This window comes from Bacillus cereus group sp. BfR-BA-01360, assembly GCF_022663595.1.
In the GTDB taxonomy this organism is placed as follows: domain Bacteria; phylum Bacillota; class Bacilli; order Bacillales; family Bacillaceae_G; genus Bacillus_A; species Bacillus_A cytotoxicus.
Map to the genome: position 1 here is coordinate 57,672 of NZ_JAKUFV010000008.1, position 57,671 is coordinate 115,342.

The following is a 57,671-nucleotide window of genomic DNA, read 5'->3' on the forward strand; positions in this document are numbered from 1 at the left end:
GAAGAACAACGCGAAAAATTAGGATTAAATGACCCTGTTACAACCCAATATGTACGCTGGATTAAAAATGCCTTACAAGGTGATTTTGGTATTTCTTACGCACATAAATTAAAAGTAACCGACTTAATTGGGGAACGCCTGGGGAATACAGTATTACTAGCTCTTGTCATTCTTATTCTGACTTACTTAATTGCGATTCCACTTGGCATTATTAGCGGACGTTGGAATGATACATTAGGCGACCGACTCATTACACTATACAACTACTTAGGATTTGCAACACCTTTATTTATATTTGCATTAATTATGCTATTTCTTTTCGGATTTAAATTCCCGATATTTCCAACAGGAGGTAGTGTCGATCCGCAAGTTACGACCGGTACATTTGCTTACTATATGAGTAAGTTGAATCACTTACTATTGCCCGCTCTATCTGGAGCATTAATTGCTACAGTTGGTACTGTACAATATTTGAGAAGTGAAATTATTGATACAAAACATAAAGACTTTGTACGCACAGTACGAGCAAAAGGGGTTCCGGAATCAAAAGTGTATTCTAGACATATTTTACGAAACTCATTCTTACCAATTGCAGCATTTCTAGGTTATGAAATTACCGGATTAGTTGGTGGAGCGATATTTTTAGAAAATATCTTTAGCTATCCAGGTATCGGACAATTATTTATGCAATCCATTTCCCAACGTGACTTTAGTGTCATAACAGCCCTCGTTTTATTTACTGGATTCGCAACGTTACTTGGAACTCTCCTTTCAGATATCATTCTAAGCATCGTTGACCCACGTATTCGTATTGATTAAAGGAAAGGAGGAATTTTTTCATGTTAGCAAACCCTGAAAAACAAACTGAGGTCATTCATTACGAAAAAAGCCCATCTGGTTTTTCCATCATGTGGCGCGAACTTCGTAAAGATAAACTTGCATTGTTCTCATTATTCTTTTTAGCTATTATCTTAATAGCCGTTTACACAACATCCTTTATTATGAAGCAAGAAGATATTGTACGAGTAGATTTATTTTCCATTTACTCACCTCCTTCTGCTGAACATTGGCTAGGAACAGATTACGGCGGACGCGATATTTTTGGACAGCTCATTATCGGTACGCGCAACTCCTTTACAATCGGTTTAGCAATTACTGTTATTTCGTGCTTAATCGGTCTTACAATCGGTTTAATTGCTGGCTATTTTGGAGGAGTCGTTGACAATATTATTATGCGCATTATCGACTTTGTCATGGTGCTACCATTTTTAATGCTCGTTATCGTATTTATTACACTTGTTCCTAAGTTCAATATCCTTACATTTATTTTAATTATGAGCATTTTCTTATGGACAGGAAAAGCACGGTTAATTCGCTCCAAAGTATTAACCGAAAAAGAGCTCGATTATGTATCAGCGTCAAAAACATTAGGAACGCCAAACTGGAAAATTATCCTTTTCCAAGTACTACCTAACTTAAGTTCTATTATTATCGTCAGCGTTACTTTAAATCTTGCTGGAAACATCGGAATTGAATCTGGTTTAACATTCCTAGGATTTGGTTTACCAGAAAGTACACCAAGTCTAGGTACACTTGTTAGCTATGCTAGAAACCCGGATGTACTACAAGATAAATGGTGGATTTGGTTACCTGCATCAATCATGATTTTAGTGTTGATGCTGTGTATAAATTTTATTGGTCAAGCGCTCCGTCGTTCGGCTGATGCAAGACAAAGAAAAGGTTAAGAGGGGTGGAAAAAACGATGAAAAAACCAAAATTTTTTAAAGTATTAAGTACACTTGCTGTTTCAACGTTACTACTTTCGGCATGCGGAGGTAGTGGTGGTAATGAAAAATCAAGTAATAGTTCTAAAACAACTGATACAAAGAAGTTCAGTACCGCAGTCAAAAATGATAAAAAAGAAGTTAAAGATGGTTCACTGACAATTGGCTTAGTATCTGATACACCATTTGAGGGGCTGTTAGACTTTTCCGTATATGAAAGTAATCCAGATTGGAGAATATTAACCATTTTTAATGAATCTTTACTAACAAACAATGATGACTGGGAATATACAAATGATGGACCAGCTACATATGAATTGTCAGAAGATAAAAAAACGGTTACATTAAAAATTAAAGATAATGTGAAATGGCATGATGGAAATCCTGTTACAGCTGAAGATTTAGAGTACGCTTATCTCGTAATTGGAAGCAATAAATATACAGGTGCTCGATTTGATTCTCAGATGCAATTAATTGAAGGTATGGATGAATATCATTCAGGAAAAGCGGAAAAGATTTCTGGTGTGAAAGTCATTGATGACAAAACGATTTCGATTACTTTTAAAGAGCCAAATCCTTCTGTTAAAACAGGCCTTTGGACATCTCCCATTAACAAAAAATATTTAGGTGATGTTCCAATTGATAAATTAGCAGAATCTGATAAAGTACGGAAAAATCCAATTGGTTTTGGGCCATTTAAAATTAAGAAAATTACACCTGGAGAATCTGTTGAATTCGAACGTTTTGATGATTATTATGGCGGAAAACCAAAACTTAAAAATATTGTATTAAAAGTTGTAAATCCTTCTATTGTAAATGCATCTTTGAAAAAAGGTGATATTGATATTGCAGAAGTAAGTGCAGATCAATATCCTAACGTAAGCAAGCTTAAAAACATACAATTAATTGGTACAACGGATTTGTATTATAGCTATATCGGCTTTAAACTTGGACACTACGATAAAGAAAAGAAAGAAAGCGTAATGGATAACGACAAATTTAAAGATGTACGATTACGCCAAGCAATGGCTTACGCAATTGACCGTAAAGAAATTGGCGAAAAATTATATCACGGTCTACGTTATCCAGCCAATTCAGTAATTCCTCCGTCTCTACCAAAATACCACAACAATAAAGTCGGTTCTTATGATAAAGATGTAGACAAAGCGAAAAAATTATTAGATGAGGCTGGTTATAAAGATAAAAATGGAGATGGCTTCCGTGAAGATCCAAATGGAAAAGAATTTAAAATCAATTTCCTATCTATAAGTGGTGGTGATACAAGTGAACCACTTGCTAAATTCTTTATTCAATCTTGGAAAGATATCGGTTTAAAAGTAGAACTTCTTGATGGTCGTCTACATGAATTTAACTCATTCTACGACATGCTGAAAACAGATGATCCGAAAGTTGATGTATTCGCAGGTGCTTGGGGCGTTGGTTCCGATCCAGATCCTTCTGGTATCTGGGCAAAAGAGGCACCTTTCAACTACACACGCTGGGTCAATGATAAAAATACTGAATTATTACAAGAAGGAATTTCTCCAAAAGCTGCTGATGAAAAATATCGTAAAGATGTATACGACAAATGGCAAAAACTTGTTCACGATGAAGTACCATTAATTCCTCTTCATTATAAGTTTGAGCTAATCGGGGTAAACAACCGCGTAAAAGACTATAAATATAATCCAGAAGATCGATACAAATGGGGAAATGTTACTGTAACAAGTGAAAAACCAGAAGTAGAAAAATAAACGAAACTAGCCCTTCGCAGTCATCAATGATTGCGAAGGGCTAGTTTTCATTTCTGTATATAACTTGTTTGTCGTTTTTCATCATTTGTTCCTTTCTATACATCAAAATAAATGCTGCAACAATTTCAGTGCAACTGCCAATATAACCGTTACTAGAAATCCGCCTAAACAAATCAAGCTTACTCCCTGACTATATGATAAATGTTGAAATGCTTTCATTCCTCTCATCCTCTCATATATGTATCCAATATCTTTATTCTATCCATAAAAATAATTTTATAACATCGATTTTACTAACAACTGTCTTACATTTTTGTAAGATTAACAAAAAAACAGACAGTCTTCTAGCTGCCTGTTACTTTACAATCATCACGGGGCATTTCACTCGTTTTGCAACTTTATGACTTACACTACCAAGAACCATTTCCTGAAGTGTATTTAATCCTCTACTTCCTACGACTACAAGGTCAACATCTCCAGTATTTACATATTGCACAATTGTTTCTCCTGGGTCGCCATGTAGAATCGTAATTTTATAAGAGACTTCTTCTTGTTGTAACATCGTTTCTATTTCTCTTACTCTCTCTTTTCTACTAGCTTCTATTGTTTCTATATCTGTTTGCCCTTGAATAATATCTGATTTTGCTGTTCTATTATCAACTACATATACAACTTCAACATTTGCTTCTACATTGCATTTCGCAATATGTGCTGCATGCTTTGCCGCGCGAAACGCATGTTCCGAACCATCACATGCTAATATAATCTGTCTATACATATGCTGAATCCCCTTTCCGTATCATAATCGTATTATAATACAAAAAACCACCTTTTTGTTTTCAAAAAGGTGGCTTGACTTTAGCTAATGGCTTGTTTATTATGAGTAGCTAATTTTGTTATGAGTTTTAAACTACGCTCATTTAATCCTACTATATTCACCTGTATACCATTTTGCTCATATTTCATCATAACCTTATCAACTGCTGCTACAGCTGAATCATCCCACACATGTGCATGTGTAAAGTCAATCGTTACCTCTTGCACATCCTCTTTAAATTGAAATGCATTTATAAACTCTGTCGTAGATGCAAAGAATAATTGTCCATGAACTTCATAGATTTTCTTATTTTCAATATATAAATGTTTCACGTGAATCTTTGCCATATTTACGGCAAATAATACAGCGCTGATTACAGTTCCAACAATCACACCAAGCCCTAAATTATGTGTAATGAGAACAATAATAACTGTTACAATCATCACAAATGCGTCACCTTTCGGAACTTTATGAAGAGTAAATACAGATTTCCAATCAAATGTTCCAATTGAAACCATAATCATCACAGCTACTAACGCGGCCATTGGAATATGAACAACATAATCTCCTAAAACAAATAATAAGACAATTAAAAATCCGCCTGCTACAAATGTTGATAATCGTCCTCTTCCGCCTGATTTCATATTAATAAGAGATTGTCCAATCATGGCACATCCAGCCATGCCACCAAAGAATCCAGCAACAATATTCGCAATTCCTTGTCCGCGTGCCTCTTTATGCTTATTACTTGACGTATCTGTTATATCGTCTAAAAGAGAGGCTGTAAGCAATGATTCCAATAAACCAATCACAGCTAGCATAATCGAATATGGCAAAATAATTGCGAATGTCTCTAACGTGAATGGTACATCTGGAATATGAAAGAAAGGTAATTCTTTTGGTAAACTCCCCATATCACCAACTGTCCGTAACTGAAATCCACTTATAAGTGCAATACTTGTTACAGCTAGAATTGCAACAAGCGTAGACGGAACTGCTGTTGTCATACGTGGAAATAGATAAATAATGGCAAGACCTAACGCAACAAGTACATACATTTGCCAATTTGCCCGATGGAAATGCGGAAGCTGTGCTGTAAAAATTAAAATACCAAGTGCATTCACAAATCCGCTCATAACAGGACGTGGAACAAATTTCATAAGCGAACTTAATTTTAATACTCCAAAAATAATTTGGACAACCCCGGTTAATATCGTCGCAGCAAATAAATATTGTAGCCCATGGTCTTTTACAAGCGTCACCATTAATAGCGCCATCGCGCCTGTTGCTGCAGAAATCATTCCCGTTCTTCCACCTACAAATGAAATTGTGACTGCAATACAAAAAGCAGCATACAATCCAACCATCGGATCAACACCTGCAATGACAGAGAAGGCAATTGCTTCAGGGATTAAAGCTAACGCAACTACAATTCCTGATAGCACATCTCCTTTCACATTAGAAAACCATTCATGTTTTATCGTTCGAAACAAAATAACACTCCTCAACTCTTTTATTATTTAATTTTCTCCATAAGAAAATCAGGACCGACTGCACGAAGGCTATTATATAACAATTAGGGAATTTTATGCTATACAAAAATTCTCACCTTTTAATGGAAAGATGCTGTCTTACATTTCAAACAGGTAATAAAAATAGCAATTATAGCCGATGTAAAACCACTTCCACAAAAACCAGAAAACTATATCTATACCTTTATGAGCTTGCCTCAATAACTACATTCCTCTTTATAAATAGAAAAAGTGCTACTTTATAGCAGCACTTTTTCTATTTAGTGTTCCCCATGTCCCTTTCCATTCTCTTGCACAATCTCAAGTTTTTCATCTAATATACCTTGCGTTTCAAATGAAATATCGGTAGTGCTTCCTAATAAGAAAGCGTGGTTGTATGGACCTAATGTTGGATCATCTTTAAACTTGGGCTGGATAGTTGCCAATAAATCATACACTGGCTGGGTAACCTTTCCTTCCTCTAGCAAAAGAACTGGAGCATGCTTTCCCATATGCGAAAACGATGCACCAGCAATTGCTAAATCTGGTGTTTTTGTTGATAGAAATGAAATACCATGGCCCGGTTTTGTGAGCCCCCATCCAAACTTTGTTTTCCGATCTTTAAATGTAGCAAAGGCGATTGCATTTTCTGTAGGGGTGTCTCCGCTAATACGCGTTACTTTCCCATACTTCGCTAACTGTTTTTCTACTTCTTTTGAAATAATGGCTTCTGGTCCTAACACATATATATTCGCCTTATCTTTTCTCATTTTTAATGCTTCTATTGTTGCCTCTGGTACTTTATCTTTCCCTACATACAAAAGTGGTTCCGGCATATGTGCAATCCAATTTATCGCAGGTGTTGTATAAAGACGCCCTTCCTCTTCAAATGAACCAATAATAACATTGTCTGGATACCTACCTGCTATATCGGCATACTCTTTATCAACTTCTCTAGCAAATTTAGCTGGATCTGTTTCTTTTATTTGTTTTACTTTATATTCTTTTAATTGTTCTAAAGCAGAAGTTCCTACATCCCCCATCACCATAATTTGTGTTCCATCTTTTGTCCCAAGCGGTTGCAATCGTTTTATTTCGTTTAATGTCGCTTCTGGAATTCCATTTTTATCCACGAATAAAATCGGGCCATTGTTTGGATGATGAATGAGATCTGCACTCGCTATCCCAAGTTTCCATTCATTTATTGGTACTAAAATAACCGCTCCCGGCTGATTTTCTCTATGAGTCGCTGGCCAAATCATTTGTGATGTTAATACGGCCATTTGCACGGGATCATTTGTATTGAGCCTTGTACTATTTTTTAAACTCAACGTGTGTAAATTACTAGAGGCGTGCGCGTTCATTTCTTTCGGTGCCGCCGACTTATGAGTCATGCTCATTTCTTGTTTCTGCTCATTTTTCTTCTCATTATGTTCTGTATTTGCTTGTCCACACGCTGTAAGATTCACCGCTGTCATAATGGTAATGCCTAAAACGCAGGTTATTTTTTTCACTCGCTTCCCCTCCGTATCTATTATTCTCGAGCTAATATTCTTACCTAAAGTAGAACTTCACCTTATACAATAGCAATCAAATCTAAAAAAATTATGCAGATACATAATAATCTGCACCATTTCTTCACGATTTTGCATTACACTTTAAGAAATGAATAACAAATATGGAGGAAACTCTATGATTGATATATTACTTGTAGATGATGAACCCAAAATGTTAGAATTATTAACTCTTTATCTTACACCTAAGGGGTATAACTGCGTTTGTGCAACTTCAGGACAAGAAGCGATTTCTTATATCGAAAAACAAAATTTCAAATTCGTGCTTCTTGATATTATGATGCCAAACATGGACGGTTGGGAAACATGTAAAAACATCCGTTCATTCAGCCGTATTCCTATCATCATGGTAACAGCTCGTGATCAAAAAATAGATGTTGTGCATGGATTAAAGATAGGTGCGGATGATTATATAACAAAGCCGTTTCACGAAGAAGAACTGTTAGCGCGAATTGAAGCGGTCCTACGACGTACAAATGAGCATGAACAAATCCAATATAAAGGGATTTTATGGGATGAAGTAAAGCACTTCGTTTCTATTTATGAACAAGAAGTGTTACTCACCCCTATTGAATTTTCTCTGCTTGGGTTATTTTTGCGCCACATAAATTATGTACTTAGCCGCGATCAACTTATTGAGCGTATTTGGGGGTTAAATGCAAATACAGAAGATCGTACAATTGATTCTCATATTCGTAATTTACGTGACAAGTTACGAAAAGCTCGCTTCCCTATTGACATACATTTAAAAACGGTATATGGAGTCGGCTATCACTGGATTGATACTGAATAATAAGGAGTAGTCAGATGAAACGAATCTCTGTTCAACTAGGATTTTATTTTTTAATCGTCACACTTTTAATCGAAAGCGTTCTATTTATTCTTTTGTATTACAGCCTTGTTAACACGAGAGTAAATGAAGAAATGAATGCATTATTAAAGCGTGGCAATAGCCATCGTGATGTATTAGAAAAATATTTTGATTCACAAACAATTTCTCATGTTGCATTAATGGAGTCAGAAGCAGAGACAACTGCCGTTATTACAAATACGGATAAAAAAGTGTTAGCAAAGTCCAATTATATAGATTCCACTATAAAGATGTATATTACAAAAATGAAAATAAGACCAAGTCATAACGGAACGATTATTGAAAGCCACTGGAAAACTTCTAATTACATATGTACTGTTAGCCCTATTGTAATAGGAAAGAAAGTACAAGGGTACGTATATATGTTTCTCGGCACAAACTCAATTAAACAAATGGTCAATGGGCTAACAAAACAATTTATGATTGCAGGTCTCATTACTTTTCTATTAACAGTGATTACAATTTTTCTACTATCACGCTTATTAACAAAGCCTCTGATTCGTATGAAACATGCAACTGAAAAAATGAGTCGTGGTGATTTATCTATTTCTTTACGTACATCTCGAAATGATGAAATCGGTGAACTTGCTAGCGCAATTCAAACACTGGCAAATGATTTACATTATATGAAAAAGGAACGCAGTGAATTTCTAGCAAGCGTAGCACATGAATTAAGAACCCCGCTTACGTATGTAAAGGGCTATGCAGAGATTGCACAAAAACGTACTACACAGCCTACAGAACGAGAGAAATATTTGTCCATTATAAAAGAGGAAGCGGATTACATTACGAATTTAGTACAAGATTTATTTATACTTGCCCAGATGGAGAAACATAATTTTTTAATTGAAGCGAAAAGGATCGATTTAGAAAAGTTTCTAAATCGGATTGTCACAAAAGTGAATGGAATATATGTCCAAAAACATCTTACCGTCTCCTTAACATGTCCTCCATCACTTTTTATCACTTTAGACGAAAGACGGTTTGAACAAGTTATTATGAATATTTTAAATAATGCTTATAGGCATTCAGCAGAGTATTCAGTGATTACAATCACCGTCACAGCATATGTGTCACATATTAAGATTTCGATTCAAGATACAGGAGAAGGAATTCCGCCGGAAGATATTCCGCATATCTTTGAACGTTTTTATCGCGTTGATAAAGCACGATCACGTGCAACGGGAGGAACCGGATTGGGTCTGGCGATTGTGAAAGAAATTGTAGAACTACATGACGGTCATATTACTGTTAGCAGTAAATTAAATAAAGGAACATGTTTTACTATTACTTTGCCACGAGAAAAAGAGAGTACAATGATGTAATTGTACTCTCTTACTTTTTTTCTATTAACTCCACTGTTTCAGTAATCTGAATGCTATCTTTAACAGATTGTGCAATTGTACAATTTTTCACTGCAATTGCTAACGCCTTTTCGAGTTGCATGAGCGTAATTCCCTCTGCCCTTACTTTATAGTGCAGATGTACACTCTCAACAGGTCTTGATAAAGCATCACTGTGCTCAACTGTCGTTTCAATTGTAAATGTGTCATACTGAATACGCTTCTTTTCTAAGATCGTTCGAAAAACAATTGCACTACATCCTGCAATGGAAGAAATGAATAGTTCTAACGGGGAATACCCATTTTCTTTTCCAATTGACAACTGTCCATACGAATACTCAGCTTGAATATGATCATGCTTAATTGTTAGTCTCATACGCTTTATCCATCTCCACTTTCATCACTTTTTGCCGCTTCTTATTTATATAATAATACACATAGCAACAAATGATAAATGGAATACCGCAATATAAAGCCATCCGTTGTTCTGGAATAAACGCTAAACTAATGATAACGATACTATTTGTAACGAGAGCTAGAATTGGAACAATTGGATATAGCGGAGTCTTATATTTCAAGTCTTCTAACTTGCCTCCATCCTTTACATACTGACTTCTAAAACGAAGTTGTGATAGCGCAATAATAACCCAGCTAGCAACAGCAGATAATCCTGCTACAGACAATAGATACATGTATACTGTATCTTCTGCAAAGAAGCTTGTCAGTAAAGATAAACCAGCTACAGCAATCGTAACAATTAACGCTGTAATTGGAATACCACGTTTATTTACTTTTTTGAAAGAAGTCGGTGCCATTCCTTCATTTGCAAGAGACCATAGTATACGCGTCGCTGCGTATAATCCAGAATTTGCTACAGATAATAGCGCTGTAATAATGACAAAGTTCATAATATCGGCTGCATAAGGAATCCCAATTTTATCAAATACAACAACGAACGGGCTTTCAATAACCCCTGCTTCTTTCCATGAAATTAATCCTACTAAAATCGTCATTGTTAAAATAAAGAATAACATGATGCGCCATACTGTGTTACGAATGGCACGAGGAATTGTTTTCTCTGGCTGTTCACTTTCTCCAGCTGCTATCCCGATAAGTTCTGTTCCTTGAAAAGAAAAATTAACTGTAATCATTGTAAGAAGTACAGCAGCAACCCCATTTGGAAACAATCCACCGTCATTTACAAAGTTAGAAAAAAGAGGTGCTGCCGCTTTTCCATCATACGGTAAAAAGCCAAGCAATGCACAGCCTCCTAAAACGACAAATACAACAATTGTAATTACTTTTATACTAGAGAACCAAAACTCTAATTCAGCATAGCTTTTCGCTGAAATTGCATTCGAAATGTATAAAATAAGTCCAAAGATCAAACACCATACCCAAACATCTACAGATGGAAACCATCTTTTCATCATCAAGCCTATTGATGTTAGCTCTAATCCAACTGTAACAGCCCATCCTAGCCAATATAACCATCCAATCATAAAGCCTGTTCCCGGCCCAATAAATTTCGTCGCATATTTTTGAAAAGATCCAGAAACTGGCATCGCGACAGTTAGTTCACCGAGACAAAGCATCGTTAAATACATAATAAATCCACCAACTAAATAAGAAAGAATAGCTCCCCCTGGTCCTGCCTGGTTAATCGTATACCCTGATCCAAGAAAAAAACCTGTTCCGATGACACCCCCAAGCGCAATCATAAATAAATGTCTACTCTTCATCGTTCGATGTAATTTCTCGTTCGTTGTTTGCTGCATCGTAATCCTCCCCTATAAAAACCCTCTGTTTTGAAAATTTTCTGATAATAAAAATATACACGAAAGCGTTTACAATTTCTATATAAAATTAAAACTTTTCTGATAAAACTATACATTTTTTATTATGAACACAACTCATTTTGTATTCACAAGAGAAGATGGTTTTATTAGTAAAAAAACTCTTACATGTCCGTAAGAGTTAATGATGTTCTAATTTTCTTGATAAAATTGACAATTGATAATTTACAACAAAATATATACAAGCTACTAATACAAATGTAGGAATCATGTAATTCACATTTTGTCCATTAATAATTTGGGCATTATGCATAAGCTCCGGTAATGAAATGACAACTGCTAATGATGTATCCTTTAATAAAGATATAAATTGGCTCACTAGCGGTGGTACCATACGTCTCAACGCTTGTGGTAAAATAATGTACCAAATTGTTTGTATATATGACAATCCTGAAGCTCGCCCTGCTTCTATTTGCCCTTTCTCAATCGATAATAAGCCGCTGCGAACAATCTCTGAAATCATCGCTGCCTCAAAAATTGTTAAAGCAACAATCGCTGCTGTTTTAATCTCTAATTTCAACCCAGCTTCTGGAAGTGCAAAATAAGTAAAGAAAATAATTAAAAGCAATGGTAAGTTACGAATCATTTCAACAATGACGGCGAATATTTGCGATAGAATCGGTATTTTCGTATATCGTACTGTTCCCACTATACTACCGATAAGAAAACTAAGGAAAATAGAAATAATGGCGATTTCTAATGTGACAAGTAATCCTTTTAATAGGAAAACAATATGATCTCCAGTATAAGCTCCTTGAAAATCCATCTATACCGCTCCTTTCGCCAAGCGTTTTTCCAAGTAACGCACAAGCATGCTAAGTGGTACAGTTAAAAGTAAGTAAAACATCCCAACAAATATATACACATCAAATGTGACAAATGTTCTCGTTGAAATTAAATCTCCTTGATACATTAAATCTGCTCCGGCAATAATTCCAAGAATCGAAGAGTTTTTTACTAAATTAAGAAATTGGTTGCCTAGCGGCGGAATGACGATTTTAATAGCTTGTGGTAACACAACATAATACATCGCTTGTACGTATGTTAAACCAGAAGAACGTGCTGCTTCCATCTGTCCTTTTGCAACAGATAAAATTCCGGCTCGAATCGCTTCTGCAATAAAAGACGCTGTATATATAGTAAGCGCTGCTGTTCCTGCAACAAACCCACTTAATGTAACACCGACGACTGGAAAGGCAAAATAAAAGGCGAATGCAATTAAAACGATGGGGATATTTCGAACAAATTCTACATACGCTGTACCAATCCAATTTAACGCTCGAATTGGCGTAATTCGCATAACGGCTATAATAACACCGAGAAGAAAACTACCAATCAAGGCAATTACACTGGACAATAACGTATATTTAAATCCCTCCAAATACAAATCTATGTTATTTGTCAAAATTGAAAAGTCAGGCAAACTTCCACCCTCTTTCTTTATAAGAAGAGGATGAGCCAACCTCATCCCTCTCCTCGCAATCTACTATTTTTCTGGCTTTTCCCCAATCCATTTCTCGTATAACTTGTCATATTCTCCATTTTCTTTTATTTCTTTTAACAAATCATTGATCTCTTTCGTTAAATCCGTTGCTCCTTTTTGAACGGCAATGCCGTATGGCTCATTCGTAAAGATCTTACCCACTACTTCATAATTCGCATCTTGTTTGGCCATTCCATATAAAATTGCATTATCAGTCGTTAAGACATCTCCCTGTCCCGCCTTTAATGCTGTAAATGCTTCACTATAATTTTCGAATTCTAATACGGTTGCCTCCGGTGCTTTTTGACGAACATTTTGTGTTGATGTGGATCCTTTTACCGCTAATACTTTTACCCCTTTTTTCACATCATCAATACTTTTAATATCGCTTCCTTTTTTCACAAGCAATGATTGACCTGCTTTAAAATATACATCTGAAAAATCCACTTCTTTTTTCCGTTCTTCTGTAATTGTCATTGTCGCAATAATCGCATCAATATCTCCATTTTTCAGCATTGGAATACGCGTTTTCGAAGTTACTTCTTTTAGTTCTAGTTTCTTCTCATCACCAAGAATCCTTTTTGCAAGTGCTTTTGCCATATCAACATCAAACCCTTCTACTTGCCCTGTTGAAGGGTTCTTTAATCCAAATAAATTAGTATCATTCTTTACACCAACTACTAACTTTCCGCGTTTCTTAATTTGTTCGACCACTCCGCCACTTGTACTTGTTTCTTTCGCCTCTTCTTGTTTATTTCCACATCCTGCAACAATCAAAGTAAATAAGCACACAAAAACAATAAGAGTAAACCATTTTTTCATCCTTTTCATCATGCTCCTCCTCTAATGATTGAATACTCTTCTTAAAAACAGTCTCGCTCTCTCCTGCTCTGGGTTCACAAAAAACGCTGCTGGTATTGTATCCTCAATAATCTGTCCCTCATCCATAAATAAAATTCGATCTGCTACCTCACGTGCAAATCCCATCTCGTGTGTGACAACAACCATTGTCATCCCTTCTTTCGCTAGCGCTTTCATAACATCCAGCACTTCCCCAATCATTTCCGGGTCAAGCGCAGACGTTGGCTCATCAAACAGCATAATTTCTGGTTGCATAGCTAGCCCTCTAGCGATTGCAACTCTTTGTTGTTGTCCACCGGATAATTCATGCGGATATACCCCTGCTTTTTCAGGTATCCCCACTTTTTCTAAATAAAACATGGCTGTTTTTTCAGCTTCTTCTTTAGAAATTTTATTTACCTTCATTGGTGCTAATGTAATATTTTGAAGCACCGTTTTATGTGGATATAAATAAAAATGCTGAAAAACCATTCCAATATTTCGGCGCAATTTATTCATATCTGTCTTGGCATTGTGCACTTCTGTATTTTGGACAATTAATTCCCCATCCGTAATTGCCTCTAACTGATTGATACACCTGAGTAGTGTACTTTTTCCTGATCCCGAAGGTCCTACAATAACAACTACTTCTCCTTTTTGAATTTGAATATTAATATTTTTTAAGACTTGAAAGTTACCATAATATTTATTTACATTACGAAACTCAATCAACATACTCCCCCTTCCCCTAACAAAGCATGTACATTCTTTTTATATTCAAAAGGATCCTAAAAAATAACTTTGCCCCATAAAAAAGTGCTACAACTCGGAATAAGAATGCAATTCTAGTAACGAAATGATTGTAGTAATTCAACAAAAATCAAGATTTCCTGCATTTGATCTTCAACAATCAAAAAAAGCAAAGGGATTTCCCTTTGCTGTCTCATTGCTATTCTTTTATGATACTTCTTCTTTCTTATCTTTTCCGTATTCATGCTCCCAGAAATCTGCATTTTTAATTCCAAGTTCTCGCGGATGAAATACGGGGTCTTTCCCTTCTTTCTTCTGCTTCTCATAATCTTTTAATGCTAGAATGGCTGGCTTTTGCAAACATAAAATCGCAATAATGTTAACCCACGCCATAATCCCTACACCAATATCCCCTAAAGCCCAAGCTGTCTCTGCCGTTTTGACACAACCATAAAATACAACTCCTAAGAAAATAAATTTTAGTAACATCAACATCCAAGGGCGATCTTTCTTACGATTTAAGTAGGCAATATTCGTTTCAGCGATATAATAATATGCCATTACTGTTGTAAATGCGAAGAATAGTAAGGAAATAGCAACGAAACCGTTTCCAAATCCAGGGAAGACAGATTCAACCGCAGCCTGCGTATAACCAGGTCCCGGCTGTGCACCATTTAATTTATTGACAATAAAATTTTTGCCACTCGCATCAAATACGTTATACATGCCTGTAATGATCATCATAAATGCAGTTGCAGAACAAACAAATAATGTATCAATATAAACAGCAAATGCTTGCACTAACCCTTGCTTAGCTGGATGTGAAACTTCCGCAGCAGCCGCAGCATGTGGCCCAGTTCCTTGCCCTGCTTCATTAGAATAAATTCCACGTTTTACCCCCCAAGAAATAGCTAAACCGATAATTCCACCAAATGCAGATTCTAAAGCAAATGCACTTTTTATAATTAACATAAATGCTTCTGGTAACTTTTCAATATTCATTACAATAATCGCACAAGCTACGAGAATATAACCAACTGCCATAAAAGGCACTACAACTTGCGCTACATTTACAATACGCTTTACTCCACCAAAGATAATAAGAGCGACTATTCCGACTAATATTACTCCAGATACAGATGTATTCACACCAAACGCTGTTTCTAAACTTAACGCAATACTATTTGCTTGCACACCAGGAAGAAGCAGCCCCGTTGCAAGAATAGTTGCTATAACAAACAATAACGCATACCATTTCAGTCCTAGCCCCTTCTCAATATAATAAGCGGGCCCGCCACGAAATTGTCCCTTATGTTTCGTTTTATATATTTGTGCAAGTGTCGATTCTATATAAGAAGATCCCGCACCTAAAAAGGCCACTGCCCACATCCAAAATATGGCTCCTGGACCCCCAAATGCAATCGCTGTTGCGACCCCAGCAATATTTCCCGTCCCCACGCGCCCTGATAAAGACAGTGCTAATGCTTGAAACGAAGAAACACCTGCTTCTGACTTTTCCCCCTGAAATGTAAGTTTCAACATTTCTCCAAAATGCCTGAGTTGTAAAAATCTCGTTCGAATAGAAAAATATAAACCTGCACCCAAACATAAATAAACAAGCGCAGAACTCCAAACAATATGATTTAACCATCCTACGAATGCTTCCACAATTCCCCCTCCTTTTTATAAAGAATATTCAGAATATATAAAAATTATAAACTCATCCTCAAATCATGACAATATTATTTTAATAAAGCAAGCATATTTTTGTATAAAAAAAACAAAGTATATCGCTTTTTCATATACTTTGTCTCTTCAAATTTGTATTATATATTCACAATTGGCTGTTCTTTCATAATTCTCTTATATAATGAATCAGATAATGTATGAAAATACTCCGGCATTTCTTTTCCTTTAAATTTCTTTTGAATTGTACCATATAAACCGATATCACGAAGTCTTAAAAATAGTGATAAAGATTCATACCATCTTTCCTCTAATTGATGTTCTAGCTCATACCCTGATCGTAATACTTTTAATTGATGGCGAGCAAATGCTGTTTTTTCTTCCATTGCCCCATTTATTACCATCGCTGAATAATAGAGAACCATCGCTATATCATGTATAAAATAATTATACGTAGCATCATCAAAATCAAAAATTGTTAATTTTGTTCCATCATAATGAAAATTCCCTTGATGAATATCGCCGTGTATAAGTCCAAAACTTTTCTTTTCTATCGGCAGTTTTTTTATATGATTAATTAATGTATTCGCAATCTGTTTCAACGGTTCATCCTCTAAATCTTCTATAATCGCTCTTTCATCTACCTCCCATGTCGTACGATGTCTTGTTTCAGGGTAATCCATTGTAAGGCGATGAATTTGTCCAATTGCTTTTCCCCATGCTTGAAACAAATCATCTCCCCAATGTATAGAGGCATCATCTTTTATTCTTTCCCCTTGTGCATATGAAAAAAGGGACGCATAAAAGGTTGTTCCATCTGTTGCTTGTATTCCTTCTACTAGTTTTCTAGTTTTTGAATTATGTGGTCCGGCAATATGCGCTCCATGTTCTTTTAAATATTGCAAAAACTCTAATTCAGCTTGGACTTGCACCTCAGACCGATGAGAAGAATGAGTCAATCTCAACACATAGGATCCTTTCTTTTCATCCTCGGCATGAAAAATATAATTTTCGAAATCTCCAAGTGGTTTTTTTTCTACTTTCACATGAAATAAACTTGCCGCTTCTTCTAAAATAGTATCATTAAAGACCTGTTCTACAGTTATTTCCATATGTACAATCCCTCCTTTATATGTACTATATTGAATTCGGCATAAATGTAAGAAATACTCCCACAAAGTGAAACTTTAATGAACCCTCACCAATCGGGCTACCCTAAAATAGCGAGATAAATTTTTCATATTTTTCTTTTCATTCTAAAAAACATGTAGTATACTAGCTTCAAAATCAGAGGAGAAAGGGAGCAAAGAACTATGTTTACTTATAAATCTGTAGTTACATTTGCACAAAAACATCATCATCATACGTAAACCCTTGAAACCTAGCGGAAAAAATGACGCGTAGGTACAAGGGTTATTCCCGTTGTACCTACACTTTGCTAAAGAGCCATGTAGGTATTTTTTATCTACATGGCTCTTTTTTGTTTATAAAAAGCTAGTAAAAGATGATGAATAAGCAAAACTACTACAAAGGAGATCATAAATATGGAAACGAGAAAATGGGGTTTATGGATTTTAACAGCATTCGTAGTTGGGAATATGGTCGGAGGAGGCGTATTTATGCTACCGGCAAATTTAGCACAAGTATCAGGTCCCTTAGGTTCTACACTCGCTTGGAGTATTACAGGACTTGGTGTATTTACGATTGCACTTGTATTTGGAAATCTTTCCGTACGTAAACCAGAATTAAAGGCGGGCCCACAAAGTTATGCACAAGCCATGTTCCCTTCACTAAAAATCGGGAAAGTGGCTGGTTATAGCATGGCATGGGGATATTGGGCGGCAAATTGGGCAGCGACTGCTTCCGTCATTATTTCGTTTGCAGGATATTTATCTACGTTTTTCCCGATTTTACAAAGCAAGCAAATTCTCTTTTCCATAAGCGGCTCTTCATTGGAGCTTGGAAAAGGATTAACATTCGCGGTATGTAGCATTATGCTGTGGGGTATTCAATATATTCTATCTCAAAATATTGATCGAGCAGGCAATATGAATCTTGTAGCAACCATTGCTAAGATTATTGGATTTACGATGTTTATTGTGATTACATTATTTATTTTTAACGTCTCTAATTTGGGTGATGGACAAACTTTTATGAGTGAATCTGGAACATCAATTCCATTAGGTGGACAAGTCAATTCTGCTGCTATCGCTACACTTTGGGCCTTTATTGGAATCGAGTCAGCTGTTATGCTATCGAACCGAGCCAAATCACAGCGTGACGTAAAAAGAGCTACTATTTTAGGATTAATCATTGCTCTTCTTATTTATATGGCGATTACATTGCTAACAATGGGAGCTCTCCCGCAAGAAGTTTTGAAAGAGTCGCAAAAGCCGTTAGTAGATGCTCTAAACTTAGCCATTGGTAATCAAGGCGCTTACATTATGGCACTGCTTGCACTCATATCTCTATTCGGCTCTACTGTTGGTTGGATTGTTGTTAGTTCTGAGGTACCTTATCAAGCAGCAAAGAATGGACTTTTCCCAAAATTCTTTGGAAGAACAAATCAAAAAGGAAGTCCCTCAAAAGCGCTTCTCATTACAAATATTATGACACAAATTTTCTTATTTTCTACGATTTCTGGTACGGTTTCAGAAGCTTATCATTTCGCCATTGTCGTTGCCACTTTAGCCTATTTAATCCCATATCTTGTTTCTACACTATATCAACTAAAACTCGTTATAACGGGCGAAACATATGAGATACAAACTGGTTCTCGTATAAAAGATGGAATCATCACCTTACTAGCATTCTTTTATTCCACTTGGGTTATTAAAACAGGAACAGCAGACTTAACAACATTTTTCTTAGGAATTGGGTTATTTGTATTAGGCCTTATTCTTTATCCAATTTTAATGAAGAATTCACCGCCCCTTATTTCTGAACAACGAAATAACAAAGCAAGCTAACAAAAAGAAGCGGGAAATAACCATTTTTTTGGTTTACTCACCGCTTCTTTTCTCTTAATGACTTTTATAGTGTTCTACATAAGGCGAGATCGAATCCTCCCATTCCTAACATAACAAGAATGAAATAACACGCTCCCAAAAATAACCATTAAATGCACCGACGAAACTTGAATCACCGTTGTCTTCATTCCCACTGATTAAAAAACGATTAAGAGCCTCTTTTGCTTATCGATTTTATATGTAAGAAAGAATAAATGAAAGGTATAAATAGGAAAAGTCACTTCGTTCAGCTATTATGTATATTTACTACTAAAAAAATAATCTATTCAAATTCGATTGCTTCTTTGTTTTATAATGCCCGCTTCCTCCCTTCTCTTTCCTTTGCATACCATAAAAAAACACGTTATCATAAGATATATTGTTTTATTTTATGAAAATAATGTTAGGTGGGAAACACATGTTAGAACAATTGCATATACATGCTGATTTAAAGCAGCTACTAGCGGCAATTCATGAAAAAAATAAGCAAGCAGCTGGTGAAAATAAACATTTAATTGGAACAAAAGTGTATAAAGCGGCTGATAATAGCATTCTTGAAGATGCTATTACAGCTCTTTTACTTGGAAAAAATATTCTATTAAAAGGACCAACTGGTAGTGGAAAAACTGTACTAGCAGAGACGCTTTCTTCCTTATTTCAAAAGCCAATGCATAGCATTAACTGCTCTGTTGACCTAGATGTAGAAGGGATTTTAGGATACAACACACTACAGACAAAAGATGGTGCTTCTGAAGTTACCTTTATTGATGGTCCCCTTATGAAAGCAATGAAGAATGGTCATTTCCTATACATTGATGAAATTAACATGGCGAAACCTGAAACACTTCCCCTTCTTCATGGTGCATTAGATTATCGTAAAATGATTACAAACCCATTTACACAGCAAGTTGTACATGGAGATGAAGAATATCGTGTAATCGCAGCTATTAATGAAGGGTATGTTGGAACAAGCGAATTAAATGAAGCTTTAAAAAACCGCTTCGTTATCATTGAAGTTCCTTATATTCAAGGTGAAACATTAAAAGAATTATTATTATCTGATTCAAAGTTAAAAGATATGGCAACTATTGAAAAGTTTGTTGCATTTGCAAGTGACCTTATGCCTCTTGCTCGTGACGGTCGTGTAAGTGAAGAAGCAGCAAGTATTCGCGGTATTCTTGATGCATGTGATTTAAGTGTATATATCCCTGTTATGCGTGCAATCGAACGAAGCATCATTGCAAAACTAAGTGATGAAACAGAACAAATGACTGTCCGTGAATTAGCGGAGAGCTACTTCTTTGAGGGATAATTCATGAGACAAATTTTTAGTGACAAAAAAATTGATGCGTCGCTGTTTCTTCAAATGGAAAACTTAATGTATGCCCTTCTAAAAGAAGAGGATGCTTACTTAGAATATGGCTATAAAGCTTACTATGATGAAGTTGAACAAAAAGTTGTCATCAGTCATTTTTGGGATGATCGCAAAGAAGACGATATGATAGTCGGCTTAAAAAGCGAAGTATTTTTAAAGGCACTTGGCAATAAGCATTATTCCGATATGAGATTAATTCGATCTTACGCTATCGAATTACAAGAGTCTTCTCTTACAAAATTTCTAACACAATTGTTTATTCTACTGGAAGACTTACGCATTGAAGAGATTGTAAAAGATTTACGCCCTGGTACGAAGTATATTTTCAAAAGACGTAAAGAAATGTACCGTAATTATTTCAGTTCACAAAATGAAATCAATCGCGTTCGTAACTATCAAGCTGATCGTCTTTTCTGCTTATGCTATCTCTCACTCACAAGCGATAAATACGAAATGTTTCACAATGAGTACTTTGAACAAATTGAAACGTTGTTACACGATGTATTCCAAGCTCGTAATACAGAAGATATTATGTATATTGTGGAGAAAATTCGTTATCGTTTAGAAGGATTTCTTGAAAGTGATATGATTAACACCTACTTTGGGCATGCCCCTCTCTATTTATCTGTTATTGCTGATGAAAAAGATGGACATCCTGAAGACTTAGCAAATGATGATATTCAAATTGTCGATGACAATGAGAATAAAAGTAAAATGAATGAAAGCTTTTCTACATGGCATCGAGAAAACAAAAATAATGAAAATGAAAATTTCTTACGCTTTGAATTAGAAAGTGGAACAAAAACGAATATGATGGGTGATACAGCTCGTGAATCTGAAGATGGCGATCAAGCGCTCGGCTCCGTACAAGGAACTTCACAAAAGAGTACACAGTCCAACTTTGATGGAGCTGATGCTGAAGATGCGAGAGCGTCGCATGCTTCTAGCCAGCATGAAGGCACATACGGTAAATATAACGTCGGTGCTTCTCATACGTTTAAAGAATCCCGCAAGCCAAACCATGATGAAAAGAAAGACTATCAGGCCATCAAGTCGATTATCAATAAAGATGTGAAAGAATTAAAGAAAATTATTGAGAAAACGATTGAAAATAAAACAAATGCAAATAGTGATAAATATTATGGAAGACTTCATAAAAAGTTTTTACGTATTTATACCGAAAAACAGCCGCGAATGTTTTATAAAAAAGGACAGGAATCTCAAGAACTTGATGTAGCCTTTCAACTGCTCGTTGATTGCTCTGGTTCTATGTATAATAAAATGCAAGAAACAAAGAAAAGTGTTGTGTTATTCCATGAAGCATTAAAATCATTAAAAATCCCACACGCCATCAGCGGCTTTTGGGAAGATGCTTCAAGCGCTACCCCAGAAAACAAACCGAATGTCATTCATGAAGTTGTAACATACAAAAACTCAACACTTCCAAATGTTGGACCTGAAATTATGCAACTACGTGAAGAAGAAGACAATCGCGACGGTTACATTATTCGCATCGTTTCTGAAAAGCTCGCGAAAAGAACAGAAAAACATAAATTCTTACTCGTTTTTACAGACGGTGAACCTTCTGCACTAGATTATCAACAAGATGGTATTTTAGATACGCACGAAGCTGTTAAACTTGCTCGCAAAAACGGCATGGAAGTCATTGGTATCTTCATCGAAGAAGGCGAAGCAAAAGAAGCAACTTATCAATTGATGAAAAACATCTATAATCATCATTTCTTAATCGCCAATGATGCTGAAGATTTACGATTAAAAATCAAACCCTTATTGAAGAAATTACTACTGAAGACGATTGAATAGCAAACAGGGGCCGAACAGGGCCCCTGTTTTTAGTTGTGATTTATCGAACGAGCGATCCCCTGAAGCTAGCACCAAACAAAGCAGTCTAGATAAGAATACGGTAAAGTCCATATAACGAGAAACGTTATTTCTTTCCTAAACTACATTTAGGTATGATGACAAAAAAGAGCCAATCCATTCGAATCGGCTCTCTTCATTAACTCAGTACTAACTCATCTGTTAACTTTTTTTTTAATTTTGCTAGCATATCTGCTGTCATTTTATCTAAGTCATACTCCGCTTTAAAACCCCACTCTTCTTTTGCTGCTGTTGCATCAATTGAGTTTGGCCAACTATTAGCAATTGCTTGGCGAGCTGGATCTACTGCATAATCCATTGTAAATGTTGGAATGTGTTTGCGAATTGCTGCAGCAATCTGTTCTGGCTCGAAGCTCATTGCTGTAATATTGAAAGCATTGCGATGTACGAGTTTACTTGGATCAGCTTCCATTAATGAAATAATTGCTTGCAAAGCATCGGGCATATACATCATATCCATGTATGTTTCTTCTGCGATGTAGGAGGTGTATGCACCTTTTTTAATTGCATCATAATAAATTTCCACCGCATAATCAGTTGTACCGCCTCCTGGAGGAGCTACATAAGAGATTAAACCTGGGAAACGTACCCCGCGCGTATCAACACCAAATTTATGATAATAGTAATCGCACAATAATTCTCCTGCTACTTTGTTTACCCCATACATTGTAGTCGGACGCTGGATGGTGTCTTGCGGTGTAGCATCTTTTGGCGTTGTTGGACCAAATGCACCAATAGAACTTGGTGTAAAAAACTGACAATCTAGTTCCCGTGCTGCTTCTAGTGCATTGACAAGTCCGCCCATATTTAAATTCCAAGCAAACAGCGGATTCTTTTCTGCAGTTGCTGAAAGTAAAGCTGCTAAATGAATAATTGTATCTACTCCATTACGTTTTGCAATATCATGGAGTTTCTGACCATCTGTTACATCTAATTTTTCAAACGGACCAGATTTGACTACTTCACTGTCTTTTTCACGAATATCAGTTGCAATAACGTTTGATGTGCCGTATACATCACGAAGTTTCATGACAAGTTCAGAACCAATTTGCCCTAAAGAACCGGTTACTAAAATTTTTTTCATTTTCCCCACTCCTCATTTGCAAGCTTTCAAAAGATGTAAAAGTGTTAAATAATCCCCATTTCTTTTCCTACTTTTTCATACGTACGAATTGCTTCATCAAGCATTTCTTTCGTATGAGCTGCTGTTGGCATATTACGAACACGCCCTGTTCCTCTTGGTACAGTTGGGAACACGATAGATTTTGCATATACACCTTCTTCATTTAAACGTTTACTGAACTCTTGCGTTAACACTTCATCACCAATAATACATGGTGTAATTGGCGTTTCACTGTCCCCAATATTAAAGCCAAGATCTTTTAACCCTTGTTTTAAATAGCGACCATTTTCCCATAAACGATCATGCAGCTCCGTACTTTCCATTAAAATCTCGATAGATTTCTTGCAAGCCGCCGCATCAGCTGGTGTTAAAGCTGTAGAAAATAAGAATGGGCGTGAACGCACTTTTAACCAATCGATTAAGTTTTGCTTCCCTGCTACATATCCACCAATTACCCCAATTGCTTTTGATAGTGTACCAATTTGGAAATCTACTTTATCTGAAAGACCGAAATGCTTAACAGTACCTGCACCTTTTCCGAGCACTCCTGAACCATGTGCATCATCTACATATGTCATTAAATCTAATTCTTCAGCGATTTTAACGATTTCTGGTAATTTTGCAATATCACCATCCATTGAGAAAACACCATCTGTAATAACCATTAATTTGTTGTAAAGCCCTGATTCTTTGGCTTCGATTGCTTTTTTGCGTAAATCTTCCATATCAGAATGTTTATAAACGATTATTTTTGCTTTTGATAAACGAGATCCATCAATAATAGATGCATGGTTTAACTCATCAGAAAGAATAGCATCATGTTTATCCATTACAGCTGAAATTGCTGCCATGTTACAGTTAAATCCTGATTGATATGCAATCGCTGCTTCTGTATGTTTAAACTTTGCAATTGTTTCTTCTAATTTGATATGCAAGTCAAGTGTACCGTTAATCGTGCGAACTGCCCCCGCACCAACACCATACTTATGGATTGCACCAATTGCCGCTTCTTGCAGACGATTATCTGTTGCTAAGCCAAGATAGTTATTTGAAGATAAGTTAATATATTCTTTCCCGCCAATTGTAATCATTGGTCCATTTGGACTTTCTAGCGGATCAATTACGTTATAAAGTCCCTTTGCTTTCAAATCTTCTAAATTTTCTTCTAAAAATTTTGCAAGTGTTTTACTAGACATTGTGAAGCCTCCCATCATTCATGTAAGCGGATTATTGTCTCAATAATGCCAATACTCCCTCTATTAGCTTAACACGTTTTTTAATCTTATTATAGAAAAATAACATAAAGAAAACGCTTACATAATGTAATTATATATGATGCAACCAAAGAAATCTATCACTTGCTTTTAAAGTTTGATAGAAGAAACAAAATATGTAAAGGGAATGAGAACATGGCATTTATAGAATCTGAAGCGTATAATGAAGACTCTTTTTCAAACAATATATGAAGCGGAAATATCGACAAGATAACTCAAATGATATGATTGAAAACCCTGCCTTGTTACAACTTATCTGTGATGTAAAAGAAAAAATAATTCTTGATTTAGAATGTGGTGATACTCAGTTACGTACAGAGTTATTACAAAAAGAATGCGCGACCTATATAGGAATTCAAAATAGAAACAACCTCTCCTCGGAAATTGTTTTTATTTTGAATTCACGGAAATGTCACATTATTTTTTTGTATTTTTATACTTCATATGTTATATTGTAAAAATAAGTAGAATGCAATTTCTTTATATCAGAAAAATTGATTACTCTAAATTTTCCGACTTATCATTATTTTATTTTCTTTGAGAATTTAAATGTTGCATTTGAAAACGCTTATTAAGCAAATTTAAGGAGAAAATATGCTAGTGGATGAAGTTAAATGAGTTATTTCAAAAATTTTCTTTCTATTCCCATATAATTCTATTGACTTCTAAATATTTTGTAAATTAAAATGATTACATAAATATCCGTTATGTAAGATTAGGGGGACAACAAAATGGATGCAGCTTTAAAATTAGAAAAAGCTAAAGAACAGCAAACACCAAAGAAACACCCACCAGGATTATATTTATTGTTCTTTACAGAAGCTTGGGAAAGATTTAGTTATTATGGCATGCGTGGACTTTTAGTTCTTTACTTAACAACAGCTGCCATTAGCGGTGGTCTAGGGCTTGATAAAGGTTTCGCAGTGCAATTATACGGAATTTTTACCGCATTCGTATATTTTACACCAATTGCCGGTGGATGGTTAACAGACCACTTTATTACAAGACGTCATGCCATTACCGTTGGTGGTATTATTATGGCACTTGGTAACTTTGTATTATTTTCCATGAATACAAAAACCGGACTCTTTTTAGGACTAATATTATTAATTATTGGTAACGGATTTTTCAAGCCAAATATTTCTACATTATTAGGTGAACTATACGGCGAAAACGATTCACGTCGTGACAGCGCCTTTACTATCTTCTACATGGGTATCAACGTAGGTGCTTTTTTCGCACCGCTTATTTGCGGATACTTAGCTGAAGATTTCTTCAAGACAAATGTTGATGGCGTTATGGTAATGGGTTACAAATACGGGTTCCTTGCAGCTTGTATCGGTATGATTATTGGCCAAGTTGTCTTTAACTTACTAGCTCCACGTTACCTCGGTAACGCTGGAACAACTGTCGTTGGAAAAACAGCAAAAAATAAAGATACGAAAGCAATTGAGAAAAAACCTTTAACGAAACAAGAGAAAAAGCGCACTTGGGCAATTGTTATTTTAACTTGCTTCGTTGTATTCTTCTGGGCAGGTTTTGAACAAGCTGGTAGTTCTTTTACTCTTTATACAAATAAATTTGTTGATCGTACTATTTTTGGTTGGGAAGTTCCAACATCTTGGTTCCAATCTGTTAACCCAGCATTTATCGTACTATTAGCACCATTTGTATCAGCCTTATGGGTTAAGTTATCTAAATCTAAACGTGGTGATTTAAAAGTCCCAACAAAAATGGCTCTTGGAATGATTTTATTAGGAATTGGCTATCTTGTACTCACATTGGCAGTTTTAAAAACAGGCAGTGACGAAGCTCATATTACTGTAAAGGCTAATTTACTATTTATTGTTATCACATATATGTTCCATACGCTAGGTGAACTATTCTTATCACCTATTGGATTATCAATGGTAAGTGCGATTGCACCTGTGAAATTAGCTTCCCTATTAATGGGTGTATGGTTAGCAGGTACTGGTATTGCAAACTATATTGCTGGGGCATTAGCAGCATTCACGCAATCTCTAGGATACTTAGAAGTATTCGCAAGTATTGGTATGATCGTAATTGTACTTGGCTTAATACTTCTCATGTTCTCGAAAAAAATTGCACATATGATGGAATAGTAAAAAAGACTCTCAAATTTGAGAGTCTTTTTTTACTCCAAAAACGAATCTGTTTCTGCCTATATATTATGAATCCTTACATCGCTAAAAAAAGACGTGCGTTTGCAACATCATGCTTTTTTATTTTTCTTCTAACGCTGTAATATCAACCTCTACTGTTTCATGTGGTGCCGTTATATCATGAACTTGTGCAATTCCACGTCCTTCATCACAACTCTCAATCCAAACCGGTACACCTTGATAGGTAACATCTATTTGGCTCGAGGACGATAAAATTTGTTTTACCCGTTTTACATCCATTATGTATTCCTCCTTTTACAAAATACACTCCTCTCTATCTTTCCATATTTTTTTGAATGTATTCCATAAAAAAAGACGTATATTTCTATACGTCTTTCCTAAATATTGAAATTTTATGAAAATAATGTCTTTACCACTTTGCTTACTTTATCATTATGCACTTGGTAATATACTTCTAAACCTCGTCTTTCAAAACGAACAACCTTGTTTTGTTTTAGTTTCGTTAAATGTTGTGAAACAGTTGATTGCGGAATTTCTAATACTTCCTGCAATTGTGTTACATTGCACGTTCCACGTTGCATAAGTTCCATTACTAAGCGCAAACGTAATGGATGAGCTAAAGCTCGTAACATTTGAACATCTTCTTCTAAAATACGACAATCAAATTGGTTTTGATTCATAAAGTTCCCCTCATTTTTTCATTTTATTTTCTCTTTATTTATTTATATACTTGTTTTTATATTTCCTGTTACGACACAACTTTATCAACCTAAACGGTAAAATTATTTTCCTCCTTTTTAATCAACACAAAATACAAAAAACTCGCTGATTTTGAATATTATACTATATGATATAGAAAAAATGCAAAATATTTAAAGCTGAATACATTGCTTCTAAACGTTGATTTATCAACGTTTTTATTATATTTTCTCTCTCTACTTCCTTCTGTAATGGTATTGTAAAATACTGTTCTCAAATGATATATCCTTGTAAAGTTATTTGCCCCTTAGTAATCAGTTTGTTACGATAGAAAGAGTGAATTTTTGGTAAAAGAGCTGATTTCTAATAAAAAATGAATGATTGTCGCTGTACTTAGTATTGCACTCGTTTGGACGATTATCCATAATCTTATACCAATGGAACAAAATTCTCATTTACAAACAGTAGATGGGGATGAAATATCCTTGTCCGACTATAAAGGAAAAAAGTGACCTTGAATTTTGGAGCAAGCTGTGTGGGCCATGTAAAATCAAAACACCTAATATAGGAAAATTCTACCAATACTCAAAAATAGATGAAATTGAAATAGTTGCTGTAAACGCAAATCCTTTTGAAAAAGCCCCTAACTATGTAAAATAATTTCTTTAAGAGAATGATTTACTTTTCCTGTTTGACTTGATACAAAAGGACAAGCGAATACAACTTATCAAATTGCTAGTATTCCAACCTCCTTCATTCTAGCCAAAAAGGTATCATTCATTTTAAACATGTTGGACCTATGACATACGAAAAGATGAAGGAATATATGGAAAGGTGATCATTTTAAACTGTCTATTTTTCTTTTCTATTATTTATGAATAAAATATTGATAGAGTGCTCAAAATATATGAGCACTCATTTTGTCAGATTTATGAACAAAATGTAAGGTTTTGTTCACAAATAACACTATTGTGGAATAATTATACTTTTTCACGTTGACAATAGTGTTGAACAGGATTATACTTAACAATGTAATTTGATTGTGAATTATTTCACAAATAATGTGAATAACTTCACATAATATAGATAGGAGTTGTTATTCTCATGAATACTTGGACACAAATTTATGATCCACTAAACAACATTTGGCTTTCTGCACTAATAGCAGCTTTACCAATTTTTTGTTTCATCATTTGTTTAACGGGATTCAAAATGAAAGGTTATATCTCTGGTCTTTACAGTGTAATTGTTGCTGTTATTATTGCCATCTTTGTGTATAAAATGCCCACAACTGCAGCTGTGGCATCAGCAGGATTCGGTATTTTATCTGGATTTTATCCAATTTGTACAATTGTTATCGCAGCAATTTTCCTTTACAAAATAACTGTAAAAACTGAACAATTTAATGTTATTCGTGATAGTATTTCAAGTATCACAAGTGATCAACGCTTACAGGTATTATTAATCGCTTATTCTTTCGGTGCTTTCTTAGAAGGTGCAGCTGGATTTGGAGTTCCGGTTGCTATTACAGCTGCATTACTTGTTGGTATGGGCTTCAATCCATTAAAAGCAGCAGGTATTTGTTTAGTAGCTAACATCGCTGGTGGCGCAATGGGAGCAATGGGTATTCCAGTTACAGTACCAGCACAATTAACTCAACTTGATGCATTAACTGTCGGTCGTCACACTGTTACAATTCTACCATTTATTAGTATTATTTTACCGTTCTTACTTGTTGCAATGGTTGATGGTTTTAAGGGCATTAAAGAAACATGGCAAGGTATTCTTGTTAGCGGTGTTTCATTTGCCATTACTCAATTTACTGTAACATATTTCTTAGGCGCTGAACTTACTGATATTTTCGCAGCAGTTGTAAGTATGGTTGCTCTTACATTATTTTTACGAGTTTGGCAGCCAAAATCTTCTGCTAAAGAAGAAAAACAAGAAGAGAAACAATCTCATACATTCAATCAAATTTTATATGCTTGGTCTCCATTTGTATTCTTAACTGCATTTGTAACAATTTTTAATTTAAAACCAATTAAAGCTTTATTCGCTCCAAAAGGTGCACTTGAGAGCTTAGTATTCAATATTCAATTCCCTGGTCTTCATAATCAAGTTATAAAAACTGCACCGATCACAAAAGCAGATACACCTTTTGCAGCTATTTTTAAACTAGATGTATTCTCATCTACAACTACTGCCATTGTATTAGCGATTATTGTTTCACTTATCCTATATCGTGTAAATGGCAAAATGATTAAAGAACTTATAATTGAAACACTTAAAGAATTAAAAGCTCCAGTTTATACAATTTGTAGCGTTATCGCTTTAGCTTATGTTGAGAATTACTCTGGGATGTCATCTACACTTGGATTAGCATTCTCTTCTACTGGAAATGTATTCCCAATTCTTTCTCCAATCTTAGGATGGATTGGCGTATTCATTACAGGTTCAGTTGTGTCAAGTGGTTCATTATTCGCACCACTTCAAGCAGTAACTGCAGCTCAGTTGGATATTGTACCATCTACACTTGTTGCGTTAAATGTAGTCGGTGGAACAATGGCAAAAATGGTTTCGCCACAATCTGTAGCAGTTGCTTGTGCAGCAGTTGGATTAGTTGGTAAAGAGTCTGCACTATTTAAAGTAGCAATGAAATATAGCTTAATCTTCTTAGCTATCATTAGCTTACTTCAACTTAACTCCATATTCCATATTTTTTAACATAAAAGGCTGATGACTCGTTCATCAGCCTTTTATATCTCGTTGTTATATTATCTTTTGCTAAATAAAAAATCTTGATACGAACGTATCAAGATTTTTTATTTTTAAGTAATGATGCTCCGGCTATTTCAGGATGTGTCATTTCATATGGATCCAAAATAATATCCAGTTCTTCTTCTGTTAAAACACCATGTTCTAGGCAAAGTTCTCGAACTGATTTTCCTGTTGCGATTGCTTCACGAGCAATGCGAGAAGCAGCTTCATATCCAATATGAGGATTGACTGCTGTAATAATCCCAACACTTCGTTCCACATATTCTTTCAATAGTTCTTCATTCGCCGTAATACCTTCAATGCAATATTCACGGAATACACGAAATGCATTATTCATAATACTAATAGATTGGATTAAATTAAATACGAGAACTGGCTCCATTACATTTAATTCTAATTGCCCTGCTTCAGATGCTAAACAAATCGTATGGTCGTTCCCAATCACTTGGAAGGCAACTTGATTAATCACTTCAGCCATAACCGGATTAACTTTCCCAGGCATAATAGATGAACCTGGCTGACGAGCTGGCAATTGAATCTCTGCTAATCCAACTCTTGGACCAGAAGCCATAATACGTAAGTCATTTGCAATCTTAGACATATTCATCATACATACTTTAAGCGCTGCGGATACTTCTGTATATGCATCCGTATTTTGCGTTGCATCTACTAAATGCTCCGCTCCTACAAGTGGAAAACCACTTAATTCTCGTAAATGCTTTACAACTTGTTCAATATACATTGGATTTGCATTTAATCCTGTGCCAACAGCTGTTGCGCCCATATTAACTTCATATAAATGCTGACGAGATTGTTTAATTCTTTTTATATCACGTTCTAATACACGACTATATGCGCTAAATTCTTGTCCAAGTCGAATAGGAACAGCATCTTGTAAGTGCGTACGTCCCATTTTAATGACATGATCAAATTCTTTCGCTTTCTTTATAAATGCACGATGAAGCTCTTCCATCGTAATAAGAAGCTCCTCTAACATCATTAAAGTTGCAATATGAATTCCTGTTGGAAATGCATCATTTGTGGATTGTGCCATATTGACATGTGTATTCGGACTAATTTTTGCATAATCCCCTTTTTCATATCCCATCCGTTCTAATGCACGATTTGCAATTACTTCATTCGCATTCATGTTAATGGAAGTTCCAGCCCCACCTTGAATAGGATCGACAATAAATTGATCATGAAGTTTACCATCCATAATTTCCTGAGCTGCTGCTGCAATTTCCTTACCAATGTTCTCTGGTAAATAACCTGTTTCCACATTGGCAAGCGCTGCCGCTTTCTTTACAATCGCCATTGCAGTGATGAGTGAATCATGTATACGATATCCTGTAATTGGAAAGTTTTCCACAGCACGTAAAGTTTGAACTCCATAATAAGCTTCATTTGGTACTTCTTTCTCACCTAAGAAATCTTTTTCTATCCGTATGTCTTTTGTCGCTATCATATTTATCACCTATGCTTTTCGTTGTATATCTTTAAAGTTTTAGCATTGTTTCTATGAAAACATCATTTTCATAGAAACATTTCCATCTCCATCCACTATATAGCACCTTATTTGAAAGCGCAAACATTATGTTTTTTATCCCGCTATTTTAGGGCAGCCCGATTGGTGAGGGCTCATAATCAGTAGGGGATGAAGCCCCCACTGATTAAAGTTTCACTTTATCTAATCCTTCCTCTCCTTAAACGCCCCTTTTTCTTCTTTTCTCATAATTTCTACTCGTTTTATTTGATGCATGTCTTTTTCCAGGACTTTGAATACTAATCCATTTGTTTCAATATAATCCCCTTCTGTAATCGTTTGTTTCTGCATCATAATCCAGCCACCGATTGTATCGACATCATTCGCTAATAGCTGTAGTCCAAATAAATCATTTACTTCGCTAATACGTACTTTTCCATCTACAATTTTCCATGTTTCACTTATGTGCTCTATTGGTGGATATTCATCCTCATCATACTCATCTCGAATTTCCCCAACAATTTCCTCTAGAATGTCTTCAAGAGTTACAATACCAGCCGTCCCGCCATACTCATCATATAAAACAGCCATTGGAATTCTTCGCTTTTGCATCTGTAACAACAAATCGTGAATCGGAATGTTTTCTAACACTTCAATGACAGGTCTTGTATACGGCGTAATAGAACATTCTTCCTCTCGTCCTCCATCCATATAGCGAATGAATAAATCTTTTACATTCACCATCCCAATAATTTCATCTTTATCTTCTCCAAATACGGGATATCTTGTATATTTTTCCTGTCTAATAATTTGAATATGCGTCTCAAATGGTTCATCTTCATATAATCCTACAATTTCCGTACGGGGAACCATAATCTCTTTCGCTAATCGATTGTCAAATTCAAAAATGTTATTTACATACTTAAATTCTGCTTGATTAATCTCCCCTCGCTCATAACTTTCCGATAAAATGAGACGCAATTCTTCCTCTGAATGTACCACGTCATGTTCAGAAGCAGGTTGAAGTCCAAATATTCCTGTCACAAAGCGTGAAGACCCATTTAAAGCCCAAATAAAGGGGTACATAATCCGATAGAAATAAATAAGAGGCTGTGACAGTAACAAGCTAACTTTTTCTGCTTTTTGAATCGCAAACGTTTTTGGAGCCAGCTCTCCAGCAACGACGTGCAGAAATGTGATGACTGCAAATGCAATAATAAATGATACTGTACTTGCAGCTACTGATGAAATATTCATTCTCAAAAATAATGGCTCTAACATATGTTTAACTGTCGGTTCACCTAACCACCCTAATCCTAAAGCTGTAATTGTAATTCCAAGCTGACAAGCGGATAAGTATTCATCTAAATTCGAAGTGACTTTCTTCGCCGCTAATGCCCCTCGTCTTTTTTCGATTACAAGTTGATCGATACGACTACTTCTCACCTTTATAATGGCAAATTCAACGGCAACAAAAAAGGCTGTTAAAGCAATTAAAATAGCAACCATAAGTAATTTTAAAATTCCCACCAAAATCCTTTAGCTTTCTCGCTAAAGTTACACCTCCTTTTTAAAAGAAGTTTTCCTTTAGTTTCTTCATTTATTGAAAAGCAAATCTAGATAAAATTCCCCAATTTTCATTCCTCATATCATTCTAATGGAAGTAAATCTGGATTTTGGAAAAACAAAAATTTTTTCCCTGCTATTTCATCGACACATATCGGCTCTGTCTCTACTCCATATCGTTTTAAATGTGCAACCGCTGCTTATATATCCTTTAACAGCAAATATTAAAGGTTTAAGACCTGTTATCTCTGGGAAGCTTAGACGCTTTGGTGGATTTAAAAAAAATCATTTAATTTGCTATTCATTTCCTACACATAAATCGAATTTATAAGAATTCCTATCTTCTCTGTATACTTCATTTATTATTTAAAATCCTAAAATTTTTGTATAAAACTACTTAGATATCCCGAATTTAGAACAAATAATTGCACCGTAGTGAACCCTAGACATATCCATTTTTCACACGTTCTTCTGGAAATCCATTGTAGAAACTTAACGAAGTTATATCGATATGGCAATAATCCCACTATTTATGATTACAGATTCTTTCTTGTTACAATAATGTATTCCTCATTTTTTGCACACAATAATACAAACGTAAATAGATACCTCATAAATAATCGCGATATCTATTTTTTATACATGTACAATCTCCTCTATTTAGCGTACAATATTTTTTATGTGTCTTATCTATATACGCTACTGAAGAATATATTGATTAATTTAAAGGAGAGCAACAAATGAAATTTGATTTAGAGAAAAATAGTAGAACCTCAAAGCAGCACGCTAAAAAAAGACGTCTACTTTGGTTCATTGTGATTCCATTACTCATCGTTACGCTTGGAAGTGGAAGCTACTTCTTCCATCTATATAGTAAAGCAAAATCTATTGTGAATAATGCTTACTTGGAATTAAACCGAGGCGATAAATCAAATAAGCGAGAAAAAGCCGTAAAACCTATGACAGATAATATTTCTGTTCTTATTATGGGAGTAGATGAGAGCGATATTCGCGAGAAAAATTACGGTAAAGCGACACGTACAGATGCGCTACTACTTGCTACAATTAATAAAAATGACAAGTCAGTCAAGCTTGTTAGTATCCCTCGGGATTCCCGTGTATATATTAAATCACGCCATAAAAAAGATAAAATTACACACGCCCATGTATTTGGTGGTGTTGATAGTACCATTGATACTGTCGAACGTTTTTTAAATGTTCCGGTTGATTACTATGTTAAATTTAACTTTACATCTTTTATCAAAATTGTCGATTCACTTGGTGGTATTACTGTGGACGTCCCAGTAGAATTTACAGAACAAAACAGTAAAGATGAAGCAGAAGCAATCCACCTCAAAAAAGGGCGTCAGCATTTAAATGGTGAAGAAGCACTTGCCTTAGCAAGAACTCGACATATTGATAGTGACTATATGCGCGGGCAGCGTCAACAGCTTGTTTTAGAAGCAATTGCTCAAAAAGCATTATCTATCAATTCTATTAACAAACTTGGCAGTTTATTAGATGCCGTTGATCGCGATTTAAAAACGAATTTAACTTTTGATGACATGATGACAATTACAAAGCATTCAATGGGCTCAGATTTAAAAATGGACAAGCTTCAAGTAAAAGGATCAGATAAATATATAGATGGTATTTATTACTATGTCCCTGATGAAAAGAGCGTTCAAAATATATCTGTTACTTTACAAAAACATCTAGAGGTTACGAATAAAAGTGAACATAAAAAATTATAATAAAAAGGCTGCTAGAACTTTTCTATGCAGCCTTTTTATTATAATTATCCTTCCCCATTCTTAATAGATAATAATTCCCAAAAATAGGTTATTATTACATAATTGTAACATTATTTATATAAAGATTACACTTTCATAAGAATAATAGTATACTGGTACATACATAATGCTATTTGCATCATTCTTATGTAAAAAACAGAATACATATCATGTTATCCATTCATTACTAAGGGGGAAAACAAATGAAACTGCACCAATTCCTTATTTGTTCTGCTATTACTGGTGGTATCTTACTTTGTGCAGGTGGAATCAGCGGCTATCAGTACATATCAAAACTAAATAAAGAACTAGATACTACTGCATTACCACATACTACATTTGAAGGGATTCCTCTGGATGGAAAAAATAAGCAAGATATTCAAAAAATTGTGCAACAGAAAGTAGAGGAATTAAATAAAAAATCACTCAACTATGTATTTGAAAACAATACACAAACATACACATGGAAAGATCTCGGTGTAGAATATAAAGAAAAAGATATCGTTGCGAATATTTTTAAAGAACAGCAAGGAAACATTATAGATCGTTATAACATGAGAAAAAAGGCGATACATGGTGAATTAAAACGCGAGTATAAGCTGAAGCCACAGTTAAACTCTACTGCTTATGAAGCCTTTATGGAGGATAAATATAATGAAACTTTAAAGAATCCTGTTAATGCTGAATTAAACATTTCAGGAACTACTGTAAATATTAGCGAAAGCCAGAACGGTGAAAAAATTGATAAAGAGCAATTAGCAATCTTAACAAAACAAGCCATTGCTGCAAATACACAAAACATCAAACTTCCTATTGCTTCTATCAAACCTGAACGTTCTACAGAAGATATACAAAATATGGGGATCAAACAAGTGATTGCAGAATATTCCACGCCTATGACTGGACGAAATGGAAGCCAGTCCTTTAATGTAAATAAATCTGCCAATACATTAAGCGGAGCAATTGTAGCACCAGATGAAACATTTAGTTTCAATGGACGTGTCGGAATTACAGATGCTGCACACGGCTATAAGTCAGCTGCTGTCTATTTACAAGGAAAGGTAGTTCAAAGTGCCGGGGGCGGTGTTTGTCAAGTAAGTAGTACTTTATATGGAGCTGTACTACGTGCAGATTTAGGAGTTGTTGCTCGTAGTAATCATTCTATGCCTGTTCACTATTTACCACTCGGACAAGATGCGGCTGTAGCTGATTACGGCCCTGACTTAAAATTTAAAAATAATACTGGGCATTATATTTATATTCAAGCATTCTCTGATGGTAACCGGATTACGACTCGTATTTTCGGTACGCCAACTGGTAAGAATGTGGAAGTTTCCTCCAAAGTCATCAGCAATACTGGAAATAAAATTACTGCCGTTACATACAAAAAAGTAACAAAAGATGGGCAAGTCATTTCAAATGGTCAAATTTCAAAAAGTGTATATAAAAAGGCGTGATTCATCACGCCTTTTTCGTATGCAACAATTGCATGAAGATCTCCAAATGATTTTTCGTTTCTTCTAAAGACCATATACGATTTCCATACTTGGCAGCTAATACACACCCTTCTTCCCACGCTTCATCCTCACATATATGTAATAGCTCCTCTTGTAAATTTTGAATATTTTCTTGTTCTTCTTGCTCCAAAAACTCTTTCATTGCCTCTGCTATTTCTTCTTCATGCACGCTCAATGTGCAATATGCTTTAAAAAAATATTGAAGTGTTGAATACATATTGCCCCTCCTTTTTTATTTATCTGATGGGTAGGAAGTAACTATTTTAAAACCTAATGATCCTGATTTATCTCTTGCGAGAACTGTAACTGTATTCATAAGTTTATCCTTTACACTCATATTCTTTTTTAATACCGTTTTTCCAACAGGGAATGAATGTTTTGTATGTAAGACAAGACGATTTTCTTTAGAGTTCTTTAACCACTTATCAATTTCCTGCTCATGTTGCTTTATACTATCTTTTACAGCTTTTGTAGCCGTTTCTTTATCATAATATGTACTTGCTGCAGATACTTTATCAGTACGCAAACGTTCCTGTAATTGTTCTTCTGTTTTACCGACATGTCTTTCTATCGTATGACCATTTTTCGGTGGTCCTTCCATTTCGTCTAAAATATTGTCACTCACTTTTTCGATGGATGCTGAGTTGTTTCCTTTTTGTTCTACTTTCTTTTGCTCTTTCCCAGCACATCCACTTAATATAAGAATCATTGCCAGTAAACTACTTAACAATATGTTGCCAAATCGTTTCATTCTATCACCTCTTCCATGATTATTATTGTAACTGCACGAAAAGTCAATTCATAAAAAAAACGTGTAGAATGATAAAATCCACACGTTTTTTTATGAATATCTATACAATATCATAACCTTGTTCTTCAATTGCATCTTTTAACTGCTGAACATTTACTTTCGTTTCATCATATGCAATTTCTACTGTACCTGCCTGTAACTCAACTACTACACGACTTACACCATTTATCTCTTGAAGGGTATTTGTTACAGCTGCTTTACAGTGATTACATGTCATTCCTTTTACATTTAATGTTACAGTCATTTTTATTTCCTCCTTCTATATCCTCTTGTATTTATAAAAATAAGAACTTTAGTTTCCATTCTATTTATATTTTAACACGTTTCAAACGAAGAGCATTTGTTACAACAGACACAGAGCTAAATGCCATCGCCGCACCAGCTACCCAAGGCTCTAACAGACCGCTTGCCGCAATTGGTATACCAATTGCATTATAAAACAGAGCCCAGAATAAATTTTGGCGAATATTTTTCATTGTTTTTGTACTTAGCTCAATTGCTTGCGGGATATGTTTTAAGTTCCCACCGACAAGAGTAACATCTGCTGCTTCGATTGCTACATCTGTTCCTGTTCCAATCGCCATCCCAATATCGGCTTTTGCTAAGGCTGGAGCATCATTCATCCCATCACCAACCATCGCCACTTGTTTCCCGTTATGCTGTAATTCCTCCACAATACGTGCTTTTTTCTCGGGTAACACTTCCGCATACACATGTTCAATTCCTACCTGTTTTGCAATTGCTTCTGCTGTTCGCTGATTGTCACCTGTTACCATGTATACATCGATTCCAGCAGATTTCATCTCATGAATCGCTTCTTTTGAACTTTCTTTAATTGTATCTGCTACAGAAATCATTCCTGCGAATTGATTTTCAATCGCTACAAGCATAACAGTTTTACCATCAGCTTCCTGAGCGGCCATGTGCTCTTCAAACTGACCTATATTCACACCATGCTCATTCATTAATTTTCGCGTTCCAATCACAATGGACTGTGCTTCAATCCTAGCTTCAATACCGTGTCCAGGTGCCGCCCGAAAATCCTCTACAGGTAAGAGTGTAATTCCTTGTTGTTTCCCGTACTCAACAATTGCAGCCGCTAATGGGTGTTCTGAAACATTTTCTGCTGAAGCGGCAAATGCGAGCATATTATCTTGCAAGCTTAATACATCTGTAACTTCTGGTTTTCCCTTTGTAACAGTACCAGTTTTGTCTAGTAACACAGCATTAATTTTATGTGTCGCTTCTAAATATTCTCCGCCTTTAAAAAGTATACCTGCCTCTGCGCCTTTTCCAGTTCCCACCATAATTGATGTTGGCGTAGCAAGACCAAGTGCACAAGGACAAGCAATTACTAATACAGCTATGGCGACTTCTAATGATTGTGGTAAATCATTAGGAGCAATAGCAAAATACCAAACAAGAAAAGCAACTATCGCAATCGCAACTACTATCGGAACGAAAATGCCAGAAATGATATCTGCCATGCGCTGAATTGGTGCTTTTGACCCTTGAGCTTCTTCAACGATTTTAATAATACTTGCAAGGGCAGTATCCTTCCCTATTTTTTCAGCACGCATTGTGAGAATACCATTTTTATTGATTGTCGCTCCTATTACAGCATCACCAACTTGTTTTTCAACCGGGATAGATTCACCTGTAATCATCGCTTCATCAACTGAGGATATACCTGATAATACAATACCATCCACAGGTATTTTCTCACCTGGTTTCACTATAATTGAATCGCCAATCACAACATTTTCTATAGGAATTAATATTTCATTTCCATCACGAATAACCAAGGCATCTTTCGCTTGTAAACTTAGTAATTTTGAAATAGCCTCTGTTGTTCTTCCTTTTGCAAGCGCCTCGAAATACTTACCAACAAGTATTAGTGTAATTAGCACCGCACTTGTTTCAAAGTAAAGCTGAGGTAAATAAGATGGTTCCTGTATTGTTTTGATCCCTTCGTATAAGCTATAAAAATATGCAGCCGATGTACCAAGTACAACAAGTACATCCATATTTGCACTTTTATTTCGCAATGCACGATATGCACCGCTATAAAAGTGTGCACCAATATAAAATTGTACCGGTGTTGCAAATAATAATTGCACCCATGGATTCATTAAAAAATGCGGCATTGGTATTCCCGTTTCAAACGGCAAATGTGCCACCATCGTATAAAGAAGGGGAAGTGACAATAAAATAGAAAGAAACAGTTGTTTTCTTTTCTTTTTTAGTTGCTCTTCTTTTTTCGTCGATCCAACGTCTTCTTGCAGTTTACCTTTATAGCCTAATTTCTTTATTTTATCGAGAATCGCTTCTATTGTAAGAAGACCATCTTTATAGACAATCGTTGCAGTGTTCATAGCTAAATTAACGGTAACTGTTTCAATTCCTTCCATTTTGCCGATTACTTTTTCAATTCGATTTGAACATGCAGCACATGTCATACCTTCAATATCAAAATTTACTTTTTTCGTTCGAACTTCATATCCTAATTTCTTAATACGATTTGTAATTGCTTCTATATTTTGTTCCTCTTCATCATATTGAACCGTCGCTTGTTCCATTGCTACATTCACATTCGCTTCCACACCATCTAGCTTATTTAATACTTTCTCAATCCGCGCGGAACAAGCTGAACATGTCATTCCATCAATACCAATTGTTATTTGTTTTGTTTTCCCCATACAGTTCGTCTCCTTTCTATTTCGAGAACTGTTTGTTGACTCTCATTAAAACTCTTTTATAAATACATCCCCATTTCCTTCTTGAACAGCTTTTTTATACAACGATTTGCATAACGTTCTAACAATGAAAAACGAACTTTATTTAACGTTGCTTTGCACTGCAGAAATTTGAATGAATACATCAATACAATAGCGATTATCTTCCATCATCTTTTGAATGCCCCTCACTTGGCCTTCAATTCTTTTTAAACGATTTACAACTTTTTCAATTTCTTCATCTGTTCTAGGTACCATCTTTTCTTGATTCACGCAATGGCCACCAACATACCCCCTCCCCTTATATATTATACCCGTAAGGGGTATAATGTTGCAAATTTTTAAAATAAAAACTATGTATTTTACAACAAATCCACCCTTGCCTATCTTCCTGAAATATGGTGTAATGCTAAAAAAGATAAAGGATCTATCACTATGGACGAACTTATTTACGATACATTAAAAGAGCATGATACCATCGCCATTCCACTTAGTATTCTATTTAATATCGTTATTAGCTTACTTGGACTCATCCCTAGCATATTTTTAACAGCGATTAATATACAATTATTCGGTCTACTAGATGGAACAATGATTTCAATCACAGGAGAAGCTTTAGGTGCAATTGTTTCATTTTATCTTTATCGTTTAGGATTACAAAAATTTACACACGATAAAATAAATGCTTATCCAAAGATAAAGCGGCTCCTTTACGTAAAAGGGAAAGAAGCATTTTTTCTTGTCTTATCATTTCGACTCGTTCCATTTATTCCATCAAGCATCATCACATTATTTGCTGCATTAGGAAAAATATCATTATTATCCTTCAGCATTGCAAGTACAATCGGAAAAATACCAGCATTGCTCATTGAAGTATATTCTGCATATCATGTTATGAATGGAACGAATGAAGCAAAATGGATTATAACAATTGCTAGTTGCATCGGAATCATATATATATGGAGGAAATGGAAGAAAAAATAAAAAGGAGCATATCGCTCCTTTTTATTTTTTCTTATTTTACTCCAACTGCGTCATATGATTGTTTTACCGCTGTTACCTCTGCAGAATTTGCACCGTATAAATCAGCTGCTGCTTGTACTAAACCAGCACGAGCTTGACTAAATGTAGTCGATTGCGTGAAATATTGCGTATTTGCACGATAGTAAATTGCTCCTACTTTATCCTTGCCAATACCATTCACTGTCACTCCATAATGTGTGCCACCATTTGCTAATAAATAAGCCGCTTTGTTAATAATTCCGCTGTTTGTATGAACTCCACCATTATCACCAGAACCAGTGTAGCGTTTCGAATAATGATCTGGATCACCATACTTTGTCGGATCACTCATAGAGCGAAGTGCATCTCCGGCTTTTCCAGGTGTATAAATATCTTCTCCAATTTCCCAATCTGGATTACGATTATCATAGTATTCTACCAATGTACCAAAAATATCAGAAATCGCTTCGTTTAATGCACCCGACTCATATTGATAGATTAAATTCGAACTATATTCTGTCACAGCATGTGTCAATTCATGCCCAATTACATCAATTCCACCAGATAACGAAGTAAATGTTACTCCATCACCATCTCCATATACCATTTGCGAACCATTCCAGAAAGCATTATTATAATTACTTCCATAATGAACTGTTGATTTTAGCGCAGCTCCTGCATCGTTAATAGAATTTCGATTAAACGTATTTTTATAGTAATCATATGTGACGCCCGCATAATAATGAGCATCTACTGCTGCTGCATCATACTTTGCATGAAATGCATTATCAACATCTGCCCATAACGTTCCTGGTAAAGAAGAACGATTTTTCGCATCATATGTGAAAATTTGCGCCCCTCTCGTATTATCTTGTAAATAATACGTAGATCCAGATAATGTCGTATTTATTGATTTTTTATCTCCTAATACACCTGTACCTGTCCCAACTGCATTCGTTCCCGTTACAGGTTTGATAGCTCCTTTTTCTTGTTTTGTAAACTCTTGATTAACCGGTACTTTACTTTCTTCAGTTACATGATCTAATGTATTGTATTTATTTAATACTTTACCGCTTTCTGCTTCAATAAAATAATAATAGTTTCCTGGTTGCGGATCTAAGAAATTTAAATTTACAACATAGGCATACGTTGTTTCATCGCCATTTTGATAGACATGTAAATGAGCTTTGGGCTCTACTTCATATTTTGGTTTTAACCCTAAGTCTTGTTCAGCAATGGCAATTGCTTTTTTCTCCTCAATCTTATTCGTATTTCTTAATTTCTCTTTTTTATCTAAATCTGGTACAACCGTTCCAGACAACACCTTCAATGAGCCATCTTTACTTACGTGAGCCACTTGAGTAGACCCCCATACAGGTGTCCCTTCAAATACTTGTTGCATACGTACGACTGTCGAATCTGTTACCGAATCCTTTTTCACTTCTTTAATTTTAAAAGAATCTTCGGCATTTTTATTTCCTAACTTATAGTCCCCTTTGGCCGCATTTAAATAATCAAACACGACAGATTCTGCTTTCTTTCCAGTCGCTCCAGTCAAATCACCTGCTACAAACTCTGGCGATTTAACGGCTTCATTGTACTTTTTCGTAGAGAGCACATTCTTTGAATCTGCAAACGCAGAGCTCGTCCCTCCAAATGTCGTCACAGCCATCCCTGCTGCTAATACAAAAGCTAAACTCTTCTTTTTCATTCAACCTTCCCCCTAAATAAAAATTTTTAAAAAGAGTAGCTTTATATTATCATTAAGTTTTCGCTATGAATATACAAAAAAATCAAATAATTACTTTCTCAAGTTTTGTAGAATTTTGGAGAACAAATGTTGAGAAAGGCCCTTTTTCGTTTGAAAAGAGCCTTTCTCAATGGTATTATAAATTTACTTTTTCTACTATATTTCCTTCTCCAATGGACATATCTGGCCTCCAACCATATTGAGGTTCTAGTACCGCAATCAACAATGCTGCCAATACAATTCCACCAAAAATCACCTTTTTCATATTATTTTCCTCCTTCTTCTTCTAATAATTTCACAGCTAATTTATAATAATGACTACTTTCTTGGAATTCTGATAATTCTTCGAAACATTCAGCTAGTTCTAAGTAAACCTTTTTTAAATCTTTCGTATTTTCTTCTGCTTTAAAAAAAGGAATGGCCTCTGCTTCTAAAAATCTTTTGTACGCTTCTTTTTTTTCAAAGTATTTATATTGAAGTATTAATAATAAATACAGCATTCCCTTGTATCTTTCATCTTTTTTCGCGACAATTATGCCTTTATCAATCCATTCTCTTGCCTCTTCAAACTCTTGTAATTGAACACATTGTAAGGAAATTTCATATACAGCATCAATATAATTAAGGTCTTCTTCTTTTTTTCTTTTTTATACTGTAAGCACTGCAAATAATATTCTTTTGCTTTTTTATACTCTTTTTTATGATAATATAAATAGCCCAGATTATTTAATACTATTGAAGTAATAACGTCTTTATCCGCAAAAGAAATTGCTTCTCTTGAAATATTATTATACATTTCTAAAGCTTCATCATATTGTTTTTTTCGAATGTAACTAAAAGCAATAATCAATTGACAATTAATCACGTTTCGGAATTTGTATTCGCTTCGAAATCCTTCTAATGCAATATTAGCAAAATATATAGCCATATAATCAAGTTCTAAATAACTATATACAAGTGCCAAGTTATAATAAATACCTGTCTCATAATATCCTTGTTCTTTTGCCATTAACTCTGTCTGAACTAAACACTCAAGTGAATCCTTATATCTATGCTTCATAAAGTACATTAAAGCCCTACTATACGTATATAGCAACTTCTGAAACGGAGAATACTTCTTATACACCTTCTTCAATTCCTCCAGCTCTTCTTCCAGTGCTGGAAGATCTCGTTTCATGATTAAATAACGTGTATAAAGTAATTTATAATAGTTGATGATTTCAAAATCTAAAACTTGATTCATTTCTTCTTGCAATTCTTTATAAATCCGTTCAACTTGTGGTTTATCTAAATGAACTAATGCATTTAACCACTCATCCAATTTGTCTTTCACTTCTTCTTCTACATCTCGTAAATCTGAAACGGCAATCTCTAACCTTGTGCAGAGTAGCTGCAAGATTTCCTCCGATGCTTCGATTTTTCCATTTTCAATCTTACTTAAATATGAGACGGAACAAATGCCCTGACATAATTCTTCTTGTGTCATTTTTTGCTGCAGTCGTTTATAAAAAACTTGTTTGCCGATTTTCTCTAATGTTTGTTGCATTGTCCTCCTCCATTCTCATTTACCCTCACTACTTTAATAATACATAAAATTAAGAGAAATATAAATTGATAAATTTAAATTTTTTAAAAAAATTTAATATTCCCTTTTATATTTTCTTCGAATATATAATTAAAATAAAAATCCTTTTTTTGGTACAAAAATAAAAAAATTGGTATACTATAACCAAATTACGGAGGTGTTTTTCGCAATGAATCATTATAAAGACGATAGTTACGCCTTACATACTGATTTATATCAAATCAATATGGTTTATACATATTGGAAAGACGGGATTCACAATCGCCGTTCTGTTTTTGATTTATATTTTCGAAAGCTCCCATTTGAAAATGGCTATGCAGTTTTCGCTGGTCTTGAAAAAATTATAGAGTATATAGAAAATTTCCGTTTCACTGAAAGTGATATTGCATATTTAACTGAATTACAATTTGAAGAGGAATTTCTTCGTTATTTACAAAATATGAAGTTTACAGGGACTATTCGCAGCATGCGAGAAGGTGAAGTTGTTTTTAATAACGAACCTTTATTGCGCGTTGATGCGCCACTTGGCGAGGCACAAATTATTGAAACAGCTTTATTAAATATCGTAAATTATCAAACATTAATCGCAACAAAAGCAGCTCGTATGAAGCATGCTGCTGGTAATGATGAACTATTAGAATTCGGAACACGGCGCGCTCATGAATTTGATGCTGCTCTTTGGGGAACACGCGCAGCTTTTATTGGCGGCTTTTCTTCCACAAGTAACGTTCGTGCTGGCAAACGATTTGGAATTCCTGTAGCAGGTACACATGCCCACTCCTTCGTTCAAGCCTATCGGGATGAATACGTTGCCTTTAAAAAATATGCAGAAACACATAAAAAATGCGTCTTTTTAGTGGATACATATGATACATTAAAGTCTGGTGTACCAAATGCAATTCGAGTTGCCAAAGAGTTTGGAGATCGCATTGATTTCTATGGCATTCGTCTTGACAGCGGGGATATGGCATACTTATCTAAAGAAGCTCGTAAACAGCTTGATGAAGCTGGATTTACGAACACAAAAATTATTGCTTCTAGCGATTTAGATGAATATACAATTATGCATTTAAAATCTCAGGGAGCCAAAATCGACGTCTGGGGGGTTGGAACAAAGCTTATTACTTCTTTTGAACAACCTGCATTAGGAGCCGTCTATAAACTTGTCGCGATCGAAGATAAACAAGGGCTATTAAACGATACCATTAAAATTTCTTCCAATCCAGAAAAGATTACAACACCAGGACTCAAACGAGTTTATCGAATTATCAATCGCATGAACAATCACGCTGAAGGAGACTATATCGCATTAGAATCCGAAGAACCTGGGCAAGAAAAGCGTTTGAAAATGTTCCACCCTGTCCATACGTATATTAGTAAATTTGTAACAAATTTTGAAGCACGCGAACTCCATCACGATATTTTCACAGATGGAAATAGAGTATATGAATTACCTAACATACTAGATATCCAAAAATATACTGCAAACAGCTTAACATTATTTTGGGAAGAATATATGCGAACACTCAATCCTGAAGAATATCCTGTCGATTTAAGTCAAGAATGTTGGAATCATAAAATGAAGTATATTCAAACTGTAAGGGAACAAATTACAAAAAATATCCAAAAGTAAAAAGAGGAGTTTTCTTCACTCCTCTTTTTACTTTATAAATTTTTTACTCTAAGCGCACGCATTGCATTTAATACAGCAATTAATGTAACACCGACATCAGAGAAGACAGCTTCCCACATGGTTGCAATTCCAAATGCCCCGAGTAGTAACACAAGACCTTTTACACCAAGCGCAAAAATAATATTTTGCCACACAACGCTACGCGTACGTTTGGCAATTTTTATAGCCGTTGCGATTTTAGAAGGTTCATCTGTCATAATGACAATGTCTGCCGCTTCAATCGCTGCATCAGATCCTAAACCCCCCATCGCAATCCCAACATCCGCTCTCGCTAATACTGGTGTGTCATTAATACCATCACCAACGAAAGCAACTTTTTCTTTCGACTGTTTTGCCACAGCAATTTTTTCAATTTCTTCTACTTTTTGCTCTGGTAATAGTTCCGCATGTACTTCATCTAATCCAAGCTCTTTTCCAACAGCTTCTCCAATCCGTTTGGCATCACCTGTTAGCATAACTGTTTTCTTAATACCGAGCTCTTTTAATTTCTGAATCGCTTGTTTTGAATCTTCTTTTACTTCATCTGAAATTACAATATACCCAGCATATCTTCCGTCAACAGCAACATGAACAAGTGTCCCTACCGTTTCTGGCTGCTGGAATTCAATATTTTCTTTTTTCATTAATTTTGCGTTACCGGCAAAAATTTCTTTTCCATTTACTTTTACTACTGTACCATGACCAGAAATTTCGTTATAATCCTCAATATTTTTTTCATCAACTGACTTTCTATACGCATTTCGAATGGATTGCGCAATTGGATGATTTGAATATACTTCTGCGAATGCTGCATATTCAAGAAGTTCCTCTTTCGTAGTCGTGCCAGCTGGCTCCATTTTTGTTACTTTAAAAACACCTTTTGTCAATGTTCCTGTTTTGTCAAAAACAATATGTTGTACATCATTTAATGCTTCTAAATAGTTACTTCCTTTCACTAAAATACCACTTTTAGATGCGCCGCCAATGCCACCGAAGAATCCGAGCGGAATGGATACGACTAATGCACATGGACAAGAAATAACAAGAAATACTAACGCACGATAAATCCACTCTGAGAATGTAGCTCCCTCTAAAATAAGAGGTGGAATAAATGCCAATACAGCTGCTGTAATCACGACAACAGGCGTATAGTAGCGAGCAAATTTTGTAATGAAATTTTCTGTTGGTGCTTTACGGCTACTTGCATTTTGTACCAAATCTAAAATTTTAGATACTGTTGATTCCTCAAACTCTTTCGTTACCTCAATGGTTAATACACCATTTTGGTTTACGAAACCGCTTAATACTTCATTCCCAACTTCTACTTCTCGCGGTACAGATTCACCCGTTAATGCTGAAGTATCTACCATTGATGTTCCTTCAATTACTTTCCCATCTAACGGTACTTTCTCACCTGGTTTCACAATAATATAATCACCAATTTGTACGTCTTCTGGTGAGACTTGTTTTGTTTCATTTCCGACTTTAACGTTTGCATATTCAGGACGAATATCCATTAATGAAGTAATTGATTTACGGGAACGATTTACTGCAATACTTTGGAACAATTCACCTACTTGGTAGAAAAGCATAACTGCAACTGCTTCAGGATATTCACCAATCGCAAATGCACCTAACGTTGCTACAGCCATTAAAAAGTTTTCATCAAACACTTGGCCGCGAGCTATATTTCTTACCGCGCGCCACACGATTTCCCCACCAATTAGTAAATATGCGATGATGAAAAGAGAAATACTCATTGCTTGTGGTAGTCCTGCAAGCGCTGCTGCTGTTAATCCCCCACCTATCGCTAAGCGTACAATCATTTTCTTTACATTTCCTTCTCCATGGCTATGATCATGATGATGTTCTTTTTTCCCCTCACGAACAACTTTTACATCTGGCTCTAACTTATGAACAACATGTTCTACATTCGCTACTACTGTTTCTAGTTCTTTTTTATTCGTAACTTCTATTTTTAATTTTTTCGATACGAAATCAACTGTAGCTGTTGAAATACCAGGCATTTCTTTTACATTCGTTTCAATTTTTAATGCGCAATTTGCACAATCTAACCCATTTAATACCAATACTTCTTTTACGCTTTTTTTGTTTTGTTCTTCCCGTACTTTAATGTGCGGTTCTAATTTCGTAACGAGTTGTTTTGCTTCCGTAACAACATGGCCTTCTTTATTTTTCTCTGTCTCTAAAACCATTGTCTTCGTTGCAAAATTGACAGAACAAGACGATACGCCTTCTAAATTTCCAATGCCTTTTTCGATTTTCATAGCGCAATTCGCACAATCCAATCCTTCCAACACAAGTTTTCGTTTCACAAGTGCCTCAGCCATTTTTCTCCCTCCTTGCGCTTTTTCTTTTTAATCTTCCTCATTTACGTGTTCGAATGCTTGTTCAAAAATACCGATTACATGATGGTCAGCTAATGAATAATAGACAACCTTTCCTTCTTTACGGTTTTTCACAAGTTTTGCTTGTTTCAATACACGAAGTTGATGGGAAATAGAGGATTGTGTCATGCCGAGTAAATAAGCTAAATCACACACACACATCTCCGCTTCAAATAACGCGTGCAAAATTCGCGTGCGTGTACGATCACCTAACACTTTAAATAATTCTGCTACTTTACTTAAACTTTCATCATTTGGAATTGTTTGTTTTACTTGATCTACAACTTCTTCATGGATAATTGTTTGAGAACATGTATCCTGACATGTTTCTACTTTATTTTCAGCCATTATAGCTCACCTCTTCACTTGAATATATGAACAATCATTCATATATCTTATGCTTTTATTATATGAACATCCATTCATATGTGTCAATGAAATCTGATACATTTTTTCGAACATTTCGTTCACATTTTAACAAGACATACGCCTATTTCCCATATCCATCACATTCTCATACAAAAAAGGCTGTACACTTTGTACACCCCTTTCCTACTTACTTTTCATTTTCACGGTATCCACAATTAAAGAAACAAACCCTAACTTATTAACCTGATTTCTATGATCAAAACGTTTCGCTCGATAAATTTAATTCTTCCTCATTTGTATGTAACCAACATGGATTATTATCCCCTTCGGCACCAACAACAACCTTCGCCTCTAGCATTTCTCTTCCATCCCTTTTTATATTCCGACATAACAACTCGACAAAATAACATAGGTCCTCTTCATTTGCACAAAAAAGCCTTGCACGCTCCCTAGACGCACAAGGCTTACATGTTTTATATCCCTTTAGTTAGCTTTTTCTAAACTATCTTGCGAACTTCCATCTTCTTTTAAATGACTATGTTTTTTCGAATATACAAAGTATACACCAACTCCAATTGCTAACCATGCTCCGAAATACATCCACGTTGTTAACGGTAAGTTCACCATTAAGAATAAACAACATGCAATTGAAATGATCGGTATAAGAGGTACAAGCGGTACCTTAAATCCACGATCTAATTTCGGATGTGTTTTACGAAGGATGATAACCGATACACCTACCATCGCAAATGTTAATAACGCTCCAATATTCGCTAAATTTGATAATTCTTTCAAATCAATAAATCCAGCAATTAAAGCACTACCAATTCCTGTTAACCAAGTCGAAAATGTTGGTGCTTCTGTCTTTTTGTTAATTTTCGCAAAAGATTCTGGCAATAAACCGTCACGGCTCATTGCAAAAAATACGCGCGTTGTCGCATAAATATAAGCGAAAATTACAGCCATAATCCCAATTACAGCTCCAACTGCGATTACACCTGCCACTTTATCTTGTCCTACAACTTCTAATACATAAGCCATCGCTTCTGGTACATCTAATTCCTTATAAGAAACCATGCCCGTCATAACAAGACAAACTGCAACATAAATGATTGTACAAATGATTAGTGAGGCAATAATACCGATTGGAAGATCACGTTGTGGATTTTTCACTTCTTCTGCTGAAGTTGCTAATGCATCAAATCCTAAGAAAGCAAAGAATACTGCTGCTCCTCCAGCAAAGATTCCACTTAAACCATATGGTGCAAACGGTACCCAATTTTCTGGTTTTACGTAAAATACACCAACAGCAATAAATAGAACAACAATGCCAATTTTTATTAACACCATTGCGTTATTTACACGTTTACTTTCCTTTGTACCACGCGATAATAACCAAGTCAGTACTAAAGTGATAACCACCGCTGGCAAATTCACTATGCCGCCTTGCGCTGGAATCGTTAACAGTTCCTTTGGAATTTCTAATCCAAATCCACTTATTAAGTTATGGAAGTAACCTGTCCATCCACCAGCTACCGCAGCAGTTGTTACTACATATACGGATAGCAATGTCCATCCCATTAAATGGGCAATAAATTCACCAATCGTTGCATACGAATATGTGTATACACTACCTGAAACAGGCAGAGTCGAAGCAACTTCTGCATAACATAATGCTGCGAATCCACAAACAACAGCCGCAATCATAAATGAAAAAATAACGGCTGGACCAGCATCTCTTGCTGCTACTAATCCAGTTAATACAAGTACTCCTGTACCAATTATCGCACCAATCCCTAGCATCGTTAGGTCAAATGCCCCTAGTGTTTTCGTTAAAGTTTTACTTTTACTTTCCCCTAACAATTGCGTAACGGATTTCTTTTTAAATAGGTTGGCCACGATGTATGCCCCCTTTTGCTAATAAGAGCTAAGAGGTCTTCACTCTTAGCTCTTATCATGTTGTATGAAATATTGTTCGATTATTATTTTGTATAATGCTTTTGTTAACAAGATACTGTTTCTGCTTCTAATAACTCTTTTGCATCTTTGTATGCTACACCGTGAGCTTCTGCAACTGCTTCAAATGTTACATAGCCATCTAATGTATTAATACCTTTTAATAACGCAGTGTTACCTAAGCAAGCTTCTTTATAACCTTTGTTCGCAATTTGTACCGCATATGGTACTGTTACGTTTGTTAATGCAAGAGTTGATGTACGTGGAACCGCACCTGGCATGTTTGCAACTGCATAATGCACAACACCATGTTTTTCATAAGTTGGGTTATCATGAGTTGTAATGCGATCCGTTGTTTCGAAAATACCACCTTGATCAATCGCGATATCCACAACAACAGAGCCAGGTTCCATTGATTGAATCATTTCTTCTGTTACAAGTTTTGGCGCTTTTGCCCCTGGAATTAATACTGCACCGATTACAAGATCAGATTCTTTTACAGCTTGTGCAATATTGTAAGGATTAGACATTAAAGTTTTTACTTGATTTCCGAAAATGTCATCTAACTGACGAAGACGTTCTGCACTTAAGTCGATGATTGTTACATCCGCACCTAGTCCAACTGCAATTTTAGCAGCATTTGTACCAGCTTGTCCACCACCGATAATTGTTACTTTCCCACGTTTTACTCCCGGAACGCCTGCAAGTAAAATACCTTTGCCGCCTTTATTTTTCTCAAGGAACTGTGCACCGATTTGTGCAGCCATACGACCTGCTACTTCACTCATAGGTGCAAGTAATGGTAAAGAGCGGTTTTCTAATTGTACTGTTTCGTAAGCAATAGAAACCACTTTCTTTTCGATTAAAGCTTTTGTCAATTCTGGTTCTGGAGCTAAATGTAAATATGTGAATAAAATTAAACCTTCTCTAAAATATTTATATTCGCTTTCAATCGGTTCTTTAACTTTCATAACCATATCTTGATTCCAAGCTTCCTCAGCTGTTTCAACCATTTTCGCTCCTGCTTCAACATATTCAGCATCTGTAAAACCAGATCCTAAACCAGCACCCTTTTGAATAAATACCTCGTGATTGTTACGAACTAAGTGTACAACACCAGCTGGTGTCATTGCTACACGGTTTTCGTTGTTTTTAATTTCTGTTGGTACCCCAATACGCATAATGAAATGCCCCCTTATAATTAACAGAAAAAAGAAATCCTTTTTTCTTTTTTAAATAATTAATAACTTATGTCCTTATTCTAGCATAATTTCAAATCGATGAAAACGCTAACATACAGAAAATAAAAAAGTTTATATATTTGAAATAGTGTAAATATATAAAACTTTATACCATAAGAAATAAAAGGGGAGGGTTCTACTATCTATCATTCTACTTTTATTATACAGAGATTCACCCTTTATTATTTGACAATAATATAACAATGTGAGAAATCAATAAAAACTGCATACGTATACATTTTTTTAATACTGCAATATTTTAGAAATATATTCTTTTCAATCAAAAACCATTATAATTTCTCACCAAAAGTTTTTGAATCGTAAAACTTATTCTTCTTTTGTTTTAAATTGTGAAATTTGTTTTTGTAATTGATTCATTATTTTAATCGTCTGTAATGATCTTTCTTCTACTTCTGACGCCGATTTAGCCTGATTATTTGTCACTTCAAATACTTTTATGTTTTCTTGTGTAATTGTTTGGGAAGTAGACGAAATATCTGAAAAAGAAACGCTTACTTCCTCAATACCCGCAGACATTTCTTCTGTTGAAGAGGATACTTCTTGTATTTGAGTTACGACTCCATTAATATGCGTTACAATATTATCGAACGTCTGACTCGTTGTTTCAATTGCACTCATACCTTTTACTGTTTCTTGCTGTCCTATTTGCATTTCTTTCGCAAAATTCTTTACATCCATTTCAATTTCTTTCAGTAAGCGATTAATCTCTATTGTTGAATCTTTAGATTGTTCAGCAAGTTTGCGTACTTCATCAGCTACAATTGCAAAGCCTCTACCATGCTCTCCCGCTCTTGCTGCTTCAATACTTGCATTTAAAGCTAATAAATTCGTCTGTTCAGCAATATAAGCAATAGCTTCTATTGCTTTGTCAATATTTTGAGTACGCACTTCCAACCCTTGAACAGCATGTAAACTTCGTTTTACAACATCATGAATTTCCTCCATTTGTACAATAGATTTGTTTACAATCTCTTTACCTGCGTTTGCATCCTCATTCATTTTTACCGCAAGTTCACTAACTGTTGCTGCTGATTCCGATACTTGCTGCACACCTATTGCCATATCATTCATCGCAGCTGCATTTTCTTGGATTCCATGATCCTGTAATTCTAGATGTTTATTGATTTTTTCCATTGTATTTCTTACTGTAGTTGCTGTTTCTGAAACGTTTTTTATATCCAATAACATAGAATCAGTAGAACTTCCTGCATGATATACCGTTTGTTTCACCACTCCTAATATCTCACTTAAACTCCGCATTGTTTCATTAAATGACTCAGATATATGCCCAATCTCATCTTTAGATTTATATGTTGCTCTAGCTGTTAGGTCTCCTTTTGCAGCCTTTCCTATTTCGATCTCCAAGCTTTGAATAGGTCTTGTAATCATTTGAGCAACAACATAGCCTAAGATCACTAACGCAATAATCGTTGACAAGATAACTAAAATAAATGTTGTAAGCGTATGTTTTGCAGATTGTTGCGTGACTTCATATGCTTGTTGAGCCATCTTCTCGTTAATTTGTCCAACATGCTTTAAATTTTCTGTAACGCTTTTTTTTAGAGGAAGAAGCTCCTCTGTATGCTTTACGTGTGCATCTTCATTTCTATTTTCTAAGCCTAATGTAATGATTTCATTAACTTTTTTAGCATATACAGTTAAGTCTGACTTAAAAGCTTCATAAACCTTTTGTTCATCAGATGTCTTCTTCGTCTGTTCATAAAGTTTCATCATCTTTTCATTATCTTGAATATTCTTCTGTAATTTCTCATTTAGTTTATTATGTTTTTCCTCATCATTTGTCATGACAAACTCTAACAAGTAAGCATCTTGTGCATGAAAATTCGATTCAATATTATCCATTGTTTGTACAGACAACATACTATTATTGTAAATTTCATCTATATGTTTACTCATTTTGTCCATTTGTGAATATCCAATGATTCCGATAATAATCATTGAAATAGTAGAAATGAAAATAATAAATGACAATTTGGATGAAACTTTTAAATTTTTAATTTTAACCATCTCTTTTCCCTCTCTTTACATTTGATTATATTAATTAATAGATATATTTGATATTCCCTCCATTCCCTGCTTATATAGCAAGACTCAAAATTAAGCTCCAAACACTATATAAAGACTTTTGTTCATCATTATAATACTATATAATGATGAATGTAAATGTTTTTAAACATGTATGATAAATCTGAATTACTGCTTTCCAAACAAAAATGGTAATTCAAAAAGAAATTACCATTTTGTTTGGAAGCTTGTATAGATCAAAACAACTTAGAAAATAAATCTTCCGTTGTTTCAATAACTTTATCGATCATATCATTTTCATTTTCTTCTTGTTCTTTCAACATCTTAATCGTTTCTTTTGCATCTACAGGATAATCTGTAATAATTCCATCTACATTCAATTTATAATATTTCTTTAAATTCTCCATATCATTTACAGTCCAAACGTAGATTGGTTTATTTAATTTCCTTGCTGATTTTACGATTTGTTTATTTATCATATATTCTTCCGCGACATAAAAATCAGCTTGTACATATTTTAAATTCGCTCTACTTGCATATAAAATATATCCTACTTTTATATTTGGATTTTCACGCTTAAACTCTTGAATAAGAGAATAATGTAACGTTTGAATAACACATTGTTTTTCAAACTCATTCTCTTTGATTGTCTGTAGTACCTTTTTTACAAAGTCTTTTTCATTTCCATGTAACTTTACTTCTATATTGAGCTTTATATTATTTTTTGCAAGCTTTATAATCTCATCTAACGTACTAATTTTTCCTGTAAACCCATCTTGTCTTAAGGTTAGCTTACGGAGTTCATCCATTGTCAAATCAGCAACTTGTACATTCTCATTCGCAAGACGTTTTAATTTCAAATCGTGTATGACCGCTAGTTGACCATCCTTTGTTTGTAACACATCAATTTCAGCATAATCTGCCTTTGCATCAATCGCACCTTGTACAGCTTCTCTCGTGTTTTCTACACCTTTTGAAATATAACCACGATGTGCCATAATAATTGGTTCTCTATACGTATTAGAAATGAAAGTGACAATGAAAGCAACGACCATTCCTAATGTAAACACACCAGCAATATATACACCAATGAATTTAAAGCGATGTTTTTTAAAAAAACATTTCTCAGCTCTTGCTTTTGAATAATCTAACCCTTCTTCTAACAAAACATCTTCTACTGGAACTTTCTGCAAATAAAATCTAGTCAATGCCATAATATAAAATGGCGTCATAATAAAACTAAATACATATAATGTACTCGTTAAAAATACTGACAAAGTTGATTCAGCTAATAAAGCAAATGTCCCTTTTGGATTTGTAAATTCATATATTCCCCATATCGATAAAAAGTATATTCCCGCAAATAACAAAAATACAATTCCTATCGATACTAAAAAGCCTATTAAAAAGAACAATACTTTCAAGAAATTTGTTCTTACTAAATTTGCACTTTTGCGTGCAGCAATTCGAAATGACTTCTTTTCTAATACCATAATAGGCAACACAAATATCCAGCGAAGATTCATATAAGCGACGATAGCAAAGAAAGCGTAGTACCCAACTTGCCCCATCGTCGTTTTAAATAATTCCCCTGTTATAAAGTTCGGAATTTGAATGTCTGGGATAAGTGCAGACTGATATCCGAATCCGAATAAAGGTAACAATACAACAGCATACAAAATAAATCCTGGTAAGCAATACGTGAAAAGAGAAGATAAATATGTTACCGTCTTATATAAAACTGGGCGCAATTTTACCTTTTGACGTTTATGTGCAAAATAAGAAAGAATAATAAGCACTGCAAACTCTGTAAAGATAAGAAACAGCGCCAATATTGATAAAATAGCAACAGCTAATATTCCATATGGTGTTTTCAAAAATGCTAATAATTCATCATTTGTAGCATTTGCATAACCACCCCAGTATAATAATTTATTGAAAATCATACCAAATAGCGGTATAAAAACAATCGCAGCTAATAATTTATAAATGAGTTGAAAAGCCAACACATTCCAAAAAGCAAATTGTACCGTTTGAAAGGAATGTTTCATGACCCCTAGTATAGATAGCTTTTTTCGGTGCAACATAAAGTCCTCCAAATTCTAAAAATGATGTTTGAAATGGATTTCATATTTCTTATCAGAAGTCCATCTTTTCTATACTAATCATATATTCTAACGAACGCAAACACACTTATTCGTTTCAAAAAGGAGTGATGGCTTTTTTCCATCACTCCTTTTCTTCTCTATTTCTTATCTAATCCTTGCCCAAATGCCTTCAGAAAGCTAAATCCAAATGTAATTGCTCTATTAATGTCTGGATCCTTGAGCACTTTAAAAAAGTCCATTACTTTTGTTTTCTTTCCTTTTTTTAATTCATCTGTTGCAAATTGTAGTCCTGTAACTAAACTAGAAGTTATTTGCTTTGTCAATTCCGGGTCTGCTGAAGATAATGCTTCCCCTGCTCCCATCATATTGTTTAATACGTTTTTTACTGGTTCACGATTTAATTGTTCAATCGCAATTTTCGAAACGTCTTCTTTAGCAGCAAGCAAACTAATTGCTGCATCTAAAATACCAGCTTGCTGCAAACTAGCTAGCAACTGTATCGTTTCTTCAACCGCCTCACGATTTTCTTCTAATTGTGTTAAGAGCTCATCTGTTAACTGGTGTTTCTTTTCTTCCTCTGTTATGACTTTCTTTTGAATCACAGTAATTTCTTTTGCCACGTTCTTCGCCCCCCTAATTCTGATCCACAAGTGATACGTATTGTTTTCTTTGCCATTTTTTCTGGATTTCAACCCCATTTTGTGGATGACGTTTTTTATTTCTTGGGTTTGAAGCAGGGAGTGGACGCTTTCCTTTTTCGCGTAGTACGCGCATTTTCACCCTTGTTTGTTTATAAGCTGGTGTACATGTATAAATATCAGTTGCCGTACCTGTTAAAATATTAATTGCTTCTTCATTCACTGTTGCATGCATTGGTAAATATAGCTCATTACCAGTAACGCGATCTGTAATAAGTGCCTGCACTTTAATTTTGCCAAATGGTGAGGTAAGCTCAACAAGACCGCCATCTTTTACATTCCGTTCTTGAGCAAGTTCCGGCGAAATCTCTACAAACACCTCAGAAATTTTTGAT

The 57,671-nt window shown here is 35.1% G+C and carries 44 protein-coding genes and 8 pseudogenes (2 of these 52 cut by a window edge); 14 read left to right on the forward strand and 38 right to left on the reverse strand.

Going from position 1 to position 57,671, the window contains the following annotated elements; translation table 11 throughout:
- The 3 genes in view from opp4B to opp4A are tightly spaced (at most 20 nt apart) and all read left to right on the forward strand, a layout consistent with a single transcriptional unit that may run on beyond the window.
- Nucleotides 1-819: the 3' portion of an oligopeptide ABC transporter permease gene (gene opp4B / locus MR056_RS09805; RefSeq protein ID WP_087097712.1), read on the forward strand. It extends 150 nt beyond the left edge of the window; 819 of the gene's 969 nt are visible here — the last part of the coding sequence; the start codon falls outside the window, past its left edge; the stop codon is at nt 817-819.
- 20 nt (nt 820-839) lie between these two features.
- Nucleotides 840-1,745: an ABC transporter permease gene (locus MR056_RS09810; protein WP_011983657.1), complete on the forward strand. Its 906-nt coding sequence runs from the start codon at nt 840-842 to the stop codon at nt 1,743-1,745.
- A gap of 17 nt (nt 1,746-1,762) precedes the next feature.
- The gene (gene opp4A / locus MR056_RS09815) at nt 1,763-3,538 is read left to right on the forward strand and encodes an oligopeptide ABC transporter substrate-binding protein (RefSeq protein WP_087097710.1); all 1,776 of its coding nucleotides are present in this window, start codon (nt 1,763-1,765) and stop codon (nt 3,536-3,538) included.
- Between the two features lie 102 nt (nt 3,539-3,640).
- On the opposite strand, the gene MR056_RS09820 is transcribed toward opp4A, so the two are convergent.
- The 4 genes from MR056_RS09820 to MR056_RS09835 form a co-directional block, all read right to left on the reverse strand.
- The gene (locus tag MR056_RS09820; RefSeq protein ID WP_176371913.1) at nt 3,641-3,766 is read right to left on the reverse strand and encodes a DUF4027 family protein; all 126 of its coding nucleotides are present in this window, start codon (nt 3,764-3,766) and stop codon (nt 3,641-3,643) included.
- A 127-nt stretch (nt 3,767-3,893) separates the two neighbouring features.
- On the reverse strand, nt 3,894-4,316 hold the full coding sequence (locus MR056_RS09825) for a universal stress protein (RefSeq protein WP_087097708.1): 423 nt from the start codon (nt 4,314-4,316) through the stop codon (nt 3,894-3,896).
- Between the two features lie 80 nt (nt 4,317-4,396).
- Nucleotides 4,397-5,848 carry a SulP family inorganic anion transporter gene (locus MR056_RS09830; protein ID WP_087097706.1) on the reverse strand — a complete coding sequence of 484 codons (1,452 nt, stop codon included), beginning with the start codon at nt 5,846-5,848 and terminating at the stop codon, nt 4,397-4,399.
- A 299-nt stretch (nt 5,849-6,147) separates the two neighbouring features.
- On the reverse strand, nt 6,148-7,380 hold the full coding sequence (locus tag MR056_RS09835; protein WP_087097704.1) for a cell wall-binding repeat-containing protein: 1,233 nt from the start codon (nt 7,378-7,380) through the stop codon (nt 6,148-6,150).
- 178 nt (nt 7,381-7,558) lie between these two features.
- Between MR056_RS09835 and MR056_RS09840 the strand changes: the two genes are divergently transcribed.
- Together MR056_RS09840 and MR056_RS09845 are read left to right on the forward strand one after the other, a co-directional pair.
- On the forward strand, nt 7,559-8,233 hold the full coding sequence (locus MR056_RS09840; RefSeq protein ID WP_087097702.1) for a response regulator transcription factor: 675 nt from the start codon (nt 7,559-7,561) through the stop codon (nt 8,231-8,233).
- Nucleotides 8,234-8,247: 14 nt separating this feature from the next.
- On the forward strand, nt 8,248-9,636 hold the full coding sequence (locus MR056_RS09845) for a sensor histidine kinase (protein ID WP_087097700.1): 1,389 nt from the start codon (nt 8,248-8,250) through the stop codon (nt 9,634-9,636).
- Nucleotides 9,637-9,646: 10 nt separating this feature from the next.
- On the opposite strand, the gene MR056_RS09850 is transcribed toward MR056_RS09845, so the two are convergent.
- The 8 genes and pseudogenes from MR056_RS09850 to MR056_RS09885 form a co-directional block, all read right to left on the reverse strand.
- Nucleotides 9,647-10,030 carry an OsmC family protein gene (locus MR056_RS09850; RefSeq protein WP_048723248.1) on the reverse strand — a complete coding sequence of 128 codons (384 nt, stop codon included), beginning with the start codon at nt 10,028-10,030 and terminating at the stop codon, nt 9,647-9,649.
- On the reverse strand, nt 10,014-11,432 hold the full coding sequence (locus tag MR056_RS09855) for an amino acid permease (protein WP_087094463.1): 1,419 nt from the start codon (nt 11,430-11,432) through the stop codon (nt 10,014-10,016). The genes MR056_RS09850 and MR056_RS09855 overlap by 17 nt, the downstream gene beginning before the upstream one ends.
- Before the next feature lie 199 nt (nt 11,433-11,631).
- The gene (locus MR056_RS09860; protein WP_087097698.1) at nt 11,632-12,276 is read right to left on the reverse strand and encodes an amino acid ABC transporter permease; all 645 of its coding nucleotides are present in this window, start codon (nt 12,274-12,276) and stop codon (nt 11,632-11,634) included.
- Complete coding sequence (locus MR056_RS09865) at nt 12,277-12,933, reverse strand: amino acid ABC transporter permease (RefSeq protein WP_041810221.1); 657 nt, start codon at nt 12,931-12,933, stop codon at nt 12,277-12,279. It abuts the gene before it with no gap.
- 63 nt (nt 12,934-12,996) lie between these two features.
- On the reverse strand, nt 12,997-13,824 hold the full coding sequence (locus tag MR056_RS09870) for a glutamate ABC transporter substrate-binding protein (protein ID WP_011983646.1): 828 nt from the start codon (nt 13,822-13,824) through the stop codon (nt 12,997-12,999).
- A 12-nt stretch (nt 13,825-13,836) separates the two neighbouring features.
- Nucleotides 13,837-14,846: pseudogene (locus MR056_RS09875) on the reverse strand (amino acid ABC transporter ATP-binding protein).
- The gene (locus MR056_RS09880; protein WP_011983644.1) at nt 14,791-16,251 is read right to left on the reverse strand and encodes an alanine/glycine:cation symporter family protein; all 1,461 of its coding nucleotides are present in this window, start codon (nt 16,249-16,251) and stop codon (nt 14,791-14,793) included. The pseudogene MR056_RS09875 and the gene MR056_RS09880 overlap by 56 nt, the downstream one beginning before the upstream one ends.
- 158 nt (nt 16,252-16,409) lie before the next feature.
- Entirely contained in the window at nt 16,410-17,381 is a 972-nt protein-coding gene (locus MR056_RS09885) for a phosphotransferase enzyme family protein (protein ID WP_087097696.1), read from the reverse strand.
- A gap of 432 nt (nt 17,382-17,813) precedes the next feature.
- Here MR056_RS09885 and MR056_RS09890 point away from each other — a divergent pair, with 432 nt between their 5' ends.
- The 3 genes from MR056_RS09890 (at nt 17,814) to MR056_RS09900 (ending at nt 22,476) form a co-directional block, all read left to right on the forward strand.
- Entirely contained in the window at nt 17,814-19,238 is a 1,425-nt protein-coding gene (locus MR056_RS09890) for an amino acid permease (protein ID WP_087097694.1), read from the forward strand.
- 457 nt (nt 19,239-19,695) lie between these two features.
- On the forward strand, nt 19,696-20,589 hold the full coding sequence (locus MR056_RS09895) for an ATP-binding protein (RefSeq protein ID WP_011983642.1): 894 nt from the start codon (nt 19,696-19,698) through the stop codon (nt 20,587-20,589).
- Nucleotides 20,590-20,592: 3 nt separating this feature from the next.
- The gene (locus MR056_RS09900) at nt 20,593-22,476 is read left to right on the forward strand and encodes a vWA domain-containing protein (protein WP_087097692.1); all 1,884 of its coding nucleotides are present in this window, start codon (nt 20,593-20,595) and stop codon (nt 22,474-22,476) included.
- A 196-nt stretch (nt 22,477-22,672) separates the two neighbouring features.
- Here MR056_RS09900 and MR056_RS09905 read toward each other — a convergent pair whose 3' ends face one another.
- The gene (locus tag MR056_RS09905) at nt 22,673-23,647 is read right to left on the reverse strand and encodes an L-threonine 3-dehydrogenase (protein ID WP_176371912.1); all 975 of its coding nucleotides are present in this window, start codon (nt 23,645-23,647) and stop codon (nt 22,673-22,675) included.
- A gap of 35 nt (nt 23,648-23,682) precedes the next feature.
- The gene (locus tag MR056_RS09910; protein ID WP_011983639.1) at nt 23,683-24,873 is read right to left on the reverse strand and encodes a glycine C-acetyltransferase; all 1,191 of its coding nucleotides are present in this window, start codon (nt 24,871-24,873) and stop codon (nt 23,683-23,685) included.
- Nucleotides 24,874-25,682: 809 nt separating this feature from the next.
- On the opposite strand from MR056_RS09910, the gene MR056_RS09915 reads away from it, so the two are divergent.
- Nucleotides 25,683-27,074: a peptide MFS transporter gene (locus MR056_RS09915; RefSeq protein WP_011983638.1), complete on the forward strand. Its 1,392-nt coding sequence runs from the start codon at nt 25,683-25,685 to the stop codon at nt 27,072-27,074.
- 120 nt (nt 27,075-27,194) lie between these two features.
- On the opposite strand, the gene MR056_RS09920 is transcribed toward MR056_RS09915, so the two are convergent.
- Together MR056_RS09920 and MR056_RS09925 are read right to left on the reverse strand one after the other, a co-directional pair.
- Nucleotides 27,195-27,374 (reverse strand): acid-soluble spore protein H, encoded by a 180-nt coding sequence (locus MR056_RS09920; protein WP_011983637.1) that lies wholly within the window; start codon nt 27,372-27,374, stop codon nt 27,195-27,197.
- Nucleotides 27,375-27,487: 113 nt separating this feature from the next.
- The gene (locus MR056_RS09925; RefSeq protein WP_011983636.1) at nt 27,488-27,775 is read right to left on the reverse strand and encodes an ArsR/SmtB family transcription factor; all 288 of its coding nucleotides are present in this window, start codon (nt 27,773-27,775) and stop codon (nt 27,488-27,490) included.
- A gap of 1,123 nt (nt 27,776-28,898) precedes the next feature.
- On the opposite strand from MR056_RS09925, the gene MR056_RS09930 reads away from it, so the two are divergent.
- Nucleotides 28,899-30,518, forward strand: coding sequence for an L-lactate permease (locus tag MR056_RS09930; protein ID WP_048723255.1), 1,620 nt, complete (start codon nt 28,899-28,901; stop codon nt 30,516-30,518).
- An 88-nt stretch (nt 30,519-30,606) separates the two neighbouring features.
- On the opposite strand, the gene aspA is transcribed toward MR056_RS09930, so the two are convergent.
- The 3 genes and pseudogenes from aspA to MR056_RS09945 form a co-directional block, all read right to left on the reverse strand.
- Nucleotides 30,607-32,040, reverse strand: coding sequence for an aspartate ammonia-lyase (gene aspA, locus MR056_RS09935; RefSeq protein WP_011983634.1), 1,434 nt, complete (start codon nt 32,038-32,040; stop codon nt 30,607-30,609).
- A 222-nt stretch (nt 32,041-32,262) separates the two neighbouring features.
- Nucleotides 32,263-33,588, reverse strand: a complete 1,326-nt coding sequence (locus tag MR056_RS09940; RefSeq protein ID WP_011983633.1) for a hemolysin family protein — start codon at nt 33,586-33,588, stop codon at nt 32,263-32,265.
- 119 nt (nt 33,589-33,707) lie between these two features.
- A pseudogene (locus MR056_RS09945) lies at nt 33,708-34,080 on the reverse strand (VOC family protein).
- A 284-nt stretch (nt 34,081-34,364) separates the two neighbouring features.
- Between MR056_RS09945 and MR056_RS09950 the strand changes: the two are divergent.
- Together MR056_RS09950 and MR056_RS09955 are read left to right on the forward strand one after the other, a co-directional pair.
- A complete protein-coding gene (locus MR056_RS09950) occupies nt 34,365-35,378 on the forward strand; it encodes an LCP family protein (protein WP_011983632.1) in 1,014 nt (337 codons plus the stop codon).
- Nucleotides 35,379-35,620: 242 nt separating this feature from the next.
- Nucleotides 35,621-36,874, forward strand: coding sequence for a VanW family protein (locus tag MR056_RS09955; RefSeq protein WP_011983631.1), 1,254 nt, complete (start codon nt 35,621-35,623; stop codon nt 36,872-36,874).
- Nucleotides 36,875-36,878: 4 nt separating this feature from the next.
- Here the strand turns inward: MR056_RS09955 and MR056_RS09960 are convergent, their stop codons facing one another.
- The 5 genes and pseudogenes from MR056_RS09960 to MR056_RS09980 all read right to left on the reverse strand — a co-directional run bounded on the left by MR056_RS09960 (nt 36,879) and on the right by MR056_RS09980 (nt 40,738).
- Complete coding sequence (locus tag MR056_RS09960) at nt 36,879-37,151, reverse strand: hypothetical protein (protein WP_011983630.1); 273 nt, start codon at nt 37,149-37,151, stop codon at nt 36,879-36,881.
- Nucleotides 37,152-37,166: 15 nt separating this feature from the next.
- Nucleotides 37,167-37,685, reverse strand: coding sequence for an RNase A-like domain-containing lipoprotein (locus MR056_RS09965; RefSeq protein WP_011983629.1), 519 nt, complete (start codon nt 37,683-37,685; stop codon nt 37,167-37,169).
- Between the two features lie 100 nt (nt 37,686-37,785).
- On the reverse strand, nt 37,786-37,989 hold the full coding sequence (copZ, locus tag MR056_RS09970; RefSeq protein WP_011983628.1) for a copper chaperone CopZ: 204 nt from the start codon (nt 37,987-37,989) through the stop codon (nt 37,786-37,788).
- A gap of 64 nt (nt 37,990-38,053) precedes the next feature.
- Nucleotides 38,054-40,444, reverse strand: a complete 2,391-nt coding sequence (locus tag MR056_RS09975) for a heavy metal translocating P-type ATPase (RefSeq protein ID WP_011983627.1) — start codon at nt 40,442-40,444, stop codon at nt 38,054-38,056.
- 16 nt (nt 40,445-40,460) lie between these two features.
- A pseudogene (locus MR056_RS09980) lies at nt 40,461-40,738 on the reverse strand (metal-sensing transcriptional repressor).
- Between the two features lie 177 nt (nt 40,739-40,915).
- On the opposite strand from MR056_RS09980, the gene MR056_RS09985 reads away from it, so the two are divergent.
- Nucleotides 40,916-41,464 carry a TVP38/TMEM64 family protein gene (locus MR056_RS09985; protein ID WP_011983625.1) on the forward strand — a complete coding sequence of 183 codons (549 nt, stop codon included), beginning with the start codon at nt 40,916-40,918 and terminating at the stop codon, nt 41,462-41,464.
- 31 nt (nt 41,465-41,495) lie between these two features.
- Here MR056_RS09985 and MR056_RS09990 read toward each other — a convergent pair whose 3' ends face one another.
- From MR056_RS09990 to MR056_RS10000, 3 genes and pseudogenes are all read right to left on the reverse strand, one after another.
- Nucleotides 41,496-43,193, reverse strand: coding sequence for a M4 family metallopeptidase (locus MR056_RS09990; RefSeq protein ID WP_011983624.1), 1,698 nt, complete (start codon nt 43,191-43,193; stop codon nt 41,496-41,498).
- A gap of 175 nt (nt 43,194-43,368) precedes the next feature.
- Nucleotides 43,369-43,497 (reverse strand): NprX family peptide pheromone, encoded by a 129-nt coding sequence (locus MR056_RS09995; RefSeq protein WP_140388385.1) that lies wholly within the window; start codon nt 43,495-43,497, stop codon nt 43,369-43,371.
- 1 nt (nt 43,498) lies between these two features.
- Nucleotides 43,499-44,778 (reverse strand): annotated as a pseudogene (locus MR056_RS10000) (tetratricopeptide repeat protein).
- Between the two features lie 208 nt (nt 44,779-44,986).
- On the opposite strand from MR056_RS10000, the gene MR056_RS10005 reads away from it, so the two are divergent.
- The gene (locus MR056_RS10005; protein WP_011983622.1) at nt 44,987-46,450 is read left to right on the forward strand and encodes a nicotinate phosphoribosyltransferase; all 1,464 of its coding nucleotides are present in this window, start codon (nt 44,987-44,989) and stop codon (nt 46,448-46,450) included.
- Nucleotides 46,451-46,482: 32 nt separating this feature from the next.
- Here MR056_RS10005 and MR056_RS10010 read toward each other — a convergent pair whose 3' ends face one another.
- The 11 genes and pseudogenes from MR056_RS10010 to fdhF all read right to left on the reverse strand — a co-directional run.
- Nucleotides 46,483-48,840, reverse strand: coding sequence for a heavy metal translocating P-type ATPase (locus MR056_RS10010; RefSeq protein WP_011983621.1), 2,358 nt, complete (start codon nt 48,838-48,840; stop codon nt 46,483-46,485).
- Between the two features lie 27 nt (nt 48,841-48,867).
- The gene (locus MR056_RS10015; RefSeq protein WP_011983620.1) at nt 48,868-49,245 is read right to left on the reverse strand and encodes an ArsR/SmtB family transcription factor; all 378 of its coding nucleotides are present in this window, start codon (nt 49,243-49,245) and stop codon (nt 48,868-48,870) included.
- 204 nt (nt 49,246-49,449) lie between these two features.
- A pseudogene (locus MR056_RS22645) lies at nt 49,450-49,545 on the reverse strand (class I SAM-dependent methyltransferase); the annotation flags it as partial.
- Nucleotides 49,541-49,624 (reverse strand): annotated as a pseudogene (locus MR056_RS22410) (class I SAM-dependent methyltransferase); the annotation flags it as partial. The pseudogenes MR056_RS22410 and MR056_RS22645, both read right to left, overlap by 5 nt.
- A 125-nt stretch (nt 49,625-49,749) precedes the next feature.
- A complete protein-coding gene (locus tag MR056_RS10020; protein ID WP_011983619.1) occupies nt 49,750-51,165 on the reverse strand; it encodes an amino acid permease in 1,416 nt (471 codons plus the stop codon).
- Between the two features lie 104 nt (nt 51,166-51,269).
- Nucleotides 51,270-52,403 (reverse strand): alanine dehydrogenase, encoded by a 1,134-nt coding sequence (ald, locus tag MR056_RS10025; RefSeq protein WP_011983618.1) that lies wholly within the window; start codon nt 52,401-52,403, stop codon nt 51,270-51,272.
- A gap of 539 nt (nt 52,404-52,942) precedes the next feature.
- Nucleotides 52,943-53,744, reverse strand: a pseudogene (locus MR056_RS22860) (methyl-accepting chemotaxis protein); the annotation flags it as partial.
- Nucleotides 53,742-54,512: pseudogene (locus MR056_RS22865) on the reverse strand (MCP four helix bundle domain-containing protein); the annotation flags it as partial. The pseudogenes MR056_RS22860 and MR056_RS22865, both read right to left, overlap by 3 nt.
- A 254-nt stretch (nt 54,513-54,766) precedes the next feature.
- A complete protein-coding gene (locus MR056_RS10035) occupies nt 54,767-56,617 on the reverse strand; it encodes a glycerophosphoryl diester phosphodiesterase membrane domain-containing protein (RefSeq protein ID WP_048723270.1) in 1,851 nt (616 codons plus the stop codon).
- 158 nt (nt 56,618-56,775) lie between these two features.
- Nucleotides 56,776-57,258 carry a helical membrane plugin domain-containing protein gene (locus tag MR056_RS10040; protein WP_048723271.1) on the reverse strand — a complete coding sequence of 161 codons (483 nt, stop codon included), beginning with the start codon at nt 57,256-57,258 and terminating at the stop codon, nt 56,776-56,778.
- A 13-nt stretch (nt 57,259-57,271) separates the two neighbouring features.
- Nucleotides 57,272-57,671: the 3' end of a formate dehydrogenase subunit alpha gene (fdhF, locus tag MR056_RS10045; RefSeq protein ID WP_048723273.1), read on the reverse strand. It continues 2,543 nt past the right edge of the window; 400 of the gene's 2,943 nt are visible here — the last part of the coding sequence; the start codon falls outside the window, past its right edge; its stop codon occupies nt 57,272-57,274.

Excerpts from the sequence above, each read along its gene's own strand:
- MR056_RS09930 (WP_048723255.1), top strand. The coding sequence starts at position 28,899 with ATGAATACTTGGACACAAATTTATGATCCACTAAACAACATTTGGCTT.
- MR056_RS09960 (WP_011983630.1), bottom strand. The coding sequence starts at position 37,151 with ATGTATTCAACACTTCAATATTTTTTTAAAGCATATTGCACATTGAGC.
- MR056_RS09920 (WP_011983637.1), bottom strand. The coding sequence starts at position 27,374 with ATGGATGTAAAACGGGTAAAACAAATTTTATCGTCCTCGAGCCAAATA.
- MR056_RS09910 (WP_011983639.1), bottom strand. The coding sequence starts at position 24,873 with ATGTCTAGTAAAACACTTGCAAAATTTTTAGAAGAAAATTTAGAAGAT.
- MR056_RS09995 (WP_140388385.1), bottom strand. The coding sequence starts at position 43,497 with ATGAAAAAGGTGATTTTTGGTGGAATTGTATTGGCAGCATTGTTGATT.
- aspA (WP_011983634.1), bottom strand. The coding sequence starts at position 32,040 with ATGATAGCGACAAAAGACATACGGATAGAAAAAGATTTCTTAGGTGAG.
- MR056_RS10015 (WP_011983620.1), bottom strand. The coding sequence starts at position 49,245 with ATGGCTGAAAATAAAGTAGAAACATGTCAGGATACATGTTCTCAAACA.
- MR056_RS09900 (WP_087097692.1), top strand. The coding sequence starts at position 20,593 with ATGAGACAAATTTTTAGTGACAAAAAAATTGATGCGTCGCTGTTTCTT.
- MR056_RS09850 (WP_048723248.1), bottom strand. The coding sequence starts at position 10,030 with ATGAGACTAACAATTAAGCATGATCATATTCAAGCTGAGTATTCGTAT.
- MR056_RS09895 (WP_011983642.1), top strand. The coding sequence starts at position 19,696 with ATGTTAGAACAATTGCATATACATGCTGATTTAAAGCAGCTACTAGCG.
- MR056_RS09855 (WP_087094463.1), bottom strand. The coding sequence starts at position 11,432 with ATGCAGCAAACAACGAACGAGAAATTACATCGAACGATGAAGAGTAGA.
- ald (WP_011983618.1), bottom strand. The coding sequence starts at position 52,403 with ATGCGTATTGGGGTACCAACAGAAATTAAAAACAACGAAAACCGTGTA.
- MR056_RS09950 (WP_011983632.1), top strand. The coding sequence starts at position 34,365 with ATGAAATTTGATTTAGAGAAAAATAGTAGAACCTCAAAGCAGCACGCT.
- MR056_RS09840 (WP_087097702.1), top strand. The coding sequence starts at position 7,559 with ATGATTGATATATTACTTGTAGATGATGAACCCAAAATGTTAGAATTA.
- MR056_RS09845 (WP_087097700.1), top strand. The coding sequence starts at position 8,248 with ATGAAACGAATCTCTGTTCAACTAGGATTTTATTTTTTAATCGTCACA.
- MR056_RS09990 (WP_011983624.1), bottom strand. The coding sequence starts at position 43,193 with ATGAAAAAGAAGAGTTTAGCTTTTGTATTAGCAGCAGGGATGGCTGTG.
- MR056_RS10005 (WP_011983622.1), top strand. The coding sequence starts at position 44,987 with ATGAATCATTATAAAGACGATAGTTACGCCTTACATACTGATTTATAT.
- MR056_RS09965 (WP_011983629.1), bottom strand. The coding sequence starts at position 37,685 with ATGAAACGATTTGGCAACATATTGTTAAGTAGTTTACTGGCAATGATT.
- MR056_RS10010 (WP_011983621.1), bottom strand. The coding sequence starts at position 48,840 with ATGGCTGAGGCACTTGTGAAACGAAAACTTGTGTTGGAAGGATTGGAT.
- MR056_RS09825 (WP_087097708.1), bottom strand. The coding sequence starts at position 4,316 with ATGTATAGACAGATTATATTAGCATGTGATGGTTCGGAACATGCGTTT.
- MR056_RS09870 (WP_011983646.1), bottom strand. The coding sequence starts at position 13,824 with ATGAAAAGGATGAAAAAATGGTTTACTCTTATTGTTTTTGTGTGCTTA.
- MR056_RS09820 (WP_176371913.1), bottom strand. The coding sequence starts at position 3,766 with ATGAGAGGAATGAAAGCATTTCAACATTTATCATATAGTCAGGGAGTA.
- copZ (WP_011983628.1), bottom strand. The coding sequence starts at position 37,989 with ATGACTGTAACATTAAATGTAAAAGGAATGACATGTAATCACTGTAAA.
- MR056_RS09885 (WP_087097696.1), bottom strand. The coding sequence starts at position 17,381 with ATGGAAATAACTGTAGAACAGGTCTTTAATGATACTATTTTAGAAGAA.
- MR056_RS09925 (WP_011983636.1), bottom strand. The coding sequence starts at position 27,775 with ATGAATCAAAACCAATTTGATTGTCGTATTTTAGAAGAAGATGTTCAA.
- MR056_RS10035 (WP_048723270.1), bottom strand. The coding sequence starts at position 56,617 with ATGTTGCACCGAAAAAAGCTATCTATACTAGGGGTCATGAAACATTCC.
- MR056_RS09890 (WP_087097694.1), top strand. The coding sequence starts at position 17,814 with ATGGAAACGAGAAAATGGGGTTTATGGATTTTAACAGCATTCGTAGTT.
- opp4A (WP_087097710.1), top strand. The coding sequence starts at position 1,763 with ATGAAAAAACCAAAATTTTTTAAAGTATTAAGTACACTTGCTGTTTCA.
- MR056_RS09955 (WP_011983631.1), top strand. The coding sequence starts at position 35,621 with ATGAAACTGCACCAATTCCTTATTTGTTCTGCTATTACTGGTGGTATC.
- MR056_RS09915 (WP_011983638.1), top strand. The coding sequence starts at position 25,683 with ATGGATGCAGCTTTAAAATTAGAAAAAGCTAAAGAACAGCAAACACCA.
- MR056_RS09985 (WP_011983625.1), top strand. The coding sequence starts at position 40,916 with ATGGACGAACTTATTTACGATACATTAAAAGAGCATGATACCATCGCC.
- MR056_RS09860 (WP_087097698.1), bottom strand. The coding sequence starts at position 12,276 with ATGGATTTTCAAGGAGCTTATACTGGAGATCATATTGTTTTCCTATTA.
- MR056_RS09975 (WP_011983627.1), bottom strand. The coding sequence starts at position 40,444 with ATGGGGAAAACAAAACAAATAACAATTGGTATTGATGGAATGACATGT.
- MR056_RS09810 (WP_011983657.1), top strand. The coding sequence starts at position 840 with ATGTTAGCAAACCCTGAAAAACAAACTGAGGTCATTCATTACGAAAAA.